A 57,671-nucleotide genomic window follows, 5' to 3' on the forward strand; every position below is an offset into this window, starting at 1 on the left:
CGAATGCCATCAGCGACTGGGTCAACTGGTAGCCGCTGCCGAACGGGTCGGCCCACGGGTTCCAGAACGAGGTCACGCGGCGCATACGGTACGGTTCCGCGATAATCAGCAGCACCACGGCGAACACGCCGGAGCCGATGATCGCCAGGAACTGCCACATTTTCGCGCCGGCCAGGAACAGCATCGCCAGCGTGGTGATGAACAGCACCACCACGGTACCGAGGTCCGGCTGCGCCAGCAGCAGCACCGCCAGCACCACCATCACGCCCATCGGCTTACAGAAGCCCCAGAAGTTGCTGCGCACCTCTTCCACCTTGCGCACCAGATAGCTCGCCAGGTAGCAGAACAGCGACAGCTTGGACAGCTCTGCGGGCTGAATACGCAGCGGGCCGAGCGCGATCCAACGCGAGGCCCCGTTTACCGAGCTCCCCACCACCAGGACGATCAGCAGCATCACGATCGACATCAGCAGCATTACGTTGCTGTAGCGCTGCCAAACTTCCATCGGGATGCGCAGCGTCACCAGCGACAGACCGAACGCCAGGCCGAGGTACAACGCATCACGTTTGGCGAACAGGAACGGATCGTCCGCCAGGCGTTGGCCGATCGGCATCGACGCCGAAGTCACCATCACGAAGCCGATGATCGCCAACCCGAAGGTCAACCACAGCAGGGTGCGATCGTACAGCACCATGTTGACCGCGTCGTTGTCGCGCGCGCCGGTCACCCAGTCTTTCAGCCGTTCTGTCAGCCCGAAGTTCGGCAAGCGTAGTTTCATCCGCCAAGCTCCTGCGCCAGGCGGGCGAACTCATCGCCGCGCACTTCAAAATTACGGAACTGATCGAGACTGGCGCAGGCCGGCGACAACAACACCATATCGCCGGGCTGTACGCGGCCGGCGATGGTGCGCATCGCCTGCTCCATGGTCTCGGTCAGCGTCGCCACTTCCGGCCGCAGCTGCGCCAGCTGGGCGCCGTCGCGGCCAAAGCAATACAGACGCACGTTGTCGCCCTGCAGATAGCGCGCCAGCGGCGAGAAATCGGCGGACTTGCCGTCGCCGCCCAGCAGCAGATGCAGCGTGCCGTCCACCTGCAGGCCGTTCAGCGCCGCTTCGGTGCTGCCGACGTTGGTGGCTTTGGAATCGTTGATCCAACGCACGCCGTTGTTCTCCCAGGCCAGCTGGAAACGGTGCGCCAGGCCGGTGAAGGTGGTCAGCGCCTTCAAGCTGGACGCGCGCGGGATATTGACCGCATCCGCCAACGCCAGCGCCGCCAGGGCGTTGGTGTAGTTGTGGCGGCCGGTCAGTTTCATCTCGCGCGTATTCAGCACCTTGTCACCGCGCACCCGCAGCCAGGTTTCCCCCTGCTGACGGTTCAGGTGATAGTCGCCAACGTCGGCGCCGAAGCTGACGCAGCGCTCGTCGGCGCCGCGCACCGGCATGGTCAGCGCATCATCCGCGTTCACCACGCACACGGCGGCGTTTTCATACACGCGCAGCTTGGCGCCGCGATACTGCTGCAGGCCGAACGGATAGCGATCCATATGATCTTCGGTCACGTTCAGGATGGTCGCCGCCGCCGCCCGCAGGCTATGGGTCGTTTCCAGCTGGAAGCTGGACAGCTCCAGCACGTACAGCTGGCATTCCTGGCGCAGCAGGCTCAGCGCCGGCAGGCCGATATTGCCGCCCACGCCCACCGCCCAACCGGCAGCTTTCGCCATCTCGCCCACCAGGGTGGTGACGGTGCTCTTGCCGTTGGAGCCGGTGATCGCCACGATCGGCGCCTGCGCCTCGCGGCAGAACAGTTCGACGTCGCCGACGATTTCCACGCCGGCTTCCGCCGCGGCGCTCAATGCCGGGGTCGCCAGCGCGACGCCCGGGCTGGCGACGATCAGATCCGCCGCCAGCAGCCAGTCCTGATTCAAATCACCCAGATGGCGCTCCACGCTTTCAGGCAGTTTGTCCAACCCTGGCGGCGCGATACGGGTATCCATCACGCGCGGCGTCACGCCGCGCGCCATGAAGAAATCGACACAGGACAGGCCGGTGAGGCCCAACCCGATGATGACGATTTTTCTACCCTGATAGTCTGCCATGATTAACGCACCTTCAGCGTTGCCAGGCCAATCAGCACCAGCATCAGCGAAATGATCCAGAAGCGCACGATCACGCGCGGCTCCGGCCAGCCTTTCAATTCATAGTGGTGGTGAATCGGCGCCATGCGGAAAATGCGTTGTCCGCGCAGCTTGAACGACCCCACCTGCAGGATCACCGACAGCGTCTCTACCACGAACACGCCGCCCATGATCACCAACAAGAACTCTTGGCGCAGCAGCACCGCGATGGTGCCCAGCGCGCCGCCCAGCGCCAGCGAACCGACGTCGCCCATAAACACCTGAGCCGGGTAGGTATTGAACCACAGGAACCCGAGGCCGGCGCCGACGATGGCGGTGCAGACGATCACCAACTCACCGGCATGACGCAGATACGGAATATGCAGGTAGTTGGCGAAGTTCATGTTACCGGTCGCCCAGGCCACCAGCGCGAAACCGGCCGCCACGAATACCGTCGGCATAATCGCCAGGCCGTCCAGACCGTCGGTCAGGTTGACCGCGTTGCTGGTGCCGACGATGACGAAATAGGCCAGCAAGATGTACAGCAAGCCCAACTGCGGCATCACGTCCTTAAAGAACGGCACAACCAGCTCGGTGGCTGGCGTGTCTTTTCCTACAGCGTACATGGCGAATGCGACAATCAGCGCAATCACCGACTGCCAGAAATACTTCCAGCGGGCGATCAGCCCTTTGGTGTCCTTACGCACCACCTTGCGGTAGTCGTCGACGAAACCGACGATGCCGTAACCCACCAGAACAAACAGCACGCACCAGACATACGGGTTGGACGGGTAGGCCCACATCAGCACCGAAATGGTGATGGAGGTCAGGATCATGATACCGCCCATGGTCGGCGTGCCGCGCTTGCTGAAGTGCGACTCGGGGCCGTCGTTACGCACTACCTGCCCGAAGGACATTTCTTGCAGACGCTTGATCACCCGCGGGCCCATCCACAGCGACAGGAACAGCGCGGTCAGCAGGCTGACAATGGCTCGGAACGTCAGATAAGAAAAGACGTTGAAGCCTGAGTAATACTTGACCAAATGCTCGGCCAGCCAAACTAACATGGTGCTTTCTCCTGTAACGCGCGTACTACCTGCTCCATTGCGGCACTACGTGAACCTTTGATTAACACGGTGATGACCGCATGTTCCGACAGTAATTCCGCCACGCGCGCGATCACTGCTGTCTTGTCCTGATAATGTTCGCCATTGCCGGAGGCTTCGCTCAGCACGCGGCTCAACCCGCCGACGCTGATCACTTTGTCGACCCCAGCCAGACGGGCGGCTTCACCCACCTGACGGTGGCACTCTTCCGCTTCTGCGCCCAGCTCGGCCATATCGCCGACCACCATCACGCGATAGCCCGGCATTTCCGCCAGCACCTGCGCCGCCGCGGTCATCGACCCGACGTTGGCGTTATAGCTGTCATCCAGCAGCAGCTTGTCTTCGGCCAGCGCCACCGGGAACAAACGCCCCGGCACCGCCTGCAATTGCTTCAACCCCTGACGCACCGCTTCAAGGGTGGCGCCCACCGACATCGCCAGCGCCGTGGCCGCCAGCGCGTTGGCCACGTTGTGGCGCCCCGGCAGCGGCAGCGCGATCTCGGCGGTGCCGAACGGGCTGTGCAACGTAAACTGCGTGCCTGCGCCGTTCACCCGCACGTCGTCCGCGAAGAAGTCCACGCCTTCGGCGGCCTGCGGCGAGAAGCGCCAGACGGTTTTGCCGCCCAGCATGCTCTGCCAGTGCGGCCAGTCGTTGTTATCGGCGTTGATGATCGCCACGCCGTCGGCCGGCAGGCCGGTAAAGATTTCACCTTTCGCCTGGGCGACGCCGGCCAGCGAGCCGAAGCCTTCCAGGTGCGCTGCCGCCAGGTTGTTCACCAAAGCGGTCTGCGGACGCGTCAATGCGGTGGTGTAAGCAATTTCGCCAATGTGGTTAGCGCCCAGCTCTATCACGGCAAAATCATGCTGCGGCTCCAGACGCAACAGCGTCAGCGGCACGCCGATGTCGTTATTGAAGTTGCCGGCGGTATACAGCACTTCGCCGCATTCACGCAGAATGGCGGCGGTCATTTCTTTCACCGATGTCTTGCCCGAGGAGCCGGTCAGGGCCACCACGCGCGCAGGCACCTGTTGACGCACCCAGGCGCCAAGCTGCCCCAGCGCCAGACGGGTGTCTTTCACCACCAGCTGCGGCGCGTCCACCAATAAGCGCTTACTGACCAGCAACGCCCCGGCGCCTGCGGCTACGGCATCCGCCGCGAAGTCGTGAGCGTCGAAACGCTCGCCTTTCAGCGCTACAAACAGGCAACCGGCGGTCACCTTGCGGGTGTCTGTCGTCACCTCGACAATTTGGCAATCGGCGCCGATCAGTTCAGCGCTCAATACCTCAGCCAGTGTCTGAAGAGAGACAGGGATCATGCCAGCACCCCCAGCAGCCGTGCGACCGTCGTGCGGTCGGAATAATCCAGGCGGCGGTTGCCCACCAGCTGATAATCTTCGTGGCCTTTGCCCGCCACCAACACCACATCCTGCTCCTGCGCCTGCATGATGGCGCTGGTCACCGCTTCGGCGCGGCCGTGGATCACCAGCGCCTGCCCGGCGTCCAGCAATCCGGTCAGGATGTCGTTGATAATCGCGCGCGGCTCTTCGGTCCGCGGGTTGTCATCGGTGATCACCACGCGATCGGCGAACTGCTCGGCGATGCCGCCCATCAGCGGACGTTTGCCCTTGTCGCGATCGCCGCCACAGCCGAACACGCACCACAGCTGCCCCTGGCAGTGCAGGCGCGCGGCTTCCAGCGCTTTCTCCAGCGCATCCGGTGTGTGGGCGTAATCCACCACGACCGTCGGTTTTCCCGGCGCGTTAAACACTTCCATGCGGCCGCAGACCGGCTGCAGACGGCTGCCGGTTTCCACCAGCGCCTCCAGCGGGTAGCCCAACGACAGCAGCGTCGCCAAGGCCAACAGCAGGTTGCTGACGTTGAAAGCGCCCATCAGGCGGCTTTCGATCTCGCCGTCGCCCCAGCTGGAGCTGAAACGAACCGTGGCGCCGTTGTCGTGATAGTCGACCGCCGTGGTTTTCAGCCAGCGGCCGTGGCAGCCCGGCTGCAGGTTGTCCTGCATCGTCACCGCTACCGCATCCGGCAGCTTGCTCAGCCAGCGCTGGCCGACTTCATCGTCAGCGTTGATGATCGCCTGCCCCACGTTGTGGGCGGCGAACAGCGACCACTTGGCCGCTTCGTAATTGGCCATGTCACCGTGATAATCCAGGTGATCGCGGCTCAGGTTGGTGAAAACCGCCGCAGCGAACGGCAGCGCCGCCACTCGGTGTTGCACCAGACCGTGGGATGAGACTTCCATCGCGGCGAAGGTCGCGCCCTGTTCCGCCAACTCGTTTAATACGTGTTGAACATCCACCGCAGAACCGGTGGTATTCTCCGTCGGACACACCTGGCCCAGCAGGCCGTTGCCGACGGTGCCCATTACCGCGCTGGTTTCGCCCAGCAGTTGGCTCCACTGCGCCAGCAGTTGCGTGGTGGTGGTTTTGCCGTTGGTGCCGGTCACCCCGACCAGGCGCAGACGCTCGCCCGGCTGATGGTAAAAACGCCCGGCCAGCGCGGAAAGGCGCTGGTTCAGTTGGCTCAGGTAGATCACCGGCACGCCGTGCATCTCAACGATGGCGCCGTCTTCGGCCTGACCGTCAGCCTCGGCGATCACAGCGGCGACGCCCTGCGCGATGGCCTGCGGAATATAGCGGCGTCCATCCGTTTGATGGCCGACCACGGCGACAAACAGATCCCCGGCAGCCGCCACGCGGCTGTCTAATGTCATTTCCCGCAGCGCGCGCCCGGGTGCCGTCGGCACCCACGGGGCGAGTAAGTCGCGCAAATTACGATCTGCCACCTGAACCCTCTTTCTTGTTAATCACTAATTCGCTTTTGTCACCGGAGGGCAACGCGTCAGGCTCGACGTTCATGGTGCGCAATACGCCGCCCATGATGGCGCCGAACACCGGCGCGGAGATTGCGCCACCATAGTATTTCCCACCCTGCGGGTCGTTGATGACGACCACCAGGGCAAAACGGGGGTTACTTGCCGGCGCGACGCCGGCGGTATAAGCGATGTATCGGTTGACGTATTTGCCGTCCGGGCCCACTTTTTTCGCGGTACCGGTTTTGATGGCGATACGGTATCCCTTGATGGCGGCTTTCACGCCGCCGCCGCCCGGCAAGGCCACGCTTTCCATCATGTGCACCACGGTGCGCACCAGAGGTTCAGGGAAAACGCGTTCGCCGGCGACCGGAGGGTCAACCTTGGTGATCGACAATGGGCGATACACGCCCAGGCTGCCGATCGTTGCATAGACTCGCGCCAACTGTAACGGAGTTACCATCAGCCCGTAGCCGAAAGAGAAGGTGGCCCTCTCTATGTCAGACCACCGTTGTTTTTTTGGGTATATGCCACTGCTTTCTCCGACCAGCCCCAAATTGGTCGCTTTTCCCAGCCCAAAACGAGAGTAAGTATCTACTAACGCTGAGGACGGCATCGCTAACGCCAGCTTTGAAACACCGACGTTACTCGACTTCTGCAAGATCCCGGTCAATGACAGCTCCGAGTACCGCGCCACGTCTTTGATCTCGTGGCCCTGAATGCGGTACGGGATGGTGTTCAGCACGCTGTTTTCTCTCACCACGCCGTTTTGCAGCGCGGTCATCACCACCATCGGCTTCACGGTTGAACCGGGTTCAAAAATATCGGTGATGGCGCGGTTACGCATGGTTTCTTTCGGCGTACCGGCCATGTTGTTCGGGTTGTAAGACGGGCTGTTGGCCATCGCCAGCACTTCGCCGGTGTTCACGTCGATCAGCACCGCAGTGCCCGATTCGGCCTTGTTGAACGCCACCGCGTTGTTCAGCTCGCGATACACCAGCGCCTGCAGGCGCTCATCGACGCTCAGCACCAGGTTGTGCGCCGCCTGACTGTCGACGGAGGAGATATCTTCGATCACCCGGCCGAAGCGGTCCTTACGCACCGTTCTCTCGCCCGGTTGCCCGGTCAGCCAGCGGTCGAAGCTCTTCTCGACGCCTTCGATACCTTGCCCGTCGATGTTGGTCACGCCGATGATGTGCGACGTCACCTGCCCCGCCGGGTAGTAACGGCGCGACTCCTGCCGCAGGTAGATCCCCGGCAGCTTGAGTTTGTGAATGTAATCGCCGATCGCCGGGTTAACCTGGCGCGCCAGATAAACGAAGCGCCCTTTCGGGTTGGCGTTGATGCGGTTGGAAAGCTGGTCCAGCGGGATGTTCAGCGCATCGGAAAGCGCTTTCCAGCGGCTGTCCAGCGTGATGCCGCCGCGCTCGTTCAGCTCTTTCGGATCGGCCCACACCGCATTCACCGGCACACTGACCGCCAATGGACGGCCGGCGCGATCGCTGATCATGCCGCGCGCGGTCGGCACTTCCTGCACGCGCAGCGAACGCATGTCGCCTTCTTTCACCAGACGATCGGGGTTGATGACCTGCAGGTACGCGACGCGCAACATCAGGCCAACCATCGCCAGCAAAATGCAGCCGCACAGCAACGCAAAACGCCAGCTGACAAAGCTGGCCTGATCTTCCTGGCGTCTCAACTTACCGGGGCGCGCTGCTTTCATGCGTTTCCTTTCTACTCCGTGTCATTATTCCGGTTAAACCATTCATTGTTTAACGATGATATTTTCCTGCGATGGATCAACGTGTTGCATCTGCAGTTTTTCTGTCGCGATACGTTCAACCCGGCTGTGATCGCCGAGGGCGTTCTCTTCTAAAATCAGGTTGCGCCACTCGATATCCAGCGCATCGCGCTCCAGAACCAACTGTTCGCGCTCGGCGGTCAGCAGGCGGGTGCGGTGCGCGGTAGTCACCACGAAAATCGCGGAAACCAGTGACGCAATCAGTAAAATCAGGGGGATCTTGGCATTGCGCAGCAGATCGCCGCCAATCACCCCGACCAAACCGTGACGTTCGTTGCCGATCACGCGGGCATCCTCTCAGCAATACGCAGCACCGAGCTGCGCGCACGCGGGTTGTCCGCCACTTCCGCTTCCGACGGCATCATTTTGCCCAGCGCTTTCAGCGTCCGGCCGCCCATGCCGCGCAGCTGCTCTTCGGTCAACGGAATGCCCGCCGGCACCTGAGCGCCGCGGCTGTGGTGACGCATAAAGCGTTTGACGATGCGGTCTTCCAGCGAGTGGAAGCTGATGATCGACAAACGGCCCTGCGGGGCCAGCACTTCCAGCGCGCCGTCGAGCGCACGCTCGATCTCTTCCAGCTCGCTGTTGATATAGATGCGGATCGCCTGGAAGCTGCGCGTCGCCGGATGCTTGTGCTTTTCACGGAACGGGCTGGCATCGGCGATCAGATCCGCCAGCTCTTTGGTGCGCGTCATCGGCTCCACGCGGTTTCTTTCCACGATGGCGCGCGCGATGCGCTTGGCGAAACGCTCTTCGCCAAAGGTTTTCAGCACCCAGGCGATATCGTCCGCTTCGGCCTTCATCAGCCATTCGGCTGCGGACAGGCCGGTGGACGGATCCATGCGCATGTCCAGCGGACCGTCGCGCATAAAGGAGAATCCGCGCTCCGCGTCGTCAAGCTGCGGCGAGGAAACGCCCAGATCGAGCAGAACGCCGTCGATCTTGCCCACCAGCTCGCGCTCCCGCACATAGTGCGACAACTCGGAAAATGGGCCGTGTACGATGGTAAAACGAGGATCTTCAATAGATTTGGCGGCTGCAATCGCCTGAGGGTCACGGTCAATCGCCAGCAAGCGCCCTTCCGGCCCCAGTTGGGACAGAATCAGACGAGAATGGCCACCGCGACCAAAAGTACCGTCGATATATATGCCGTTGCTGCGGATGTTGAGGCCGTTGACGGCTTCGTCCAGCAGGACGGTGGTGTGTTTATAGTTTTCCAACATGCTTATAGCGACAAGTCCTGTAGCCGCTCAGACAACGGTTCCTGAGTCGACTGTTCAGCGTCAATATCATCCTTGACTTGTTGATACCAGGTCTGTTCATCCCACAGTTCAAACTTGTTGAACTGACCGACCAGCATCACTTCTTTCGTGAGCCCGGCGTGTTGCCGCAGCGTACTGGCTAACAGCAAACGACCGGCACTATCCATCTGACACTCACTGGCATGCCCCAGCAGCAGGCGCTGAACGCGGCGCTCGGCGGGATTCATGCTCGACAGACGTGATAATTTTTGTTCAATAATTTCCCATTCGGGCAAAGGATAAAGCAGCAGGCAGGGCTGATGGAGGTCAATGGTACAGACCATTTGGCCTTGCGATTCCTCGTTGAGCAATTCCCGATATCGGGTAGGTACGGCGAGCCGCCCTTTGCTGTCGAGGTTGACCATCGTCGCTCCACGGAACATTCCTGAGCTACCCCTTAGTGACCGTTTTCACCACTTTACCCCACAAATTCCCACACAATGGAGTTTACGGAGGGTATGAAAACCTTGTCAAGCCAGAGCGCCAGCGCTTTGGCAATATTTCTCTGGTCATTTTGGGAGCTGACTCGCGAAAGAAACTCTGATTATTCGACGATTAAAAATTAACACCATGATAAACGGAGAGAATTTTCTAAGCGGAAAGAATCTGATTAAAAACCTGACGAACTGGCGATTAATTAACTCATTACTTCCTTCTGCAAGCCATGTCTCATTTTTCAGCTCGGCAATCTCAGGGCTGTAACCGCTGGCGAGCCGCGCCCGCCAAGGCTCGGCGCCAGGCGAACCGATCGCGGAATAAGGCCATAACCCCTTGAGTTAATAACGCTCAATCGTTATTCACCATAAAGCCGGGCGCTATTTTACTTCAATTTGCACCGCCGTGATGAAGGCGCGATAAAAATAAATGGCTCGGATATTACGAGCAGAAGTAATTTCGATTCAAATCAATTTGGTAAGATTATTCCCAAAATACCTGTTTACAATTATGGTTTCATTTTCTTACACCTTTATTTCCACAATTTTTGCCGGAAAAAATCCCCTCCAAAAACGAAAAACCGCAACCTTATGTTTTTAATCGATTTATTTAAAAACACCGATTTTAATCTCTCCGCCCCATCCTATGCCCCAGTTCTGCGGGACAAAAAGCGAACAAATGTTAAAAATAAAAATATAAACCTAGTTAAAAAAGACAATTCAGATTAGTACACTATAAAAAAGGCAAAAAACCAGCCTTAACATCCAACAATTAATAAATTAACAGAATTTTAACCGAAGGGGATGACACATGCTTTCGCCCGCGACTCACTGGCGTAGCGCCGCTGCCGATACGTTCGCACTGGTGGTGTACTGCTTTATCGCCGGCATGGCGATAGAAGTGTTGATCTCAGGCATGAGCTTCCAGCAATCCCTCTCTTCGCGCCTGCTGTCGATCCCGGTCAACATCCTGATCGCCTGGCCTTACGGCCGCTATCGCGATCTGTTTATCCGCACGGCGCGCCGCTGCCCGCGCGGCCAGTTCCTGCTGCGCAACCTCGCCGATCTGCTGGCCTACGTCAGCTTCCAGTCGCCGGTTTATGCCGCCATTCTATGGAGCGTAGGCGCCGACGGCCAACAAATGCTGGCGGCGGTAACCAGCAATGCGCTGGTCTCCATGGCGATGGGCGTGGTGTATGGCTATTTCCTGGAATACTGCCGGCGGCTGTTCCGGGTGGCGGACTACGTCTAAACCAGGAGCCCGCCAACGCGGGGGCTCCTGCCAGGCAAACTACTTGCGGCTCAGGCTGCCGCGGCGGAACAGATTGCGGCGAATACGCGTCAATCCCGGCTTGGGTTTACGCGGTTCGTCCAGGCTGGCCAACACCAGCTCCAGCACGCGTTCGGCCACGTCACGATGGCGCTGCGCCACCGCGAGCACCGGGCACTCCAGGAAATCCAACAGTTCATGGTCGCCAAAGGTGGCAATCGCCAGATCGGTCGGCAAACGGCCGCGTTGCTTCAGCGTCACGTCCATCACGCCCTGCAACAGCGAGAACGAGGTGGTGAACAGCGCCTGCGGCATCGGGTGCGTCTTCAGCCATTCGGCAAACAGCGCGCCGGCGGCTTCACGCTCATAGCTGTTGGCATACAGGTAATCGACGTGGCGGGGATCCTCTTGCCAGGCCCGGCGGAAGCCCTGCTCACGCAGGAAGCTGACCGAAAGCTCCGGCAAGGCGCCCAGATACAGCACCGATTCAGCCGGGAAGGTGCGCAGCTCCTGCGCCAGCGCAAAGGCATCTTCCTCGTCGGCCCCGACGACGCTGATGAAATGTTCGCGATCCAACGCGCGGTCCAGCGCGATGATCGGCAGCGGATCGTTGGCCCAGCGTTGATAGAAGGGGTGCTCCGGCGGCAAGGCGGTGGAAACGATGATGGCGTCCACCTGACGCTGCAGCAAATGCTCGATACAGCGCATTTCGTTGTCCGGCTGATCTTCGGAACAGGCGATCAGCAATTGATAACCACGCTGGCGCGCCTGACGCTCCAGGTAGTTGGCGATACGGGTATAGCTGGTATTTTCCAGATCCGGGATCACCAGACCGATAGAACGGGTGCGCCCAGCGCGCAGCCCTGCCGCGACGGCATTCGGGTGATAGTTGTGCTCCCTAACCACGGCCATCACTTTCTCGACGGTTTTATCGCTGACACGATACTGCTTCGCCTTGCCGTTGATGACATAACTGGCCGTCGTGCGCGAAACGCCCGCGAGACGCGCGATTTCATCCAGTTTCACATTAACCCCTTAATGACGCTGAAAATAGAAGTGAAGGCTGTGCTCGGATTAACCATGGCATCCCGTACGGTTATTCAATCCAGCCTCTGCGATCTAACAGCAGAAAACACTACCTAGCAACCGCTTTTGCCGAAAGGTGCCAGCAATCGGGCAAAAAATACCGAAAAACAAAGGGCGCAGCCACGCCGCGCCCCGAATTATTCGCCGCCAGACCACGCTCAGCGCATGATTTTGTCGCCGCGCGACACGCCGACCACGCCGGAACGCGCCACTTCCACGATCTCCGCCACTTCACGCACCGCGCTCAGGAAGGCGTCCAGTTTATCGCTGGTGCCGGCCAGCTGCACCGTATACAGCGTCGCCGTCACATCAACGATCTGGCCGCGGAAAATGTCGGCACAGCGTTTCACCTCTTCACGGCCATAACCGCTGGCCTGCAGCTTCACCAGCATGATCTCGCGCTCGACGTGAGCGCCTTGCACCAGCTCGCTGACGCGCAGCACGTCCACCAGCTTGTGCAACTGTTTCTCAATCTGCTCCAGCACTTTCTCGTCGCCGACGGTCTGGATAGTCATGCGCGACAGCGTCGGATCGTCGGTCGGCGCCACCGTCAGGCTCTCGATGTTGTAACCGCGCTGGGAGAACAACCCCACCACGCGCGAGAGGGCGCCGGATTCGTTTTCCAGCAAGACAGATAAAATACGGCGCATGATCAGGTCCTCTCCGTTTTGCTAAGCCACATTTCGTCCATGCTTCCGCCGCGGATCTGCATCGGGTAAACATGTTCGGTTTCATCGACGGTCACGTCGACGAACACCAGCCGCTCTTTTTCCGCCAGCGCCTGCGCCAGCTTGCTTTCCAGCTCATCCGGCGTGCGGATGGCGATGCCGACATGGCCGTAAGCCTCGGCCAGCTTGACAAAGTCCGGCAGCGAATCCATGTAAGACTGCGAGTGGCGGCCGGAATAAATCATGTCCTGCCACTGCTTGACCATGCCCAGATAGCGGTTGTTGAGGTTCACCACCACCACCGGCAGGTTATATTGCAGCGCGGTGGACAGCTCCTGAATGTTCATCTGGATGCTGCCGTCGCCGGTGACGCACACCACGGTTTCCTCCGGCAGCGCCAGCTTGACGCCCAATGCCGCCGGCAGGCCGAAGCCCATGGTGCCGAGGCCGCCGGAGTTGATCCAACGGCGCGGTTTGTCGAACGGGTAATAGAGCGCGGCAAACATCTGGTGCTGCCCCACGTCGGAGGTCACATAGGCATCGCCTTTGGTCAGGCGATGCAGGGTTTCGATCACCGCCTGCGGCTTGATGGTGTCGCTGTTTTTGTCGTACCCCAAACAGTCGCGGGCGCGCCACTGTTCAATAGACTGCCACCAATCGCGCAACGCATCGTGATCCTGCGCCTTGTCATCCTGCGCCAACAGCTCCAGCATCTGCACCAACACCTGTTTGGCATCGCCGACGATCGGAATATCGGCATCCACCGTTTTGGAGATCGAGGTCGGATCGATATCGATATGCAGCACAGTGGCATCCGGGCAGTATTTGGCCAGATTGTTGGTCGTGCGATCGTCGAAGCGCACGCCGACGGCGAAGATCACGTCGGCATGGTGCATGGTTTTGTTGGCTTCATAAGTGCCGTGCATACCGAGCATGCCGACACTCTGGCGATGGGTGCCGGGGAAAGCGCCCAGTCCCATCAGGCTGCTGGTCACCGGCAGGTTCAGCTGCTCCGCCAACGCCAGCAGTTCGGCTTCGCAACCGGCGTTGATCGCGCCGCCGCCGACATACATCACCGGCTTCTTGGCCGCCAGGATGGTTTGCAACGCGCGTTTGATTTGCCCGCGGTGGCCCTGCACCGTCGGGTTGTAAGAACGCATGCTCACGTCCTGCGGATAGGCATAAGGCATCCGCACCGCCGGGCCGACGATGTCTTTCGGCAGATCGATCACCACCGGGCCGGGGCGGCCGCTGGAGGCCAGGTAAAAGGCCTTCTTCAACACCGCCGGGATGTCTTCGGTGCGTTTTACCAGGAAGCTGTGTTTCACCACCGGCCGAGAAATCCCCACCATATCGCACTCCTGAAAGGCGTCGTAGCCGATCAGCGAGCTGGGCACCTGCCCCGACAGGACGACCATCGGGATCGAGTCCATATAAGCGGTAGCGATACCGGTAATGGCGTTGGTGGCGCCGGGGCCGGACGTCACCAGCACCACGCCCACTTCGCCGGTGGCGCGCGCGTAACCGTCGGCCATGTGCACCGCACCTTGCTCGTGGCGCACCAGAATATGATCGATCCCTCCGACCGTATGCAGGGCGTCGTAGATATCGAGCACCGCCCCACCGGGGTAGCCGAATACATGTTTAACGCCCTGATCGATCAACGATCGGACGACCATCTCGGCTCCTGACAACATCTCCATGGGTTTGCCTCCAGGCTTGCTTATTCTTCTCTGGCGCCGGAACGTAGCGCCTGCTGCGGGGCAATGCCCCTAAATTTTTATGGGTTGTCGCTATCGAATTAACATAACGTCAGAATATGGGGCAGGCAAACGGCAAAATGGCTTAACGGCGGCGGGGTTATTGCCAAGCGGCTGGAGATCGCAGCTTTATAAAAACAATGCGCTAGCCTCAGGGGTGTTGGGCTAGGCATTGTTTCGAACAGGAGGAAAATTACAGAACTAAATCAGGTGAAGGATATGCCGCTTTTTTCGCCGGGCATATGGCCCGGCGGCGGCGTCAGGCCTGTTCCCGGTACATAGAGTCGATTTCGCGCTGATAGCGCTGCAGGATCACTTTGCGGCGCAGCTTCAGGGTTGGCGTCAGCTCCCCCAACTCCATGGAAAAAGCCGCCGGCAGCAGAGTGAACTTCTTCACCTGTTCGAAGCGCGCCAGCTCCTTTTGCATCTCGCGCAGGCGCTTTTCGAACATCGCGAGGATCTCGCCGTTGCGCAGCAGCTCCAGGCGATCCTGATACTTCAGGTTGACTGACTTCGCGTATTCTTCCAGCGACTCAAAGCACGGCACGATCAGCGCGGAAACGAACTTGCGCGCATCGGCGATGATCGCCACCTGCTCGATAAAGCGGTCCTGCGCCAACGTGCCTTCCAGCATCTGCGGCGCGATGTATTTGCCGCCGGAGGTTTTCATCAAATCCTTAAGGCGCTCGGTGATGAACAGATTGCCCTCTTCATCGATCGCCCCAGCGTCGCCGGTTTTCAGCCAGCCGTCTGCGGTAAAGGTCGCGGCGGTTTCCAACGGTTTGTTGAAATAGCCGCGCATCACGATCGGCCCGCGCACCTGAATTTCATTTTCTTCACCGATGCGCACCTCGACCTGCGGCAGCGGTTTACCGATAGAGCCGAAGCGGAAATGCCCTTCTTCCCAGCAGGACACGGTCGCACAGGTTTCGGTCATGCCGTAACCGTACTTGATGTTGACGCCCATCGCCTGGAAAAACAGGATCACATTGTCATCCAGCTTGGCGCCCGCCGCCGGCAGGAAGCGCACCCGACCGCCGAGGATACCGCGCAGCTTGCTCAATACCAGCTTGTCGGCCCAGCGGTGAGAGAGTTCGAACAGTTTGCCCAACGGTTTGCCGGCCCGCTCTTGCAGGAACTTGCGCTCCCCGCAGACGATCGCCCAGTGGAACAGCGCGCGGCGCAGCCAAGGGGCACGCGCCACTTTTTCATGCACCGCGCTGAAAATCTTCTCGTAGAAACGCGGCACCGCGCACATTAACGTCGGCCGCACCTGCCCCATCGCTTCCCGAACCCAGTCGGTGTTCGGCAGGAAAACGTTCTGCGCGCCGGAATGCATGACAAAGAAGCTCCAGGCACGCTCAAACACGTGCGACAGCGGCAGGAAACTGAGCGACACATCCTCTTCGCCGACCGTCAGCCTTTCATCATGCAGGTAGAGCTGCGCCGCCAGGTTGCGATAATCCAGCATCACCCCTTTCGGCTCGCCGGTGGTGCCCGAGGTATAGATCAGGGTGAAGAGATCCTGCAGGTCGCACTCTTCAATACGCTGCCGACGTTGAGCGATAAAAGCCGCCGGATCGACGGCATGCTCGAAGGCGCTCAGGTGTTGGGCTATCTCGCAATCGCGCAGATCGGCATCCTCGTCGAACACGATAATATGACGCAGTTGCGGACAGACGCCGCGCAGCGCGATGGCGGCGTCCAACTGCGCCTGTTCGCCGACGAACAGGATGCGAATGTCAGCGTCATTGATGACGAAGGCCGCCTGCGCCGGCGTATTGGTGGAATAGAGCGGTACGCTGACGCCACGCAGGTGCAGGATCGCGAGATCGGTCAACGACCAGGCCATCGTGTTATTGGCGAAGATACCGATACGTTCTTGCACTTCGGCGCCCAGCGCCAGCAGCCCGGCGGCAATGCGATCAATGCGGGCAGCCGCCGCTCCCCAGGTCAGTTGAAACTCGCCGTTGGGCGACCATTGGCGAAATGCTGTGCGATCGGCTCGGTGGGTAATTTGATGCTGTATACGATGGATCAAATGGTATTGCAGCAGATTAGTGATCATAGTGCTCTAAGCCTGAAATGAATCATACCGTTAAGCCTGAACGACGCCTTGCGGCCCTCATCTCAGCTTACACGTGTTTACTTTTTTCCGCGCAGTCTACCTACTCTCAGGCAGGGGGAAAAGCGATTTCAGCGTAGAAGTGTGAGCCAAAACTCAAGCCGGCTTTCGCGCTTTCATGGGTTGGACAGAATGGGAAGGAAAAGGTTTGATGGCGTCCATAAAACGCGGCCCGTTCGGGCCGCCACATCGAGTTAGTTTAAAATTCCAACTGGAAAGTAAAAATCAGAATATTAATTTATATTAATTGTTTTCTCTAAATGAACAAATTTACCCTAATATAAGTTATTCTATCGCCGCAAAACCAAGAAACATCTTAATAAAAACACAGATAGTTCTTAGTTTTTATCATGAGAAAAAAACGCTCAGTTGAATATTATCTTTATATGGCTCCCATCTTTATCGCTTTACTTTGGGTTACCCGCCTCAATCAGGACAGATTTCATCCACTGGTGGCCTTTATCCCGCTCTGAAGATTCATGCCAGGACAGGTAGCAGGTGGCTTTATTATCGTTGCCACATAAAGGAACCGTCTTTATTTTCAACGCCTCCGTCTGCTGTCGCACCAACCAGGCGGGCGCAATCGCCACCATTTCCGTTTGCGACACCATATTCAACACGCTGTAAAGATCCGTGCACTGCTGCGTCACGGCACGCAGCATCGGCTCGTCTAAATAAAAAGGTTTACTGAACGATCCAAAACTTTCCAGGGAAACCGCAGCATGCTGCTCGGCCAGCATGTGCTCCGGCGTCACCTCCTCGCCTATTCTCGGGTGCGCCTGCGCAACCGCCAGCACTAATTCGTCGTCGAACATCGCCAGGCTGCGAAACTCCGCCGACTCGAAACGGCTGTAGCCGATGACAAACTCGACGTCCTGATAACGCAATTGATGTTCAATATTATTGTTAATGTATGACTTTATTTGCAGGTTAAGCTGCGGCGCTATCTGTTTGACGTGATTGATTATCCCGGCGCCCAGACGCAAATCGAGCGGGCTGCACAGCGACAGGGAGAACGCTCGCGTGCTGGTCAGCGGCTCAAACTCAGATCCCGGCAACTCATTCTGCACCAGCTGCAGCGCTTGCCGCACCGGCCCGAACAGCTGCCTGGCCCGCATGGTGGGCTGGATCCCGCGGCCGCAGCGCACGAACAGTTCGTCGTTGAACATCACCTTCAGGCGCGCTACCGCATTGCTCACCGCCGGCTGCGACATCCCTAACGAATTAGCGGCTCGCGTAATATTTTGCATTTGCATCACGGCGTCAAACACCGTCAGTAAATTAAGATCGACGCTGCGCAAATGAATGTCCGCCGGCTCTTTGACCATGGCGATTTCTGAATCATATTCAGCCATATTTCACTCCACTAAATCCTGTGTAGATAATCTAATCCTTATGCTCGACAAACAATGAAACGCCGCATTGTCTTATCTTTGCACGACAAATTCTGCCATTACCGTCATCAACCGATAAAAAACCTCGTGTTATCGACACGATATAAGTCGTATATGGAATACATGTCAGCAGCATCCCCCGTCAGCGAGAAGAATGCCACCTGGGTAGTACTAATAATTAGGTATCAACAATGATTAATACAATTGAACAACGTCGCCGCACTGTATGAGACAAACTATAAAAACACATCATAAGCAATCAAACCATCTAAAAACACCGCTCACTTTGTGTAAAAACGCATTATTTTGTTATATTATGACTAAAACAATCAATTATTCATATGAGTTCAATTTAAACCATTTGTATTGAAAATGTTATTTCATTGCTCCCCGTGATTAATCCCTCTTGTTTTTTTCATCACAAATCTTAACGCAACGAAATCCAGAAGCAATTAGCGCAGTATATATTCGATTCGTTTATGCTAAGCAGCACGCAAACTGGTCCCATTTTTTTCTCTAAGGCGTCGTTTTTTTGCCGAATGATCCTCTGTTTAGCTAATGGGCTGATGCATTGTCCCCGCATTCAATCAGGTGTTGACATCGCCAGGCCAATCACGTATCAAATTAGGCAGACACCCAATTTAAGAGAAGCTGAACCCTTATGATCCGTACTCACCGTCTACTAGGCCTACTACTTAACGCATCTTGTTTGCGCGGTATGCCTATGGACGAAGTTCGGAGCTGACTCAGCCGATCACCCATAAGAAACCCGCGCTACTGCGCGGGTTTTTTTTTGCCCGCTTAGCGTGAAATCAACACGATAAGGAATGCACCGATGAGCCAACAAGTCATTATTTTCGATACCACGCTGCGTGATGGCGAGCAGGCGCTGCAGGCCAGCCTGAGCGTAAAAGAGAAGATTCAGATTGCGCTGGCGCTGGAAAGAATGGGCGTTGACGTGATGGAAGTCGGCTTCCCGGTCTCTTCGCCGGGCGACTTCGAGTCGGTGCAAACCATCGCGCGCCAGATCAAGAACAGCCGCGTCTGCGGCCTGGCCCGCTGCGTGGACAAAGACATTGACGTGGCCGCCGAAGCGCTGCGCGTCGCCGAAGCGTTCCGCATCCACGTATTCCTGGCCACCTCGACCCTGCACATCGAATCGAAGCTGAAGCGCTCGTTCGACGAAGTGCTGGAGATGGCGGTGCGCTCGGTAAAACGCGCCCGCAACTACACCGACGACGTGGAGTTCTCCTGTGAAGACGCCGGCCGCACGCCGATCGACAATCTGTGTCGCGTGGTTGAAGCCGCCATCAACGCCGGCGCCACCACCATCAATATCCCGGACACCGTCGGCTACACCACGCCGAACCAGTTCGGCGGCATCATCACGACCCTGTATGACCGCGTGCCGAACATCGACAAAGCCATCATCTCCGTGCACTGCCACGACGATTTGGGCATGGCGGTCGGCAACTCCATCGCCGCGGTGCAGGCCGGCGCCCGCCAGGTGGAAGGCACCCTGAACGGCATTGGTGAACGCGCCGGCAACTGTTCGCTGGAAGAAGTAATCATGGCGATTAAAGTGCGCCAGGACATCATGAACGTGCACACCAACATCAATCACCAGGAAATCTTCCGCACCAGCCAGATCGTCAGCCAGCTGTGCAACATGCCGATCCCGGCCAACAAGGCGATCGTCGGCTCCAACGCCTTCGCCCACTCCTCCGGCATTCACCAGGACGGCGTGCTGAAGAACCGCGAAAACTACGAAATCATGACCCCGCAGTCGATCGGTCTGAAAGACGTGCAGTTGAACCTGACCTCCCGCTCCGGCCGCGCGGCGGTGAAACACCGCATGGAAGAGATGGGCTACCAGGAACAGGATTACAACCTGGATAGCCTGTACGCCGCCTTCCTGAAGCTGGCCGACAAAAAGGGCCAGGTATTCGACTACGATCTGGAGGCGCTGGCCTTCATCAACAAACAGCAGGAAGAGCCGGAGCACTTCAGCCTGGGTTACTTCAGCGTGCAGTCCGGCAGCAGCATCATGGCCACCGCCTCGGTGAAACTGATCTGCGGCGGCGAAGAGAAAGCTGAAGCCGCCACCGGCAACGGCCCGGTCGATGCGGTCTATCAGGCGATAAATCGCATCACCGACTACCCGATCGAGCTGGTGAAGTACCAGTTGACCGCCAAGGGCCATGGCCGCGACGCGCTGGGCCAGGTGGATATCGTGGTTTCTTACAACGGCCGCCGCTTCCACGGCGTGGGTCTGGCGACCGACATCGTCGAATCCTCCGCCAAGGCGATGGTGCACGTGTTGAACAATATTTGGCGCTCACAGCAGGTAGAAAAAGAAAAGCAGCGCCTGCAGCAAAACAAACATCAAAATAATCAGGAAACGGTGTGAACATGACGAAGACTTATCACATTGCCGTCTTGCCCGGAGACGGCATCGGCCCGGAAGTAATGGCTCAGGCGCGCAAAGTGTTGGACGCGGTGCGTCAACGCTTTGACATTCGCATCACCACCGCCGAGTACGACGTCGGCGGCATCGCCATCGATCGCCACGGCAGCCCGCTGCCGGCGGCGACCGTCGCCGGCTGCGAGCAGGCCGACGCCATCCTGTTCGGCTCGGTGGGCGGCCCGAAATGGGAACACCTGCCGCCGGCCGAGCAGCCGGAACGCGGCGCGCTGTTGCCGCTGCGCAAACACTTCAAACTGTTCAGCAACCTGCGCCCGGCGCGCCTGTATCAAGGGTTGGAGGCATTCTGCCCGCTGCGCGCCGACATCGCCGCCCGCGGCTTCGACATTCTGTGCGTGCGCGAATTGACCGGCGGCATCTATTTCGGCCAGCCGAAGGGCCGCGAAGGCCAGGGCATGCAGGAACGCGCCTTCGATACCGAGGTGTATCACCGTTTCGAGATTGAACGCATCGCGCGCATCGCCTTCGAATCCGCCCGCAAGCGCCGCCGCAAGGTGACGTCGATCGACAAGGCCAACGTGCTGCAAAGCTCCATCCTGTGGCGTGAAGTGGTCAATCAGGTCGCCAAGGATTACCCGGACGTATCGCTGTCGCACATGTATATCGACAACGCCACCATGCAGTTGATCAAGGATCCGTCCCAGTTCGACGTGCTGCTGTGCTCCAATCTGTTCGGCGACATTCTGTCCGACGAGTGCGCGATGATCACCGGCTCGATGGGCATGCTGCCGTCCGCCAGCCTGAATGAGCAAGGCTTCGGCCTGTACGAACCGGCGGGCGGTTCCGCGCCGGATATTGCAGGCAAAGGCATCGCCAACCCGATTGCGCAGATCCTGTCCGCCACCCTGCTGCTGCGTTACAGCCTGGGCGCCGATGAAGCGGCCGACGCCGTGGAGCGCGCCATCAACCAGGCGCTGGAACAGGGCTACCGCACCGCCGATCTGGCCGGTGACGGCAAAGCCGTCAGCACCGATGAAATGGGCGACATCATCGCCCGCTTTGTAGCTCAGGGGGCATAACATGGCCAAGACCTTATACCAGAAGCTGTACGACGCCCACGTGGTGCACGAAGCGCCGAACGAAACGCCGTTGCTGTATATCGACCGTCACCTGGTGCACGAAGTCACCTCGCCGCAGGCGTTCGACGGCCTGCGCGCCATGGGCCGCAAGGTGCGTCAGCCCGGCAAAACCTTCGCCACCATGGATCACAACGTGTCGACCCAAACCAAAGACATCAACGCCAGCGGCGAAATGGCGCGCATCCAGATGCAGGAGTTGATCAAGAACTGCGCGGAATTCGGCGTTTCGCTGTATGACCTGAATCACCCGTTCCAGGGCATCGTGCACGTGATCGGGCCTGAGCAAGGCATGACGCTGCCGGGCATGACCATCGTCTGCGGCGACTCGCACACCGCCACCCACGGCGCTTTCGGCTCGTTGGCGTTCGGCATCGGCACTTCCGAAGTGGAACACGTGCTGGCGACCCAGACCCTGAAACAGGGCCGCGCCAAGACCATGAAGATTGAAGTCACCGGCGACGCCGCCGAGGGCATCACCGCCAAAGACATCGTGCTGGCGGTGATCGGCAAAACCGGCAGCGCCGGCGGCACCGGCCACGTGGTGGAGTTCTGCGGCAAGGCGATCGAGGCATTGAGCATGGAAGGCCGCATGACCCTGTGCAACATGGCGATCGAAATGGGCGCCAAGGCCGGGCTGGTCGCGCCGGATGACACCACCTTCGCCTATCTGAAGGGGCGTCAGTTCGCACCGACCGGTGAAAACTGGGAGCAGGCGGTCGCCTATTGGCGCACGCTGAAGTCCGACGCCGACGCCCAGTTCGATACCGTGGTGACGCTGCGCGCCGAAGAGATCGCGCCGCAGGTCACCTGGGGCACCAATCCCGGCCAAGTGATCGCCGTCAATCAGGCGATCCCGGCGCCGGAATCGTTCAGCGATCCGGTCGAGCGCGCCTCCGCTGAGAAAGCGCTGGCCTACATGGATTTGAAGCCGGGCATCAAATTGACCGACGTGCCGATCGACAAAGTGTTCATCGGCTCCTGCACCAACTCACGCATCGAAGATCTGCGCGCGGCGGCGGCTATCGCCAAGGGGCGCAAGGTCGCCAGCGGCGTGCAGGCCATCGTGGTGCCGGGATCTGGCCCGGTGAAGGCCCAGGCGGAAGCCGAAGGGTTGGACAAAATCTTTATCGAAGCCGGTTTCGAATGGCGTTTGCCGGGTTGCTCAATGTGTCTGGCGATGAACAACGACCGTCTGAATCCGGGCGAGCGCTGCGCGTCCACCAGCAACCGTAACTTCGAAGGGCGTCAGGGCCGCGGTGGGCGCACCCACCTGGTCAGCCCGGCGATGGCCGCCGCGGCCGCCGTCGCCGGTCACTTCGCCGACATCCGTGATATTCACTAAGGGGCTAACGTGGCTAAATTTACTCAACATACCGGCTTAGTGGTGCCTTTGGATGCGGCCAACGTCGACACCGACGCCATTATTCCCAAGCAGTTTTTACAGAAGGTCACCCGCACCGGTTTCGGCCAGCACCTGTTCAACGACTGGCGCTTCCTCGACGACGCCGGCCAGCAACCGAACCCGGCGTTCGTGCTGAACAAACCGCGCTATAAAGGCGCCAGCATCCTGTTGGCGCGCGAAAACTTCGGCTGCGGCTCTTCGCGCGAACACGCCCCCTGGGCGCTGACCGACTACGGGTTCAAAGTGGTGATCGCGCCGAGCTTCGCCGACATCTTCTACGGCAACTCGTTCAACAACCAGCTGTTGCCGGTGACGCTGAGCGAGCAGCAGGTGGACGAGCTGTTCAAACTGGTGGACGCCAACGAGGGGACGGAGTTCGTGGTGGATCTGGAGAACCAGACGGTCAACGCCGGCGGCAAAAGCTATCCGTTCGAAATCGACAGCTTCCGCCGCCACTGCATGATCAACGGGCTGGACAGCATCGGCCTGACGCTGCAGCACGAAGCGGACATCTCCCGCTACGAAGCGCAGCAGCCGGCGTTTCTGAATTAATCCCCTTCAATTCACCCGCCGCCCGGCGGGTGAATTCTTTCCTCACCAGTAGCCCAGCAGCTTCCACCATGCCCCGCCGATCAGCATCCAGATCAGCAGGTTAACCACGCTCATCACCCATCCCGCTTTCCACCACTCCCCCAGCGTCACATAGCCGGAGCCAAAGACGATCGGCGCGGTGCCGGTGCCGTAATGGGTCAGCGACATCATCAGCGAAGAAGAGAACGCCAGGATCAGGCCCAGCAACGCCGGCGGCGCCCCGAGCGCGATGCCGGCGGCGAAAAAGGCGGCGAACATCGCCGTCACGTGCGCGGTGGTGCTGGCGAAGAAATAGTGTGAATACAAATAGATGAGGGTCAGCAAGATCGTACCGCCCACCCAGCTCATGCCCATACGGTCGATGCCGTTGCCGACGGTTTGCGACAGCCAGCCGATCAGCCCCAGCTTGCCGAGGAAGCTGGCCATCATCACCAGCGCCGAGAACCACACCACGGTGTCCCAGGCGCCTTTATGCTTCAGCACATCCTCCCAGCTCAGCACGCCGGTGGCCAGCAATACCGCCAGGCCGATCAGCGCCGCAGTGGTGGGATTGACCGCCAGCGCCGGGCCAAAGACCATCGCCGGAATGCCGGCCCACAACACCAGCAACAGCGCGAACACCCCGAGGGTAATTTTCTCCGGCAGCGTCACCGGCCCCAGCGCCTGCAGCTTTTCGCGCGCGAAGCGCGGCGCGTCCGGCGTGCTTTTCACCTCCGGCGGATACAGCAGGTAGATGACCAGCGGCATCACTAGCAGCGAACACAGCCCCGGCACCAGGGCGGCGACCGCCCACATCGACCAGGACAGCTCGAAGCTGCCATGGGTGCCTTTGGCGATCAGGCTGACGATCAACGGGTTAGGCGCGGTGGCGGTGATAAACATCGCCGAGGTGATCGGGTTGATGTTGTAGTTTACCAACGACAGGTAGCGGCCGATTTTGCCGGAGGTATTGAGCTCGGGTTTGGAGCCGAAGCTGTCGGCGATCGACTTCATGATCGGATGAATGATGCCGCCGCCGCGCGCGGTGTTGCTCGGCGTCACCGGCGCCAGCGTGGTTTCCGCCAGCGTCAGCGCGTAAGCGATGCCCAGCGTCTTCTTGCCGAACAGCGAAATAAAGTAATAGCCGATGCGCGCGCCCAGCCCGGTTTTGTTCAGGCTGAGGGAAATCATGATCGAAAAGCCGATCAGCCAGATCAGCTGGTTGGAGAAGCCGCTGAGCGCATCGTCCAGCGCGGCGCCCGGCTTGCCCGGATTGGTGACGCCGGTCACTGCCACCAGAGCGATGGCGATCACCGAAACCGCGCCGATCGGCATCGCCTTGCCGATGATGGCGATGATGGTGCCGATAAACAGCGCCAGCAGTTGCCAGGCGTTGGGCGCAACGCCCTCCGGCACGGGAATGAGGAACCAGATAATCAGCGTGGCGCCAAGGGCGCACAGGGAAGGAAGCGGTTTGAGCGGTGTGAGTTTATCCATAACGTTCCCACTGTTCTAAACGACAGGGCGGCATCTCAATAGCGAGATGGGCGTGGGCGCAGCGATCGCGCGCCATATGCCTTCAGCTTGAGCGTCCGGCTTAGCCTTCTCAATGACTTGCATCAAGAATGCCGTCGTTTAACCTCACACTTCACGCACTTTGGCGCTCATCCCGAGCGCCGCCAGCGCCAGCAGCGCCGCCATCCAATACACCGAACCATGACCGAAATTCTCCACCAGCGCGCCCTGCAGCACCCCGGCCAGGATCACCCCGGTAGAGATGCTGTTGGTGAACAGCGTGGTGGCGGCGCCCGGCCGGCCCGGCATCAAATCCTGAAAATAGAGCATGCCGATACCGGCGACGATGCCGATAAACACCGCGTTAAGCAGCTGCAGCGCGATCAGGGCCGGCTTGGTCGCCAACACCGTCAGCCCGAGATAAAACAGCACGCCCGCCGCCACCGCCAGCAGCATCATGTTGCGCTTGCCGAAGCGTTTGACGTAATAACCGGCCAGTAGCATTGCCGGGATTTCCAACCCGGCGGCAGTGCCCATCAGCACCCCGGCCAGCCCTTCCGGCAACCCGAGATCGGCGGTGATATACAGCGGCATATCGATGATATACAAGGTATTGCAGGTCCACATCAGCATCGAAGCGATGAACAGCAGCCGCACATCGCGATTGCGCCAGGCGCTGGCGGGCGCGATCGGCGCAGACATCCCGCCCTGCGGCCCCCCATTCTCCGCCGCACGCGGCACCGAAGGCAGCATAAATCCCACCAGCAGCACGCAAACCGCGAAGGTGGCGGCGGCGATCAGGAACATCACGGTGAACCCGTAGTTCAGCGCCAGCGCAAACGACAGCGGCGGGCCGATCACCCACGCCAGCGAAAGCTGGGCGCGCATCACCGAGCTGAACATCACCACTTCACGCGCCTCGCTGTCGGCGTATTCCCGCGCCAACGCGAAAATTTGCGGCATGGCGGTGTTGGCAACGGCGGACATCAGCACCCCGGCGGTGATCAGCGTCAGGTAATCGCGGTTAAAGGCGAACAGCAGGCAGTTGCCGACCGCCATCAGGCAGCACAGCAGGATCAGCCTGCGCCGATCGCCGCGGGTGTCGGAACGTTTGGCCAGCAGGAAGCTGACCACGATGCCGGCCACCGCGTTGGCGGTGTAAAACAGCCCGACCCACAGCGGCCGCACTTTGACTTCGGTGGTCAGAAACAGACTGAGCGTCGGCGTCAGCAACGCGCCGGCGATGCCGGAGAGAAAAGCGATCAGCAGGAAGGCGGCGAAGATGGGGTTAATGCGCAGTGACAACCGGCTCAGGCGTTGCATATCGTCTTCCCTGACCTCAAAGCAGAAGAAAGAACCTTAGGCCACGGCGAGGAAAAAGCAAGCGCATCGCCATGACCGCGCATAAAAAAACCAGTGGGTCGCCCCACTGGCTGGTGAAACAGCACCATTACTCAGAAACTTGTTGCCGCAGCCCCTACAGGTGCTCGCGATACTGCTTATCGGTCATCTCTTTAATGTCCCATTGCGTCAGATGCGCCAGCATCGCCAGCCGCGCCTGTTCGGGCACCACGCTCAGCCAGTCGGCGCGCTGGCGGCGGACCGCGCTGAAATAGCGCTGATAGAACGATTTGGATAAGAAAGCTTTCATGATTACGCCCTCCCCTTTCATTGATGAAAATTATCGGCGTAATATAGGGAAAGAAAAATTGACGAGTTGAAGCGGGAGTGTTCCTCTTTTATGTCCACGTCCAGATTGCAGCAGCAGTTCATCCGCCTGTGGCAGCGCTGCCACGGTGAAACCACCGACACCACGCTGCAGGATCTGGCGGAGGTGCTCAGCTGCTCGCGGCGCCACGTGCGCTCCCTGCTGAGCGCCATGCAGCGTGAAGGCTGGCTCACCTGGCAGGCGGAGTCGGGGCGCGGCAAGCGTTCGCGGCTAACCTTCCACTACACCGGCCTGGCGCTGCAGCAACAGCGGGCCGAGGAGTTGCTGGAACAGGATCGCATCGATCAGCTGGTGCAACTGGTGGGCGACAAAAACGTGGTGCGCCAGATGCTGCTGTCGCAGCTGGGGCGCAGCTTCCGCCAGGGGAAACACATCCTGCGGGTGCTCTACTACCGGCAGTTGTACAACCTGCTGCCCGGCTCGGCGCTGCGGCGTTCGGAAACCCATTTGGCGCGCCAGATCTTCAACGGCCTGACGCGCATAAATGAGGAAAACGGGGAACTGGAGTCCGATCTGTCCCACCATTGGCAGGCGCTGACGCCGCTGCACTGGCGGTTTTACCTGCGCCCGGCGATCCATTTTCATCACGGCCGCGAGCTGGAGATGGCGGACGTCATCACATCCCTCTCGCGTCTGACCGCGCAACCGCTGTTCTCGCATATCGAGAGCGTCACCTCGCCGACGCCGTTCGTTATCGACGTGCATCTGCGCAGCCCCGACCACTGGCTGCCCTGGCTGCTGGGCAGCGTGCAGGCCATGATCCTGCCGCGTGAATGGCGCGAACTGCCGGATTTCGCCCGCCATCCGGTCGGCACCGGCCCCTACCGCGTGGTGCGCAATCTTCCCAGCCAGATGAAGATCCACGCTTTCGACGACTATTTCGGCTACCGGGCGCTGATCGACGAGGTGAACATCTGGGTGCTGCCGGAGTTCTCCGAAGAGTTGGTGCACTCCGGCGTGCAGCTGCAGGGCGATGAAACCGGCAAAAACGAACTGGAAAGCCGACTGGAAGAGGGCTGTTATTTCTTGCTGTTCGATCAGCGCTCCCCGCTGGCCGCCGACCCCGCCATTCGCAGCTGGCTGTGCGAATTGATCAACCCCATTTCGCTGCTGAGCCGCGCCGGGCCGCTCTACCAGCGCTACTGGTCGCCGGCGTACGGCCTGCTGCCCCGCTGGCACCACAACCGCGCGCTGGCGCAGCAACCCAAACCGGCGGGGTTGACCGAACTGACGATGACCCACTTCAATGAGCATTCGGAGTTTCACGCCATTCGCCAGGCGATTGAACCGCTGCTGGCGCAGCACGGCATCCGCCTGATCGTGCAAAGCGTGGATTACGCCACCTGGCACCAGGGCGACGCGCGCAGCGATCTGTGGCTCGGCAGCGCCAACTTCTATCTGCCGCTGGAGTTTTCGCTGTTCGCCACGCTGTACGAACTGCCGCTGATGCAGCACTGCATGAACGAAGATCTGGCGCAGGACGCAGCGCTGTGGCGCGCCAACCGCTTGCCGCTGGCGGAGTTCTGCCAGCGTCTGGTCAGCAACCACCAGTTGCATCCGCTGTTCCACCACTGGCTGCAGCTGCACGGCCAGCGCAGCATGCGCGGCGTGCGGATGAACACCCTCGGCTGGTTCGACTTCAAGTCCGCCTGGTTTGCCCCGCCGGAGACATAAGCGCCTTTCGCCCAAGTCGGTTAATCTTTACAATAGCGCCGTCTCAACGGGGTGCGGAGAGCCGGGCCGCCTAATAAGCCCGATTTTCCGCTGAGAGCACACCCGTCGAACCTGATCCGGTCAATACCGGCGGAGGGATTTGAGCCCAGCGAACCGGCGACGCCGCCTCGCCCCCTCAGATGCCCTTGCCCCCTTATTTTTCAGGAGTGCAACGTGGTCAAAAAATATCTGCCCTGCTTATTGCTGCTGTGCGCCGCGCCGGCGTTCGCCAAGCCGACGCTGACGGTTTACACCTATGATTCCTTCGCCGCCGACTGGGGCCCTGGCCCGGCGGTGAAAAAAGCCTTCGAAGCCGAATGCGGCTGTGAACTGAAGTTCGTCGCGCTGGAAGACGGCGTCTCGCTGCTGAACCGCCTGCGCATGGAAGGCAAAAACAGCGCCGCCGACGTGGTGCTGGGGCTGGACAACAACCTGCTGCAGGCGGCGCAGCAAACCGGCCTGTTCGCGCCGAGCGGCGTCGACACCGCCAAGCTGACGGTGCCGGGCGGCTGGCAGGACGCGACCTTCGTGCCTTACGACTACGGGTACTTCGCCTTCGTCTACAACAAAGAAAAACTGAAGAACCCGCCGAAAAGCCTGCAGGAGCTGGTCAGCGGCGACCGCAACTGGAAAGTGATCTACGAAGATCCGCGCACCAGCACGCCGGGGCTCGGCCTGCTGCTGTGGATGCAAAAAGTGTATGGCGACAAGGCGCCAGCCGCCTGGCAGCAGCTGGCGAAGAAGACCGTCACCGTCACCAAAGGCTGGAGCGAGGCCTACGGCCTGTTCCTGAAAGGCGAAGGCGACCTGGTGCTCAGCTACACCACTTCTCCGGCCTATCACCTGATCGAAGAGAAAAAAGACCTTTACGCCGCCGCCACGTTCAGCGAAGGCCACTACCTGCAGGTGGAAGTGGCGGGCAAGCTGAAAGCCGCCAAACAGCCTGAGCTGGCCGAGCGCTTCATGCAGTTCATGGTGACGCCGGCATTCCAGAACACCATCCCGACCGGCAACTGGATGTACCCGGTGATCAACACCCCGCTGCCCGTCGGTTTTGAGCAGATGAACGTGCCGCAGACCGCGCTGCAATACAGCGCTGAAGAGGTGGCCAAACAACGCGGCGGTTGGATCCGGGCATGGCAAACCGCCGTCAGCCGCTGATCCCCCGCTGGCTCTGGCCGGGGCTGCTGGCCGCCGGCGTGATCCTGCTGGTCGCCGCACTGGCGATGGGCTCACTGTGGCGTCACGCGCCGGACAGCGACTGGCGCGGCCTGTGGCAGGACAGTTACCTGTGGCACGTGGTGCGCTTCACCTTCTGGCAGGCGCTGTTGTCGGCGCTGATTTCGGTGCTGCCCGCCGTTCTGCTGGCGCGTGCGCTCTATCGCCGCCGTTTCCCCGGCCGGCAGCTGCTGCTGCGGCTGTGCGCCATGACGCTGGTGCTGCCGGTGCTGGTGGCGGTGTTCGGCCTGCTCAGCGTCTATGGGCGCCAGGGCTGGCTGGCGACGCTGTGCGGCTGGCTGGGCGTCGAGTATGGCTTCTCGCCCTACGGGCTGCAGGGCATTCTGCTGGCGCACCTGTTCTTTAACCTGCCGCTGGCCACCCGCCTGTTGCTGCAGGCGCTGGAGAACATTCCGGTGGAGCAGCGCCAGCTGGCCGCCCAACTGGGTATGAACGGCTGGCAGCAGTTCCGCTTCGTCGAATGGCCGGCGCTGCGTCGCCAGATCCTGCCGAGCGGCGCGCTGATCTTCATGCTGTGTTTCGCCAGCTTCGCCACCGTGCTGTCGCTGGGCGGCGGGCCGCAGGCCACCACCATCGAACTGGCGATCTACCAGGCGCTGAGTTACGACTACGATCTGGGGCGTGCCGCCATGCTGGCGCTGATCCAGCTGGGCTGTTGTCTCGGGCTGGTGTTGATCAGTCAGCGCCTGAGCCAGGCATTGCCGGTGGGGCATACCCACGCCCAGCGCTGGCGCAATCCGGAAGACAGCCTGTGGCGGCGCATCAGCGATTTTCTGCTGATCGCCGCCGCCCTGCTGCTGCTGCTGCCGCCTCTGCTGGCGGTGATCGCCGACGGCGCCAATCAGGCCATTGTCAGCGTGCTGCGCCAGCCGGTGCTGTGGCAGGCGCTGTTCACGTCGCTGCGCATCGCCCTCGGCGCCGGGCTGCTGTGCGTGGCGCTCACGATGATGCTGCTGTGGAGCAGCCGCGAGCTGAAACTGCGGCAGCAGCTGCGCGGCGGCCAGGCGCTGGAGCTGAGCGGCATGGTGATCCTGGCGATGCCGGGCATCGTGCTGGCCACCGGCTTCTTCCTGCTGCTGAGCGATACAATTGGGTTGCCGCAGTCGCCCTATGCGCTGGTGATCCTCACCAATGCGCTGATGGCGGTGCCCTACGCGCTAAAGGTGTTGGAGAACCCGATGCGCGACCTCGCCGAACGTTACAACCCGCTGTGCCTGTCGCTGGATATCCGCGGCTGGCAACGGCTGCGGCTGATTGAGCTGCGCGCCCTGCGCCGCCCGCTGGCGCAGGCGCTGGCCTTCGCCTGCGTGCTGTCGATCGGCGACTTCGGCGTGGTCGCCTTGTTTGGCAACGAGCATTTCCGTACCCTGCCTTTTTACCTGTATCAGCAGATTGGCGCCTACCGCAGCAACGACGGGGCGGTGACCGCGCTGCTGTTGCTGCTGCTGTGCTTCCTGTTGTTTACCCTGATTGAACGCTTACCGGGCCGCCATGCTGACGCTTGAAAAACTGACCTACCTCTATGAACACCTGCCGATGCGCTTTGATCTGCGCATCCAGCCGGGCGAGCGCGTCGCGGTGCTCGGCCCCAGCGGCGCCGGTAAAAGCACCTTGCTGAGCCTGATCGCCGGTTTTCTGCCGGCGGCCAGCGGCCGGCTGCTGCTGAACGGCGAAGACCACACCGCCACCCCGCCGGCCAAGCGGCCGGTGTCGATGCTGTTTCAGGAGAACAACCTGTTCGCGCACCTGACGGTGGCGCAGAACATCGGGCTGGGGTTGGATCCCGGTCTGCGCTTGACTGAACAACAGCGCCAACAGCGGGCGCATATCGCCCGTCAGGTCGGCCTGGAAGAGCACCTGGAGCGCCTGCCGTCGCAACTTTCCGGCGGCCAGCGTCAGCGCGCCGCGCTGGCGCGCTGTTTGATTCGCCAACGGCCGATCCTGTTGCTCGACGAACCCTTCTCAGCGCTCGATCCGGCGCTGCGCAACGAGATGCTGCAGCTGCTGCAGACGGTATGCGAACAGCGCAACCTGACGCTGCTGATGGTGTCGCACAACCTCGACGACGCCGCACGCATCGCGCCGCGCACGCTGCTGGTGGTCGACGGCCGCATCTATTACGACGGCACGACGCAGGCCCTGATGGACGGCAGCGCGCCCGAAGCGCGCGTGCTGGGCATTTCGGGCAAAGCGTGATCTGACGCGCGTTTTTTATGCTGCGCCAATAAACCTGTTGTGCGAATTTTACGCCTGTGTTTTTATAAAAACCTGACTTTTTTTACTGATGATAAGGTTCCCTGTGATCGCATCCTCGCTGACTTCGACCCTACTAGTTACCGCGCTACCAGCCGCGGTGGTCGTCGTGCGTGTGGTGGTGGTCGTCGGCAATGCGCCGTAGGGTCCGAATCAACGCATCGATTCCCAAACCCCGCCGGCGCAAACCGGGCGGGGTTTCTTGTTTTAGCACCCTGCCCAGCAAAGCTCACCGGCCTTGAGAAAGGACAGGAACATGGCAACTTCGGGCACGCCTCAACCGAGCACCCGCTTCACCGGCGCACAATTGATCGTTCATCTGCTGGAGCGTCAGGGCATCACCACCGTCGCCGGCATTCCCGGCGGCGCCGCGCTGCCGCTGTATGACGCGCTGAGCCAAAGCACCCGCATTCACCACGTGCTGGCGCGCCACGAACAGGGCGCGGGCTTTATGGCGCAAGGCATGGCGCGCGCCAACGGCAAGGCGGCGGTGTGCATCGCCTCCAGCGGGCCGGGCGCCACCAACCTGGTCACCGCCATCGCCGACGCCAAGCTCGACTCCATTCCGCTGGTGTGCATCACCGGTCAGGTGCCCTCCTCGATGATCGGCACCGACGCCTTCCAGGAAGTGGATACCTACGGCATTTCCATCCCGATCACCAAGCACAACCATCTGGTGCGCGATATCCGTGAACTGCCGCAGGTGATTGGCGACGCCTTCCGTATCGCCGAGTCCGGCCGCCCCGGCCCGGTCTGGATCGATGTGCCGAAAGACGTGCAAACCGCCACCATCACGCTGGAAGAGCTGCCGCCGATCGCCGTGCCGGACGCCGCTCCAAGCTTCGATCCGGCGCTGGTTTCGCAAGCGGCCGCGATGATCAATCAGGCGAAACGCCCGATCCTCTACCTGGGCGGCGGCATCATCTGCGCCGACGCCCACCGGCAAGCGGTGGAACTGGCCGAACGCGCCGGTCTGCCCACCACCATGACGCTGATGGCGCTGGGCGCGATGCCGGTGGAACACCCGCTGTCGCTGGGCATGCTGGGCATGCACGCGGCGCGCAGCACCAACTTCATTCTGCAGGAAGCCGATCTGCTGATCGTGCTGGGCGCGCGCTTCGACGATCGGGCGATCGGCAAAACCGAGCAGTTCTGCCCTAACGCCGCCATCATTCATGTGGATATCGACCGCGCCGAGCTGGGCAAGGTCAAACAGGCCAACGTGGCGATCCATGCCGACGTCGGCCAGGTGCTGCGCCAGCTGCTGCCGCAGATCGACACGCAGCCGCGCAGCGCATGGCTGAACACCGTCAATGACCTGAAACGCGAATTCCCGTTCAACATGCCGAACGCCGACGATCCGCTGAGCCATTACGGCCTGGTGCTGGCCGCCGCGCGCTGTGTGGACGACAGCGCCATCATCACTACCGACGTAGGCCAGCATCAGATGTGGGTGGCGCAAGCCTATCCGCTGAGCCGGCCGCGCCAGTGGCTGACGTCGGGCGGTCTGGGCACCATGGGCTTCGGTCTGCCGGCGGCGATCGGCGCGGCGCTGGCGGAGCCCGAGCGCAAAGTGCTGTGCTTCTCCGGCGACGGCAGCCTGATGATGAACATTCAGGAAATGGCCACCGCGGTCGAGCACGATCTGGACGTGAAAATCATTTTGATGAACAACCAGGCGCTGGGGCTGGTGCACCAGCAGCAAACCCTGTTCTACCAGCAGCGCATCTTCGCCGCCGCCTACCCGAAGCGCACCGACTTCCTGAAGATCGCCGCCGGATTCGGGCTGGATACCTGCGATCTGAACGCCGCGGAAGATCCGCAGGCGGCGCTGGCCGAGGCGATCCAACGCCCGGGCCCCTGCCTGATCCACGCGCTGATCGATATCAACGAAAAAGTATTCCCGATGGTGCCGCCGGGCGCCGCCAACATCGACATGATTGGAGAATAAGCCATGCTGCAACCACAAGATAAACCCCAAGTGATCCTGGAGCTGGCCGTGCGTAACCATCCCGGCGTGATGTCGCACGTTTGCGGGCTATTCGCCCGCCGCGCGTTCAACGTCGAAGGCATTCTGTGTCTGCCGCTAAAGGACGGCCAGCAGAGCCGCATTTGGCTATTGGTCGCCGACGATCAGCGGCTGGAGCAAATGATCAGCCAGGTGGAAAAGCTGGAAGACGTGCTGCAGGTGAAGCGCCACAGCGAAGACGTGCGGGTATTTGAACAGTTGGAAGCGTTCTTCCAATAAGGCGAACGGGGGCTTTCGCCCCCTTTGGTCATTGACCCGACAACACCTGCCACAGCAGGTGGCGATACACCGGCATCAGCGGCTGCTGACTCAGCGCATAACCGACCGCCAGCGCCGCCAGCCAACTCAATCCGCAAACCACGCGCAGCCGCAGCGGCGTCAGCCAACGGCTCAGTCGATCGGCGTTGCGCTTGCCCTCACGCCACCAACGCCAGCTCAACCATACCGCCAGCCAGACCAGCAGCGCCGCCGCGAGCAGCAGCCACTTGAACATCGCGCTGTCGGCGCCGGCGGGAATATCGATCGCCACGCCCGCCAGAATGCCGGGGAAGAAATAAACCGGCGGCCAGGTCAGGCAACCGATGATGTTCGGCAGCGCGAACTTGTACGGCGGCAAATCGAGCATGCCGGCCACCATTGGCACCAGCGGGCGCGTCGGGCCGACGAAGCGGCCGATCAGAATGGTCGCCATGCTGTGCTGGTGCAAGGCATGTTCGGTTTTGTCGAGCAGCGCTTTGTTCTTCTTCAGAAACGACCAGCGATGCAAAGGCCCCTTAAAGGCGCGGCCGACGAAATAAGAGATCCAGTCGCCGAGCAGACAGCCGACGATGCCCGCCGCCCAGGCGTAGTAAAAGTCCACCTTGCCGCTGCCGATCAGCGCGCCTATGCTGGCCATCATCACCGTGCCGGGCAGCAACAGCCCCACCAGCGCCAGCGACTCCAGAAAAGCGACCAGCAGGACGACCATCAGGGTGAAAGCCAGTGACTGGGTGATCAAATCTTGTAAATAGGCTTCCATTACACCTCTGCGGATTATTCGGGCCAAACGGGGCGGAGGATTTTCCAGCGCCGCCGCTGGCGAGTCAATCGATGAATTGTATGCGTATTTGGCAAAGCCGCGCGGCGATGGACAATCACTGTATAAAAACCCATACTATAATTTATCTATATTAGCGCCAAAACCGACATCACGCTGAACGTCGCGCACGCCGCCCGGTGGAAAACGAAGGGGTTATGACTGCACTGCAACAGGGTTTCCTGCTCACTCGCCACTGGCGCGACACGCCTGCCGGCACCGAGGTCGAATTTTGGCTGGCGACCGACGCAGGCCCGCGTCAGCTGCGTCTGCCGCCGCAGACCTCGGTGGCGTTTATCCCCGCCGAACAAAGGCAGCGCGCGGAACTGCTGCTGCGGGAAGAGCGGCAAGTCGAACTAAAACCGCTGGCGCTGACGGATTTTCATCACCGCCCGATGCTGGGGCTGTACTGCCGCCAGCACCGTCAGCTCATCAAGCTGGAAAAACTGCTGCGGGAGGGCGGCGTTGCGGTCTACGAGGCCGACATTCGCCCGCCGGAGCGCTACCTGATGGAACGCTTCATCACCGCGCCGGTGTGGTTCAACGGCAGCCCCGACGGCGGCGGCCCGTTGCTCAACGGCCAGATGAAGCCGGCGCCGGAGTACCGTCCAACGCTAAAACTGGTGTCGCTGGATATCGAAACCACCGCCCACGGCGAACTTTACTCTATCGCGCTGGAGGGCTGCGGCCAGCGTCAGGTCTATATGCTGGGGCCGGCCAACGGCGGCGATGCGCCGCTGGATTTCGATCTGGAGTACTGCGCCAGCCGCCCTCAGCTGCTGGAGCGGTTGAACGCCTGGCTGGAGCGGCACGATCCCGACGCCATCATCGGCTGGAACCTGGTGCAGTTCGATCTGCGAGTGCTGCAGAAGCACGCCGAGCGCTACCAAATCCCGCTGCGGCTGGGACGTGGCGGCAACCTGCTGGAGTGGCGCGAGCATGGCTTCAAGCAGAATCACTTTTTCGCCGCCGCCGCCGGCCGCCTGATCATCGACGGCATCGAGGCGCTGAAATCCGCCACCTGGAATTTTCCCTCCTTCAGCCTGGAGTACGTTTCGCAGGAACTGCTGGGCGAAGGCAAGGCGATCGACAATCCTTATCAACGCATGGCGGAGATCGACCGGCGCTTCGCCGAAGACAAGCCGGCGCTGGCACGCTACAACCTGAAGGACTGTGAACTGGTGACGCGCATCTTCGCCAAGGCCGATCTGCTCAACTTCCTGCTGGAGCGCGCCACCGTCACCGGGCTGGCGGCCGATCGCAGCGGCGGATCGGTGGCGGCCTTCAGCCACCTCTATATGCCGCGCATGCATCGCCTGGGCTTTGTCGCCCCCAACCTCGGCGAACAGCCGGAGGAACACAGCCCCGGCGGCTTTGTGATGGATTCCCGGCCCGGCCTGTACGACTCGGTGCTGGTGCTGGACTATAAAAGCCTGTACCCGTCGATCATCCGCACCTTCCTGATCGATCCGGTCGGACTGGTGGAGGGCATGCGCCACCCAAGCGACGCCAACTCGGTGCCCGGCTTTCGCAACGCCCGCTTCTCGCGCAGCAAACACTGCCTGCCGGCGATCGTCGAGCAGATCTGGCAAGGGCGCGAGGCCGCCAAACGCCAGCACAACAAGCCGCTGTCGCAGGCGCTGAAGATCATCATGAACGCGCTGTACGGCGTGCTGGGATCGAGCGGCTGCCGCTTCTTCGATCCGCGGCTGGCGTCGTCGATCACCCTGCGCGGCCACGAGATCATGCGCCAAACCCGCGAGCTGATCGAAGCCGAAGGCTATCAGGTGATTTACGGCGACACCGACTCCACCTTCGTCTGGCTGAAACAGCCGCATGACGAGCAACAGGCGGCGCAGATCGGCCGGGCGCTGGTGCAACGGGTCAACGCCTGGTGGCAGCAGCATCTGCAACAGCAGTTCGGGCTGGAGAACGCGCTGGAGCTGGAGTTCGAAACCCACTATTCCCGCTTCCTGATGCCGACCATTCGCGGCGCCGAACAGGGCAGCAAAAAACGCTACGCCGGCCTGGTCGCGCGCGCCGACGGCGAGGAAGAGATGGTGTATAAAGGCCTGGAAACGGTGCGCACCGACTGGACGCCGCTGGCGCAGCAGTTCCAGCAGCAGCTCTATCAGCGCATCTTCAAACGGCAACCTTATCAGGACTATGTGCGCGACTACGTCGGCAAAACCCTGAACGGCGACTTCGACGATCAACTGGTGTACCGCAAACGGCTGCGCAGAAAGCTCGATGACTATCAGCGCAACGTGCCGCCGCACGCCCGCGCCGCGCGCATCGCCGACGACTACAACCGCAGTCAGGGGCGGCCGCTGCAGTATCAGAACGGCGGCTGGATCAGCTACGTGATGACCGTGGCCGGGCCGGAACCGCTGGAAACCCGCCATTCGCCCATCGATTATCAGCACTACCTTGAACGCCAGCTGCAACCGGTGGCAGACGCTATACTCCCTTTCTTGCACGACGACTTCACCACGCTGGTCACCGGGCAGATGGGGCTGTTTTGAGATTGCGCCAGGTTAAGAAAAATCATCCGGTTTTGCAGGTGACGAACGCGCCGCCTTCCATTACCATAGCGCCCTTCCCAAAACTGAACCACGCTTAGCCCTGCCGTCTCGCGACGTCTGCATGGCGTGAACGGCTATTGCCCGCCAAATTTAAAACAAACCGGGATTAGCAGACGTTCAGTACAGGTGCCGCGGCCCTTCCCGCCCGGTAACAAGACTTACTTACAAAGAATCGAGCCGACAATATATGCCTTTTACTCTTGGTCAACGCTGGATCAGCGACACGGAAAGCGAATTAGGACTGGGCACCGTCGTAGCGCTGGACGCGCGCATGATTACCCTGCTTTTCCCCGCCACCGGTGAAAACCGCCTCTATGCCAGAAACGATTCGCCGATCACCCGCGTGATGTTCAACCCGGGCGATACCGTCAGCAGCCACGAGGGGTGGCAGCTGCAGGTGGAAGAGGTGAAAGAGGAAAACGGTCTGTTGACCTATATCGGCACCCGCCTGGATACCCAGGAAAGCGGCGTGGCGATGCGCGAAGTGCTGCTGGACAGCAAGCTGACCTTCAGCAAACCGCAGGATCGCCTGTTCGCCGGCCAAATCGACCGCATGGACCGTTTCGCGCTGCGTTTTCGCGCCCGCAAATACCAGAGCGAGCAGTATCGCCTGCCGTTCGCCGGCCTGCGCGGCATGCGCGCCAGCCTGATCCCGCACCAGCTACACATCGCTCATGAAGTCGGCCAGCGCCATGCGCCGCGCGTTCTGCTGGCGGACGAAGTCGGCCTCGGCAAAACCATCGAAGCCGGCATGATCATCCACCAGCAACTGCTGGCGGGCCGCGCCGAGCGCGTGCTGATCGTGGTGCCGGAAACGCTGCAGCACCAGTGGCTGGTAGAGATGATGCGCCGCTTCAACCTCTATTTCTCGCTGTTCGACGACAGCCGCTATGCCGAAGCCAAGCTCGACAGCAGCAACCCGTTCGAGACCGAACAGCTGGTGATCTGCTCGCTGGACTTCGTGCGCCGCAACAAGCAGCGCCTGGAAGAGCTGGCGGACGCCCAGTGGGATCTGCTGGTGGTCGATGAAGCGCACCACCTGGCCTGGAGCGAAGAAGCGCCGAGCCGCGAATATCAGGTGATCGAACAGTTGGCCGAGCATATCCCCGGCGTACTGCTGCTGACCGCCACCCCGGAACAGCTGGGCCAACAGAGCCACTTTGCGCGCCTGCGCCTGCTCGATCCGAACCGTTTCCACGACTACGGCGAGTTCGTCGCCGAGCAGCAGAAATACCGTCCGGTGGCCGACGCCGTCACCCTGCTGCTGAGCGGTGAACGCCTGGCTGACGACAAGCTTAACCTGCTGGGCGAGCTGATCGACGAACAGGACATCGAACCGCTGCTCAAGGCCGCCAACAGCGAAGGCGACAACGCCGAGCAGGCGCGTCAGGAGCTGGTGGCCATGCTGATGGATCGCCACGGCACCAGCCGCGTGCTGTTCCGCAACACCCGTAACGGCGTGAAGGGCTTCCCGCACCGCAACCTGCACCAGATCAAGCTGCCGTTGCCAACCCAATATCAGACCGCGATCAAAGTGTCCGGCATCATGGGCGCCAAGAAATCCGTCGAAGCGCGCGCACGCGACATGCTGTACCCGGAGCAGATCTATCAGGAATTCGAGGGCGAAAACGCCACCTGGTGGAACTTCGACCCGCGCGTCGAGTGGCTGCTGGATTACCTGCTGGCCAACCGCAACGAAAAGGTGCTGGTGATCTGCGCCAAGGCCGATACTGCGCTGCAGCTGGAGCAGGTGCTGCGCGAGCGTGAAGCGATCCGCGCCGCGGTGTTCCACGAAGGGCTGTCGATCATCGAGCGCGACCGCGCCGCCGCCTACTTCGCCTCCGAAGAGGAAGGCGCGCAGGTGCTGCTGTGTTCCGAAATCGGTTCCGAAGGCCGCAACTTCCAGTTCGCCAGCCAGCTGGTGATGTTCGATTTGCCGTTCAACCCGGATCTGCTGGAGCAGCGTATCGGCCGTCTGGACCGTATCGGCCAGATGCACGATATCCAGATCATGGTGCCTTACCTGGAGCACACCGCACAGGCGGTGCTGGGCCGCTGGTTCCACGAGGGGCTGGATGCCTTCGAACACACCTGCCCAACCGGCCGCACCATCTACGACAGCTGCTACGAGCAGTTGATCGGCTATCTGGCCGCGCCGACTGAACAAGAAGGCTTCGACGAATTCATCCACGCCTGCCGCCAGCAGCATGACCAGTTGAAAGCGCAGCTGGAACAGGGCCGCGACCGCCTGCTGGAGATGCACTCCAACGGCGGCGACAAAGCCCAAGCGCTGGCCGCCGCCATCGCCGAACAGGATAACGACGTCAACCTGGTGGGCTTCGCGCTCAACCTGTTCGACATCGTCGGCATCAATCAGGAAGACCGCAGCGACAACCTGATCGTGCTGACGCCGTCCGACCATATGCTGGTGCCGGACTTCCCGGGCCTGCCGCAGGACGGCTGCACCGTCACCTTCGATCGCGATCGGGCGCTGTCACGTGAAGACGCGCAGTTCGTCAGTTGGGAACACCCGATCATCCGCAACGGCCTGGATCTGATCCTGTCCGGCGATACCGGCAGCTGCGCGGTGTCCCTGTTGAAAAACAAAGCGTTGCCGGTCGGCACCCTGCTGGTTGAGCTGGTGTACGTGGTGGAAGCCCAGGCGCCGAAACACCTGCAGCTGACCCGCTTCCTGCCGCCGACGCCGATCCGCATGCTGATGGATCGCAAGGGCACCAACCTGGCGGCGCAGGTCGAGTTCGAAAGCTTCAACCGCCAGTTGAACGCGGTCAACCGCCACACCTCCAGCAAGCTGGTCAACGCCGTGCAGCAAGACGTGCACGCCATGCTGCAGCAGGCGGAAAGCCTGGTGGAAGCGCAGGCGCGCACGCTGATCGAACAGGCGAAGCAAGAAGCGGACGACAAGCTGAGCGCCGAGCTGGCGCGTCTGGAAGCGCTGAAGGCGGTCAACCCGAACATCCGCGACGACGAAGTCGAAGCGCTGGAGTTCAACCGCCGTCAGGTGCTGGCCAACCTCAATGAAGCCGGCTGGCGCCTGGACGCCATTCGTCTGGTGGTGGTCACCCACCAGTAACCGGCGCGACATGGGGAGGCCACCGTCTCCCCGTTCGGCCCTTTTCGCGGAGCCAAGATGGAACCCTACAATCCCCCGCAGGACCCGCTGCACATCCTGTATCAGGATGAACACATCATGGTGGTCAACAAGCCCAGCGGCTTGCTGTCGGTGCCCGGCCGCGCGCCGGAGAACAAAGACAGCCTGATGACCCGCATTCAGGCCGATCATCCGGCCGCCGAATCGGTGCACCGGCTGGATATGGCCACCAGCGGGGTGATCGTGGTGGCGCTCAATAAGGCCGCCGAGCGTGAGCTGAAGCGTCAGTTCCGCGAACGCGAACCGAAGAAATCCTATATCGCCCGCGTTTGGGGGCATATGGCGCATGACGAAGGGTTGGTGGATTTGCCGCTGATCTGCGACTGGCCGAACCGGCCGCTGCAAAAGGTGTGTTTTAACACCGGCAAAGCGGCGCAGACGGAATATCTGGTGCTGTCGCGCGACGCCGACGGCAGCACGCGCGTGAAGCTGACGCCGATCACCGGCCGCTCGCATCAGCTGCGGGTGCACATGCTGGCGCTGGGGCATCCGATCCTCGGCGACGGTTTCTACGCCCCGCCGGAGGCTAAGGCGATGGCGCCACGGCTACAGCTGCATGCGCAAGAGCTGCGCATCACCCACCCCGCCTTCCAGACGCCGATGCACTTTCGCGCCGAGCCGGATTTCTGAACCACATATTAAACGGGCCCGGCATGCCGGGCCCGCTTTCATCACTTATTTAAAACCTTTCTCGCGTTTGATCAGGTCGTACGCCGCCTGGATCTCCTGCGCTTTCTGCTTGGCCATTTCCATCATCTCCGGCGGCAAGCCTTTCGCCACCAGCTTATCCGGATGATGTTCGCTCATCAGCTTGCGGTAGGCGCGTTTGATGGTGGCGGCATCGTCGCTGCTGCTCACGCCGAGCACCTTGCAGGCATCGTCGAGCGTCGGGCCGCGCTGAGCCTGCTGATAGCCGCCCTGCGAATACCCGCCCTGCTGACCGCCGCCGAACTGACGCCCGCCCTCCATCATGCTGAGGAACTGATCGAACTGCGCGCGCGAAATGCCCAGCTCTTCGGCGATGACATACAGCACCTGACGTTCGTTCGGGTGCAGCGAGCCGTCGGCGAACGCCGCCTGGATCTGAATTTCCAGAAACATCCGAATCAAATCGAAGCGACCGAAACAGATGCTGCGGAACTGCTGCAGCGTCTCACGCAGCGGGAACTGGCTCTGTTTGCCCTCGCGGAACGCCTGCTGCGCCGCGGTGCGCGCTTCGCCGTGCAGCTGCAGGCGATCCATGAACAGGCTGGCGATCTGGATATCCGCCTCGGTAACGCGTCCCTTGGATTTGGTCAGGTGGCCCATCACCTGAAAAGTGGTGCGGAAAAACAGCGTTTGCCGCGTTTGCTGGTCGGTGAAAAACCCCCGGCTGCGCTTGTTGCTGCGCGCCGTATCGATCATATGACCGATAATCAGCCCCAGAACTACACCCCAGAATCCCGCGCCAGACCAGATGGCGACGATGACGCCGAGCAGTTTTCCCCAATACTGCATATACTCCTCAATTATCATGCCGAAAGCCGCCCGCTCTCCTTCGCTTCAGGAAAGGGCGCAGGCGATTTTTCCTAGAATTTGGATTATCATACCTGTCATTTATCTTTGCGCCTAACGACGACGCAAGTAAACGGCTGGATTTAGCACTAGCGCAACGCAGATGAGTAATATAGTCTCTGACCGTTTGCCGGACACGACGCCTCTGATGACGGAACACCAAAACCGCGTATGAAAAAAAGTTTCCCAACACTGCTGGCCACGATGATTTGGACGGCACTCTACAGTCAGCATGCGCTGGCTGATCTGGCCGAGCAATGCATGCTTGGCGTTCCCGTTTACGACAAGCCTTTGGTCAGCGGCGATCCGAACAGCCAGCCGGTGACCATCAATGCCGATGACTCGCGCGCCGACTACCCGAAAAGCGCCCTGTTCAGCGGCAACGTGCATATCGAGCAGGGCAACAGCACCCTGACCGCCAAAGAAGTCGAGCTGAACCAGACGGAAAACCCTGGCCAGACGGAACCGGTGCGCACCGTCACCGCCACCGGCGACGTGCACTACAGCGACAATCAGATCAAACTGAAAGGCCCGAAAGCCTGGTCGAACCTGAATACCAAAGATACCGACGTCTATGAAGGCGACTACCAGATGGTCGGCCGTCAGGGGCGCGGCGACGCCGACAAGATGAAAATGCGCGGCGCCAACCGTTACACCATCCTGGAAAACGGCACCTTTACCTCCTGTCTGCCGGGCGACGACAGCTGGAGCGTGGTCGGCTCCGAAGTGATCCACGATCGCGAAGAGCAGGTGGCGGAAGTGTGGAACGCCCGCTTCCGCATCGGCGGCGTGCCGGTGTTCTACAGCCCGTACCTGCAGCTGCCGGTCGGCGACAAGCGCCGCTCCGGCTTCCTGATCCCGAACGCCAAGTACGGCAGCAACAACGGCTTCGAGTTCATGTTGCCGTACTACTGGAACATCGCGCCGAACTACGACGCCACCATCACGCCGCACTATATGTCCAAGCGCGGCCTGCAGTGGCAGACCGAGTTCCGTTATCTGGTGCAGCCGGGCCTCGGCCTGATGGAGTTCGACTGGCTGCCGGACGACAAGGAATACGGCAAAGACAATGACGACAGCAAACGCTGGCTGTTCTACTGGAACCACAACGGCGTCATGGATCAGGTGTGGCGCTTCAACGTCGATTACACCAAGGTCAGCGATTACAAATACTTCACCGATCTGGACTCTAAGTACGGTTCCACCACCGACGGCTACGCCACGCAGAAATTCAGCCTCGGCTACGCCAACGAGAACTGGAACGCCACGCTGAGCTCCAAGCAGTTCCAGATCTTCGACAATACCGATCGTACCTGGTCGCAGACCTACAAGGTACAGCCGCAGCTGGATCTGAACTACTACAAGAACGACCTCGGCCCGTTCGACTTCCATATCTACGGTCAGGCGGCCAAGTTCACCAGCGTCAACCCGTACAGCCCGGACGCCACCCGTCTGCACATGGAACCGACGCTGAGCCTGCCGCTGACCAACGGTTGGGCCAGCCTGAACACCGAAGCCAAGGTGATGGCGACCCACTACCAGCAGGATATTCCTGACGGTTTCGCCGCCAACTATGCTATGCGTAATCAAGTAAGCGCAGCTGACGCACCGAACCTCGACAACTCGGTCAACCGCGTACTGCCGCAGTTCAAGGTTGACGGCAAGCTGGTGTTCGAACGGCCGATGATCTGGGCCGAAGGCGCCACCCAGACGCTGGAGCCGCGCGTGCAGTACCTGTACGTGCCGTACCGCGACCAGAGCAACATCTACACCTACGACACCACGCTGCTGCAGACCGACTACTCCGGCCTGTTCCGCGACCGCACCTACAGCGGCCTGGATCGCATCGCTTCGCAGAACCGCGTGTCTACCGGTGTGACCACCCGTATTTATGATGACGCGCTGGTTGAACGTTTTAACGCTTCCGTGGGTCAAATCTACTACTTCAGCCGTTCCCGTACCGGTGACCGGATGACCGGTTACGACAACAACGACGACACCGGCAGCGTGGCCTGGGCCGGCGATACCTATTGGAAAATCGACGATCGTTGGGGCCTGCGCGGCGGCCTGCAGTACGACACCCGCCTGAACAGCGTCTCGCTGGGCAACGGCGTGGTGGAATACCGCCAGGACAGCGAGCGCGTGGTGCAGTTGAACTACCGTTACGCCACGCCGGAATATATCCAGACGGCGCTGAACACCCGGCAGGTTCCGGCCTTCCAGGACGGCATCTCGCAGGTGGGCATCACCGGTAGCTGGCCGATCGCCGATCGTTGGGCGGTGGTCGGGGCGTATTATTACGACACCCGCGCCAAACAATCCGCCGATCAGCTGGTGGGGCTGAAGTACAACACCTGCTGCTGGGCGGTGACGCTGGGCTATGAGCGCAAGATCACCGACTGGAACACCAGCAACAATACCAGCGTTTACGACAACAGAGTTTCGTTCAACGTCGAACTGCGCGGCCTGAGCAGCGATCATAGTCTCGGCTCCGCAGAAATGCTGCGCTCCGGCATTCTGCCGTATCAGCGCGCATTCTGACGCTTTGCAACACTTTGAAAACGAGAACTTTCACCCGCATTTGCGGATTACATAATGGGAAATGTATGAAGAACTGGAGAACGCTTATTCTCGGATTGGTGGTTTGCGCCAATGCCGCGTTCGCAGCACCCCAAGAAGTGGATAAAGTCGCCGCCGTCGTGGATAACGGCGTGGTACTCGAAAGCGACGTCAACGGTCTGTTGCAGTCAGTCAAGCTCAACGCCCAGCAGGCCGGCCAGCAACTGCCGGACGACAAGACGCTGCGTCATCAGATCATCGAACGCCTGATCATGGATAACATCCAGCTGCAGATGGCCAAGAAAATGGGCATCACCGTGTCCGATGCCGATCTGGACAAGGCGATCGCCAACATCGCCGCGCAGAACCGCATGAGCGTCGATCAGCTGCGCAGCCGCCTGTCGTACGAAGGGCTGAACTACAACACCTACCGCTCGCAGATCCGCAAAGAGATGCTGATCTCCGAAGTGCGTAACAACGAAGTGCGCCGCCGCGTCACCATCCTGCCGCAGGAAGTGGACGCGCTGGCCAAACAGGTGGGCGCGCAGAACGGCAGCGACACCGAAATGAACATCAGCCACATCCTGATCCCGCTGCCGGAAAACCCGTCGCAGCAGCAGGTCGATAAAGCCGAAGAGCTGGCCAAACGCCTGGTGGGTGAGATCAACAGCGGCGCCGACTTCGGCAAACTGGCGATCACCTACTCCGCCGATTCTCAGGCGCTGAAAGGCGGCAACATGGGCTGGGGCAAGCTGCAAGAGATCCCGACCCTGTTCGCTGAACGTCTGGTGAGCGCCAAGAAAGGCGACGTCGTCGGCCCAATCCGTTCCGGCGTCGGCTTCCACATCCTGAAAGTGAACGACATCCGCGGCGCGAGCCAGTCGGTGTCGGTCACCGAAGTGCACGCCCGTCACATCCTGCTGAAGCCTTCGGTGGTGCTGACTGACGATCAGGCGCGCGCCAAGCTGCAATCCGTGGCGGAAGCGATCAAGAGCGGCCGCGCCAAATTCGCCGACGAAGCCAAACAGCTGTCGCAAGATCCGGGTTCCGCCATGCAGGGCGGCGATCTGGGCTGGGCTTCCCCGGACATCTACGATCCGGCCTTCCGCGATGCGTTGCTGAAGCTGAGCAAGGGTGAAATCAGCGCGCCGGTCCACTCCTCCTTCGGTTGGCACCTGATCCAGCTGCTGGATACCCGCCAGGTGGATAAGACCGACGCTGCGCAAAAAGATCGCGCTTACCGCATGCTGTTCAACCGTAAGTTCGCCGAAGAAGCGCAGACCTGGATGCAGGAACAGCGCGCCCAGGCTTACGTGAAGATCCTCGATGGCAGCGATGCACAGCAATAAACGCGTCGTCATTACCCCCGGCGAACCCGCCGGGGTGGGGCCGGATTTGGTGGCAGCGCTGGCGCAACAGGATTGGCCTGTTGAGCTGGTGGTGTGCGCCGATCCGGCCCTGCTGCTTGAACGCGCCAAGCGTTTGGGCCTGCCGCTGACGCTGCGCGACTACCAACCGCAGCAACCGGCCGAGGCGCAACGCGCCGGCACGCTGACCGTGCTGCCGGTGTCGCTCGCTCAGCCGGTCACCGCCGGTGAACTGAACGTAGGCAACAGCGCCTACGTGGTGGAAACCCTGGCGCGCGCCTGCGACGGTTGCCTGAACGGCGAGTTTGCCGCCCTGATCACCGGCCCGGTGAACAAAGGCGTGATCAACGACGCCGGCGTGCCGTTTATCGGCCATACCGAATTCTTTGCCGATCGCAGCCGCTGCGATCGCGTGGTGATGATGCTCGCGACCGAAGAGCTGCGCGTGGCGCTGGCGACCACCCACCTGCCGCTGCTGGCGGTGCCGGGCGCCATCACGCAGCAGAGCCTGTTCGAAGTCATTCGCATTCTCGACCACGATCTGAAAACCAAATTTGGCATCGCCCAGCCGCACATTTACGTTTGCGGTCTGAACCCCCACGCCGGGGAAGACGGCCATATGGGGCGCGAAGAGATAGACACCATCATCCCGGCGCTCGACGCGCTGCGCGCTGACGGTATCCATCTTGTCGGCCCGCTGCCGGCGGACACCCTGTTCCAGCCCAAATATCTGCAAGATGCCGATGCGGTGCTGGCGATGTATCACGATCAGGGACTGCCGGTGCTAAAATACCAAGGGTTCGGCCGCGCGGTGAATATCACCCTCGGTTTGCCTTTCATACGCACCTCGGTCGACCACGGTACCGCTCTGGAACTGGCCGGCACCGGCACCGCCGATGTCGGCAGTTTCCAAACGGCCCTGAATCTCGCCATTAAAATGATAATTAATTGTAATGAATAACAGAGTCCACCAAGGGCACTTTGCCCGCAAACGCTTTGGACAAAACTTTTTAACCGATCAGTTTGTCATCGATAGCATTGTCTCCGCCATTCACCCACAGCCGGGCGAAGCGGTGGTTGAAATCGGCCCCGGCCTCGGCGCCTTGACCGAGCCGGTCGGCGCACGCATGGACCGCATGACGGTGATCGAACTGGACCGCGATCTGGCCACCCGGCTGGAGAACCACCCGCGCCTGAAAGACAAGCTGACCATCCACCAGCAGGACGCCATGACGGTGAATTTCGCCGAACTGGCCGAGGAAGCTGGCCAACCGCTGCGCGTATTTGGTAACCTGCCGTACAATATTTCGACGCCGCTGATGTTCCACCTTTTCAGCTATACTCAGGCAATCCGCGACATGCACTTTATGTTGCAAAAAGAGGTGGTCAACCGTCTGGTGGCCGGCCCAAACAGCAAGGCCTACGGGCGTTTGACCGTGATGGCGCAGTACTACTGCAACGTCATTCCGGTGCTGGAAGTGCCGCCGACCGCGTTCGCGCCGCCGCCGAAGGTCGATTCCGCCGTGGTGCGTCTGGTGCCGCACAGCGTGCTGCCGAACCCGGTGGGCGACGTGCACATGCTGAGCCGCATCACCACGCAGGCGTTCAACCAACGGCGGAAAACCATCCGCAACAGCCTGGGCGACCTGTTCACGCCGGAACAGCTGATGGAACTGGGCGTCGATCCTTCGCTCAGAGCAGAAAATATTTCTGTGGCGCAGTACTGCAAGCTGGCCAACTGGCTGTCAGCCAATCCGGCGCCGCAGCAATAAGGAGTTGTTGTCATGATTGATTCGCCCCGCGTGTGTATTCAGGTTCAGAGCATCTATGTGGAATCACAGTCGATCCCTGAAGAAGAGCGTTACGTCTTCGCCTATACCATCACCATCCGCAATCTGGGGCGGACCGACGTGCAACTGCTGGGCCGTTACTGGCTGATCACCAACAGCAACGGCCGCCAAACCGAAGTCCAGGGCGAAGGCGTGATCGGCGAACAGCCCGTCATTCCGCCCGGCGGAGAGTTTCAGTACACCAGCGGCGCCATTCTGGAAACGCCGCTGGGCACCATGGAAGGCCATTACGAAATGGTTGACCATCAGGGTCAGCCGTTCCGCACCGCTATTCCCGTGTTTCGCTTAGCCATTCCAACGCTGATCCATTAATTATGTCGACATACCTTATCGGCGACGTTCACGGCTGTTTCGATGAACTGAAGTCGCTGCTGGCTCAGGCTGCGTTCGATCCCGAGCGCGATCAACTGTGGCTGACCGGCGATCTGGTGGCGCGCGGCCCCGCCTCGCTGGACGTGCTGCGCTACGTGCGCTCGCTCGGTCCGGCGGTGCGCATGGTGCTGGGCAACCACGATCTGCACCTGCTGGCGGTTTACGCCGGCATCAGCCGCAACAAACCCAAAGATCGCATCACCCCGCTGCTGGAGGCGCCTGACGCCGACGAGCTGATCAACTGGCTGCGCCGCCAACCGGTGCTGCAGGTAGACGATGAGCAAAAGCTGGTGATGGCGCACGCCGGCATCACTCCGCAGTGGGATATCGACACCGCGAAAATGTGCGCGCGCGAAGTGGAAGCGGTATTGAGCAGCGACAGCTACCCGCTGTTCCTCGACGCCATGTACGGCGACATGCCGAACAACTGGGCGCCGGAGCTGAGCGGCCTGGCGCGCCTGCGTTTCAGCACCAATGCGCTCACGCGCATGCGCTACTGCTTCCCCAACGGCCAGCTCGACATGATCTGCAAAGATGCGCCGGGCAGCGCGCCGGCGCCGCTGAAGCCGTGGTTCGAACTGCCGCGCCTGGTCGACCCCGAATACACCATCATCTTCGGCCACTGGGCCTCGCTCGAAGGCAAGGGCACGCCGGAAGGCGTGATCGGGCTGGATACCGGCTGCTGCTGGGGCGGCGACTTGACGATGCTGCGCTGGGAAGACCGCCGTTACTTCACGCAGCCCGCCAATCGGGGCGAGGCGCCTGGTCACACCGGCAGATTAGCCGCATCCTGAAACGATAAAGGCGGCCCGGCGGCCGCCTTTGTTCGGTATTGCCGTCTTACGCCCCAATCACTCCGCCATCTTCACGCGTGATCATCAACACCGATGAACGCGGGCGCGGGCTGTTGTTCGGGAAGTGCGAATCGCCCTCTTCTCCCGGATGTTGTACGTTGACGAACATCGTCTTGTAGTCCGGGGTGAAAGTGATGCCGGTCAATTCGCAGGACTTCGGCCCCACCATGAAACGGCGGATCTCGCCGCTGACTGGATCGCCCACCAGCATCTGGTTGTTGCCCTGCCCGACGTAATCGCCCTTGTTGCTGTACTTGCCGTCGGTGAGGATCCACAGGCGGCCGGCGCGATCAAAGCCCAACCCGTCCGGGCTGTTGAAGGTGTTCTCCGCCGTGATATTCGGCGTGCCGCGGTTGACGCCTTCGGGGTGGGCGATCGGGTTGCCGCACAGCGCATAGATGTCCCAGGCGAAGACATCGGCGGTGGCGTCGCCGCCTTCGTCCCAGCGAATGATCTGGCCATAGATATTGTTCGGTCGCGGGTTGGCGGCGTTCAGCGGCATCCCTTCCTCACCGCGCTTGCTGTTGTTGGTCAGCGTACAGTATGCGCGGCCGTCATGCGGGTTCACCGCGATCCACTCCGGGCGATCCATTTTGGTGGCGCCGACCTGCTGCGCCGCCTTGCGGGCGAAGATCAGCACTTCGGCCTCGTCGCGGAAACCGTTCTCCGGCGTCAGGCCATTCTTGCCAAACTCAAGCGCAATCCAGCGCCCTTTGCCCTTCAACGGCGTGCCGGCCTCATCGCCGTCGAACTGCGCCACGTACAGCGTTCCCTCGTCCAGCAGCGTGCGATTGTTGGCCGGATTGGCGGCGTCGACCACGCCTTTGGAAACGTACTTATAGATATGTTCGCCGCGCTCGTCGTCGCCCATGTACACCACCAGACGGCCGTCTTTGGCCACGGTCACCGCCGCGTTTTCATGCTTGAAGCGGCCGAGCGCGGTGTGCTTGATGGGCGTCGAGCTCGGATTCAGCGGATCGATCTCGACGATCCAGCCGTGACGGTTGAATTCGTTGGGGTTCTTCGCCACATCGAAGCGCTCGTCATAGTCCGGCCAGTTGCGCTCCGGTTCGCTGACCTTCAGCGTGTAGCGCTTTTGTTCCGGCGTGGTTCGATAATCGGCCTGACGGGTGCCGAAATAGGTGTCGAAGTTTTCCTCGCAGGTCAGATAGGTCCCCCACGGCGTCTTGCCGTTGGCGCAGTTGCCGAAGGTGCCCAGCACCTTGCGGCCGCTCGGATCGGCGGCGGTCTGCAGCAGCGGGTGCCCGGCGGCCGGGCCGCTGAACTGCATTTCGCTGTTGGCGGTGATGCGGCGGTTATAGCGCGATGGGCGTTCCACCTCCCAGCGCTGGCCGTCGCCGACACGCTTGACCGCCACAATGGAGACACCGTGCGCCGCCTGTGACTTGCGCACCTCTTCCAGGCTGGTGGCTTTGGCGCCGCCGTGGGCGAACAGATACTGCTCGTTGACGTATTCGTTATTGATGGCCATCACGCCGTGATTGTCATCGATAGGGAAAAAGCTCATGCCGTCATTGTTATCGCCAAACTGTTTTTCCTGATCGGCGGCGCTGTTGTTGCCCTGCGGATCGAAGGCCGGCGCGCCGTCCACCAGCGGCTCACCCCAGGAGATCAGCACCTCCGCGCGGTAGCCCGGCGCGATGGTCACCTCGTCGGCGGTAGATGCGGCGATGCCCTGAAAGCCCAACAGCGTGTTCGGCGGCAGATCCTCGGCCAACGCCTCGGCGGAAACCGGCCAGATGCCGCCGCCGAGAAAGCCGGCCAGGCCGACGGCGCCGGCGCTGCCGAGCAGCAGCTTGCGGCGAGTGGGATCGATCAGGCGGTCGGCGTCTAATTGCTCAATTTGCTTGGTCATAACGTGGTTACCTTTTTAGTTATGGCGCCGCGGTCAAGATTCACCAGAGTTGCCGTGGCGCTCGGAGTTGGGCTTCATACTAATCAGGTAATGTGACGGAAAGGTTACAAATGACCGGCGCAAAAAGGCCGGGGGCGCAATTGCTTGCGCCCCCGGGAGAGTTGGCTAACGCGCTGAAATCAGCGGCGCTGCAGGATTTCGAAACAGTAGCTGTGCGAGTTCAGATTGTCGGCGTCGTGGAATTCGCTGAACGTGGTTTCCCACTCGTCCGGCTCGTAATCCGGGAAGTGGGTATCGCCGCCGACTTCGGCGTCGATGTGCGTCAGGTACAGACGGTCGGCGCGCGGCAGCAGCTGGGTATAGATACGCCCACCGCCGATCACCATCACTTCCTCCACGTCGCCCGCGGCGGCCAGCGCCTCATCCAGCGAGGTTACCCAGGTCACCCCGGCTTCGCTGCCCGGGCGGCTGCTCAAAACGATATTGTGGCGGCCCGGCAGCGGGCGGCCGATGGACTCGAAGGTCTTGCGGCCCATAATAACCGGCTTATTCAACGTGTTGCGTTTAAACCACGCAAGGTCCGCCGGCAGGTGCCACGGCATGGCGTTTTCCATGCCAATAACGCGATCCGCCGCCAAGGCAGCGATCAGGCTGATAATCATTGTTTAACCCTGTGTAGGCAGCAAAATTGGTGACACTATACGTAAAGGCCTGAGTGCCGTCGATAGGCTAATCAAGCAAGATGAATATATAAGATAGCTCTTATCAGCATATCTAATAACCAACGTTCTTCCGCCGGGAAATTTCACACGCCGGGGCGTTTGCGGTACAGCCACAGGCCCGGTAACGACAGGCCGATCGACAACGCGCCGACGATGAAACTGGCCTTGAGGAAGTTGGTGATCATGGTCTCCATCAGGGCTTCGCTGTAGCCCAGATGCGAGATCTCCACCACAGTTATCATCGCGGTATAGGCGGAAATGCCGGGGAACATCGGGATCACCGCCGCCACGGTGAACACCTTCGGATGCGCCAACAGCCAGCGCGACCAGTAGATGCCGATGATGCCAATCAGGATCGCCGCCAACAGCGAGGCCCACTCAATGTTCATGCCGGCATGCATCATCAGCATGCGCGAACCGCGCCCGATAGCCCCGAGCAATGCGCAATAGCGCAGCGCGCGCAACGGCACGTTAAACACCATGGCGAAGCCCAGCGCCGGCACCGCCGCCAACAGCATCTCCTGCAACAATGCCCACAGCAGATTCATGACCACCCCCGCAGATCCCACAACGACATCGCCATCACCACGCCGATACAGGTCGCCAGCGTCAGCAGGCTGGCCATCGCCCAGCGCGCCAGTCCGGTATTGACGTGCCCCTTGAACATGTCGGCCACCGCGTTGATCAGCGGGAAGCCCGGCACCAGCAGCAACACGCTGGCGGCCATCGCCACGCTCGAGGTGTCTTTAAACGCCGGCAGACGCAGCAGCAGTCCGGAGATCGACGTCGCGACAAATGCCGTCAGGCAAAAATTGATCAGCGGATTCATCTGGCGGGCGGTGAGGATCTGGCGCACCAGCATCGCCGCGCCGCTGGCGATAAAGGTCACCAGGAAGGCGTCGCCGCCGCCGCCGTTGAGCATGCTGAAGCACCCGCAGGACAGCCCTACCATCAATACCACCAGCCAGCGCGGGTAGCGCAGCGGCCGGATCCTTTCAAAGCGGCGCGCCACGTCGTGCGCATCCGCCAGGCGATGCTCGGCGAGGATCACGATATGCTGCACTTCGGTCACCACCTGCATATTGATGCCGCGATCGACGTTCTTGCGGGTGGTGGTCAGGCAGGCGCCATGGCTAAGAGTGGTCAACACCACCGCATTGGCGGAGATCGAGCTTTCCACGCTGTCCATCCCCAGCGCCAGCCCCAGGCGGGTCGACAGCTGTTCCACCACCGTGCTCTCGGCGCCGTGCTGCAACAGCAGCAGCGCGCATTGAATGCACAGTCGGGTGATTTCGCGTTGTTGCCGGTGCGGTTCCGGCCTGTCTGTGGCGGTAGTGGTAGTCTGCTGCATGGTGCTCCGTCGCTGGCGGGAGATGAATTATTATCATAGAGCCTAACAATACCTCATTGGGTTGATGCGCATCAGAGGAAGCGGCGTTATTATCGCCAGATTGCTGCCTTTTGCGCGAGACGTCTCCCATGCTTGAAACTTCGTTGTTCGTCGCCGGCATTGCCGCCCTCGGCATGCTCTCCCCCGGCCCGGATTTTTTCCTGGTGATCAAAAACGCCGCCCGCTACCCGCGGCTGGCCGCCATGATGACCGCCTTCGGCGTGATCTGCGGCGTCGCCACCCACATGTCCTACTGCGTCGCCGGGCTGGCGGTGGTGATCACCACCACGCCGTGGCTGTTCAACCTGCTGAAATACGCCGGGGCGGTCTATCTGGTGTGGATCGGCATCCAGGCGCTGCTGTCGCGCGGCGGCGGAAAAATGAACGTCAGCAATCTGCCGCAACAGCGGGTCAGCTTGAAGAGCGCCTTTTTGCAAGGCTACCTGTGCAACCTGCTGAACCCGAAAGCCACCCTGTTCTTCCTGGCGGTCTTCACCCAGGTGCTGCAGATCGATTCCGGTCTGGGGGACAAGCTGTGGTACGCGGGGATTATTCTCGGCCTGTCGGTCATCTGGTGGCCGCTGCTGGTGTTCCTGATCCAGAGCGGGCCGGTGCGCCGCGGGCTGGAAAAGACGCAGAAGATCGTCGACAAATTGCTGGGCGGCATGTTGATCGCCTTAGGCATCAAGGTCGCGCTGAGCTAAGCAAAAGGGGCGCCATCACGGCGCCCCTGCGGTTATCCTTTGGCTTCCACCACTTCATCCTCCGGCGCCTTGCCGTCGATGCTGCCGCGCCAGCCGGTCTGCTGCACCCGCGCCAAGCGATTCTGATCCTGCTCGATGGCCGCGCTGAGCATCTCCTTGGCCCGCTGCAGGCTGGCGATACGGAATTCAGTATCCTGGTAATTATCCAGCGTATCTTCCAGCATCTTCAGGTTATAGCGACGGAACGTGTCCGCTTTCTCGCGCGCCTCATAGGCGTCCAGCCCCAGCAACTCCAGCGTTTCACGGCCGACGCGCAGCGAGCTTTCGAAGGTTTCGCGCTCCGGTTTTTCCACCCCCAGTTGCCGCAGCTGATACCAGTGATCGACGTCGCGCGCCCGCGCCACCACTTTCAGATGCGGGAAGTGCTGTCTGGCCAGCTCGGTTAACGCCAGGCTGTCCTCCACATCGTCGATGGCGTTGATCAGCACCTTGGCGTGAGCGGCGCCGGCGGCCTCAAGCAGATCGGCGCGCGTGGCGTCGCCGTAGAACACCTTGGTGTCGAATTTACGCAGCGTTTCGATATGGTCCGGATCGTGATCCAATACCACGGTGTGCACGCCGTTGGCCAACAGTAAACGACCGGCGATCTGGCCGAAACGGCCGAAGCCGGCGATGATCACGCTGGCGTTCTCGTCATCAATGACGTCAGCCGGGCGATCCTCTTTCGGCGCATTTTTTTCCAGCTGCGCGGCGATCACCAACAGCAGCGGCGTGGCCGCCATCGACAGCGCCACCGCCAGCGTCAGCGACTTGGCCCATTCAACCGGCAAGACGCCGGCCAGCTGCGCGGCGCTGAAGATCACGAAGGCGAACTCACTGCCCTGCCCCAGCAGAATGGCGAACAGGCCGCGCTGGCGCTTCGGCACGCCGAGCAGCGGCCCAATCAGCCACAGCAATGCCGCCTTGATCAGCATAAAGCCCAGCAGCAGCGAGGCGATCAGCAACGGATGATGGAACAGCGTGCCGAAGTCGATCGACATGCCGACGCCGATGAAGAACAGCCCCAGCAGCAGTCCCTTGAACGGCTGAATATCGCTCTCCAGCGCGTGGCGGTATTCAGAGCTCGCCAACAGCACCCCGGCGAGGAACGCCCCCATCGCCATCGACAGCCCGGCCATCTCCAGCAGGATGCCGAAGCCGAACACCAGGAACAACGCCACGGCACTGAACACTTCGCGCATGCCCGAACGGGCGACGAAGTGCAGCAGCGGACGGGTGACGTAGCGGCCAAGCAACACCACCATCGTCAACGCGCCCACCACCTTGGCCGCCGACAGCATGAAAGCGCCCAGCGTGGTGGTGGCACCGCTGCTGGCCAACAGCGGGATCATCGCCACCAGCGGGATCGCCGCGATATCCTGGAACAGCAGCACCGCAAACGCGCTGCGGCCGATCGGCGACGGCGTCAGATTGCGTTCGCTCATCGCCTGCATGGCGATGGCGGTGGATGAGAGCGCCAGCGTCAGGCCAATCAGCAACGCCACCTTCCAGTTAAGGCCAAGGAAGTAACAGAAGGCGCTCAGCGCCAGGCCGCAGCCCACCATCTGAATGCTGCCGCCGCCGAACACCGAGGCGCGCAGCGTCCACAGCCGTTTGGGATCCAGCTCCAGGCCGATGATAAACAACATCAGCACCACGCCGATCTCGGCGAAGGTCAGGATAGACTCGGCGTCCGACACCAGCTTCAGCCCCCAGGGGCCAATGATGCAGCCGGCGATCAGGTAACCGAGCACCGAGCCCAGTCCCAAGCGCACCGCGATCGGCACAAACAGCGCCGCGGAGCCGAGATAGATCAGCCCCTCGATCATCATGTGGTGATTATCCATGGCTGGCCTCCCGGGTTTCCGCTTCGGCATGTTCCATCAGATAGTCGACCAGCCGCTGGCGGTAGGCTTCGCCGGCGGCGAGCAGCGCCGGCTCGTTGCAGGTAAAGGTATTGTGCACGGCGAAATAAGGCAGCCAGGTCATGCCGCAATAGATCGCCGTGGCCTGCAGCGGCTGCGCCAGCGCGGCGAAGTTGGGGAAATCGCCCAGCTCGAAGTGGTGCTCGTCGCCGCCGCTGGTCACCGCCCACAGGCAGTCTTTACCCACCAGCGCATTGCCGTCGTGGCCGTAGGCCCAGCCGTGCTCCAGCACTTTGTCGATCCACAGCTTCAACAACGGCGGGAAGCTGTACCACTGCATCGGATGTTGCAGCACCACCAGGTCGGCGCGCTCCACCGCCCGCTGCTCGGCGTTGATGTCGATATTGAAATCGGGGTACAGCTCATACAGCGAGCGCACCTCCACCTCGGGGAGATCCCTCACCGCCTGCAGCAGGCGGTGATTGGCATGCGAATGCCGGGGATACGGGTGAGCATAAATTATCAGAATCATTGTTATCGTCGTTCCTTCGTTCCTTGCCAATACACCAAGCATATACCAATCACACAGAGTGACAGTTTGCCCACTGATTGATAGCGGAAATTTTTAACGCCAGCCGACAAATTCGCTGAATAAAAAAGGGCGCTGCATCTGCAGCGCCCCTTACGTTGCGTTATCGCGCGGTTACTTGCCGATGCGCGCGTGCATTTCCTGCACCGACGTCACCTGCTCGGTCGGATCCGCTTTCAGCGCCATCGCGGTGGCGAAGCCGCCGTTCAGCGTGGTGTCGTAGTGCACCTTGTACTGCAGGGCGCTGCGGCGAATCAGCTTGGAGTCCTCAATCGCCTGGCGGCCTGCCGTGGTGTTGACGATGTAGGTGTACTCGCCGTTCTTGATACGGTCCTGAATGTGCGGACGCCCTTCGTGCACCTTGTTGACCAGGCGCGGGTTGATGCCCGCTTCGCCCAGCACCACCGCGGTGCCGTGGGTGGCGTCCAGCTCGAAGCCCTGCTTCAGCAGGCTGGCGGCCAAATCGACCACGCGGGCTTTATCGCCTTCGCGCACCGACAGCAGCGCGCGGCCCTGTTTCTTCATGCCCGAGTTGCTGCCCAACATCGCTTTGGAGAAGGCTTCCGCGAAGGTGCGGCCCACGCCCATCACTTCCCCGGTAGAGCGCATTTCCGGCCCCAGAATCGGGTCGACGCCCGGGAATTTGTTGAACGGCAGCACCACTTCTTTCACCGAATAGTACGGCGGGATGATCTCTTCGGTCACGCCCTGCTCGACCAGCGTTTTGCCCGCCATCACGCGCGCGGCCACTTTGGCCAGCGGCACGCCGGTCGCTTTGGACACGAACGGCACGGTGCGCGCGGCGCGCGGGTTGACTTCAATCAGGTAGACTTCGTTGTCTTTCACCGCGAACTGCACGTTCATCAGGCCGCGCACCTGCAGCTCGAACGCCAGTTTTTCCACCTGGCGACGCATCACGTCCTGAATTTCCTGGCTCAGGGTGTACGCCGGCAGCGAACACGCGGAGTCGCCGGAGTGCACGCCCGCCTGCTCGATGTGCTCCATGATGCCGCCAATCAGCACGCGTTCGCCGTCGCAGATGGCATCAACGTCCACTTCCACCGCATCGTCCAGGAAGCGATCGAGCAGCACCGGCGCATCGTTGGACACGCTGACCGCGGTCTGGAAGTAGCGGCGCAGGTCGGTTTCGTCGTAGACGATTTCCATCGCCCGGCCGCCCAACACGTAGGAAGGACGCAC

General features: G+C 61.0%; 48 protein-coding genes and 1 riboswitch (2 of these 49 running past the window's edge). Of the genes, 22 read left to right on the forward strand and 26 right to left on the reverse strand.

Translation table 11 applies throughout. From position 1 onward, the window contains the following. The 9 genes in view from ftsW to mraZ are tightly spaced (at most 42 nt apart) and all read right to left on the reverse strand, a layout consistent with a single transcriptional unit that may run on beyond the window. Positions 1-778: the 5' portion of a cell division protein FtsW gene (gene ftsW, locus ACP39K_RS14040; protein WP_015376649.1), read on the reverse strand. It extends 425 nt beyond the left edge of the window; 778 of the gene's 1,203 nt are visible here — the first part of the coding sequence; the start codon lies at positions 776-778; the stop codon falls past the left edge of the window. Then, positions 775-2,094, reverse strand: coding sequence for a UDP-N-acetylmuramoyl-L-alanine--D-glutamate ligase (gene murD / locus ACP39K_RS14045; protein WP_060444864.1), 1,320 nt, complete (start codon positions 2,092-2,094; stop codon positions 775-777). Before murD ends, ftsW begins: the two co-directional genes overlap by 4 nt. A 2-nt stretch (positions 2,095-2,096) precedes the next feature. Beyond that, the gene (gene mraY / locus ACP39K_RS14050) at positions 2,097-3,179 is read right to left on the reverse strand and encodes a phospho-N-acetylmuramoyl-pentapeptide-transferase (protein WP_004932782.1); all 1,083 of its coding nucleotides are present in this window, start codon (positions 3,177-3,179) and stop codon (positions 2,097-2,099) included. Further along, positions 3,173-4,534, reverse strand: a complete 1,362-nt coding sequence (murF, locus tag ACP39K_RS14055; RefSeq protein ID WP_028127855.1) for a UDP-N-acetylmuramoyl-tripeptide--D-alanyl-D-alanine ligase — start codon at positions 4,532-4,534, stop codon at positions 3,173-3,175. The genes mraY and murF overlap by 7 nt, the downstream gene beginning before the upstream one ends. After that, positions 4,531-6,018: a UDP-N-acetylmuramoyl-L-alanyl-D-glutamate--2,6-diaminopimelate ligase gene (murE, locus tag ACP39K_RS14060; RefSeq protein WP_060444862.1), complete on the reverse strand. Its 1,488-nt coding sequence runs from the start codon at positions 6,016-6,018 to the stop codon at positions 4,531-4,533. Before murE ends, murF begins: the two co-directional genes overlap by 4 nt. Beyond that, positions 6,005-7,768: a peptidoglycan glycosyltransferase FtsI gene (locus ACP39K_RS14065; RefSeq protein ID WP_197836138.1), complete on the reverse strand. Its 1,764-nt coding sequence runs from the start codon at positions 7,766-7,768 to the stop codon at positions 6,005-6,007. Before ACP39K_RS14065 ends, murE begins: the two co-directional genes overlap by 14 nt. A 42-nt stretch (positions 7,769-7,810) precedes the next feature. After that, positions 7,811-8,131 (reverse strand): cell division protein FtsL, encoded by a 321-nt coding sequence (ftsL, locus tag ACP39K_RS14070; protein ID WP_015376645.1) that lies wholly within the window; start codon positions 8,129-8,131, stop codon positions 7,811-7,813. Then, complete coding sequence (gene rsmH, locus ACP39K_RS14075) at positions 8,128-9,069, reverse strand: 16S rRNA (cytosine(1402)-N(4))-methyltransferase RsmH (protein WP_004932794.1); 942 nt, start codon at positions 9,067-9,069, stop codon at positions 8,128-8,130. The genes ftsL and rsmH overlap by 4 nt, the downstream gene beginning before the upstream one ends. Positions 9,070-9,071: 2 nt before the next feature. Continuing rightward, the gene (gene mraZ, locus ACP39K_RS14080; protein ID WP_004932796.1) at positions 9,072-9,530 is read right to left on the reverse strand and encodes a division/cell wall cluster transcriptional repressor MraZ; all 459 of its coding nucleotides are present in this window, start codon (positions 9,528-9,530) and stop codon (positions 9,072-9,074) included. Between the two features lie 862 nt (positions 9,531-10,392). On the opposite strand from mraZ, the gene ACP39K_RS14085 reads away from it, so the two are divergent. After that, positions 10,393-10,833, forward strand: coding sequence for an L-alanine exporter AlaE (locus tag ACP39K_RS14085; RefSeq protein WP_004932798.1), 441 nt, complete (start codon positions 10,393-10,395; stop codon positions 10,831-10,833). Between the two features lie 39 nt (positions 10,834-10,872). Here the strand turns inward: ACP39K_RS14085 and cra are convergent, their stop codons facing one another. The 5 genes from cra to leuO all read right to left on the reverse strand — a co-directional run bounded on the left by cra (position 10,873) and on the right by leuO (position 17,845). Further along, a complete protein-coding gene (cra, locus tag ACP39K_RS14090; protein ID WP_016929094.1) occupies positions 10,873-11,877 on the reverse strand; it encodes a catabolite repressor/activator in 1,005 nt (334 codons plus the stop codon). Between the two features lie 218 nt (positions 11,878-12,095). Next, complete coding sequence (gene ilvN, locus ACP39K_RS14095) at positions 12,096-12,587, reverse strand: acetolactate synthase small subunit (RefSeq protein ID WP_004932806.1); 492 nt, start codon at positions 12,585-12,587, stop codon at positions 12,096-12,098. A 2-nt stretch (positions 12,588-12,589) separates the two neighbouring features. Further along, positions 12,590-14,308: an acetolactate synthase 3 large subunit gene (ilvI, locus tag ACP39K_RS14100; protein ID WP_060444861.1), complete on the reverse strand. Its 1,719-nt coding sequence runs from the start codon at positions 14,306-14,308 to the stop codon at positions 12,590-12,592. A 316-nt stretch (positions 14,309-14,624) separates the two neighbouring features. After that, a complete protein-coding gene (locus ACP39K_RS14105) occupies positions 14,625-16,433 on the reverse strand; it encodes an AMP-dependent synthetase/ligase (RefSeq protein WP_033641253.1) in 1,809 nt (602 codons plus the stop codon). 464 nt (positions 16,434-16,897) lie between these two features. Beyond that, positions 16,898-17,845 (reverse strand): transcriptional regulator LeuO, encoded by a 948-nt coding sequence (leuO, locus tag ACP39K_RS14110; protein ID WP_048794653.1) that lies wholly within the window; start codon positions 17,843-17,845, stop codon positions 16,898-16,900. An 874-nt stretch (positions 17,846-18,719) separates the two neighbouring features. Here leuO and leuA point away from each other — a divergent pair. The 4 genes from leuA to leuD are packed head-to-tail and all read left to right on the forward strand — an operon-like array spanning position 18,720 to position 23,402. Beyond that, positions 18,720-20,294 (forward strand): 2-isopropylmalate synthase, encoded by a 1,575-nt coding sequence (gene leuA / locus ACP39K_RS14115; protein ID WP_016929098.1) that lies wholly within the window; start codon positions 18,720-18,722, stop codon positions 20,292-20,294. Positions 20,295-20,296: 2 nt separating this feature from the next. Next, positions 20,297-21,388, forward strand: a complete 1,092-nt coding sequence (gene leuB, locus ACP39K_RS14120) for a 3-isopropylmalate dehydrogenase (protein ID WP_033641251.1) — start codon at positions 20,297-20,299, stop codon at positions 21,386-21,388. Position 21,389: 1 nt separating this feature from the next. Beyond that, positions 21,390-22,790 (forward strand): 3-isopropylmalate dehydratase large subunit, encoded by a 1,401-nt coding sequence (gene leuC, locus ACP39K_RS14125; protein WP_033637093.1) that lies wholly within the window; start codon positions 21,390-21,392, stop codon positions 22,788-22,790. Between the two features lie 9 nt (positions 22,791-22,799). Continuing rightward, complete coding sequence (gene leuD, locus ACP39K_RS14130; RefSeq protein WP_004932829.1) at positions 22,800-23,402, forward strand: 3-isopropylmalate dehydratase small subunit; 603 nt, start codon at positions 22,800-22,802, stop codon at positions 23,400-23,402. Between the two features lie 42 nt (positions 23,403-23,444). Here leuD and ACP39K_RS14135 read toward each other — a convergent pair whose 3' ends face one another. The 3 genes from ACP39K_RS14135 to sgrT all read right to left on the reverse strand — a co-directional run bounded on the left by ACP39K_RS14135 (position 23,445) and on the right by sgrT (position 26,586). Then, positions 23,445-24,917: a DASS family sodium-coupled anion symporter gene (locus ACP39K_RS14135; protein ID WP_147881727.1), complete on the reverse strand. Its 1,473-nt coding sequence runs from the start codon at positions 24,915-24,917 to the stop codon at positions 23,445-23,447. Positions 24,918-25,061: 144 nt separating this feature from the next. After that, a complete protein-coding gene (locus ACP39K_RS14140; RefSeq protein ID WP_497008596.1) occupies positions 25,062-26,258 on the reverse strand; it encodes a sugar efflux transporter in 1,197 nt (398 codons plus the stop codon). A gap of 154 nt (positions 26,259-26,412) precedes the next feature. Continuing rightward, positions 26,413-26,586 carry a glucose uptake inhibitor SgrT gene (sgrT, locus tag ACP39K_RS14145; RefSeq protein WP_072009629.1) on the reverse strand — a complete coding sequence of 58 codons (174 nt, stop codon included), beginning with the start codon at positions 26,584-26,586 and terminating at the stop codon, positions 26,413-26,415. A 90-nt stretch (positions 26,587-26,676) separates the two neighbouring features. Between sgrT and sgrR the strand changes: the two genes are divergently transcribed. The 7 genes from sgrR to ilvN (ACP39K_RS14180) all read left to right on the forward strand — a co-directional run bounded on the left by sgrR (position 26,677) and on the right by ilvN (ACP39K_RS14180) (position 34,117). Further along, entirely contained in the window at positions 26,677-28,338 is a 1,662-nt protein-coding gene (gene sgrR, locus ACP39K_RS14150) for an HTH-type transcriptional regulator SgrR (RefSeq protein ID WP_033641248.1), read from the forward strand. Positions 28,339-28,375: 37 nt separating this feature from the next. Further along, positions 28,376-28,494: riboswitch (TPP riboswitch) on the forward strand. A 57-nt stretch (positions 28,495-28,551) separates the two neighbouring features. Further along, positions 28,552-29,538, forward strand: coding sequence for a thiamine ABC transporter substrate binding subunit (gene thiB, locus ACP39K_RS14155; protein WP_049300146.1), 987 nt, complete (start codon positions 28,552-28,554; stop codon positions 29,536-29,538). Continuing rightward, positions 29,514-31,121 carry a thiamine/thiamine pyrophosphate ABC transporter permease ThiP gene (gene thiP, locus ACP39K_RS14160; RefSeq protein WP_048795251.1) on the forward strand — a complete coding sequence of 536 codons (1,608 nt, stop codon included), beginning with the start codon at positions 29,514-29,516 and terminating at the stop codon, positions 31,119-31,121. Before thiB ends, thiP begins: the two co-directional genes overlap by 25 nt. Then, a complete protein-coding gene (thiQ, locus tag ACP39K_RS14165; RefSeq protein ID WP_048795252.1) occupies positions 31,108-31,812 on the forward strand; it encodes a thiamine ABC transporter ATP-binding protein ThiQ in 705 nt (234 codons plus the stop codon). Before thiP ends, thiQ begins: the two co-directional genes overlap by 14 nt. 88 nt (positions 31,813-31,900) lie before the next feature. After that, positions 31,901-32,014 (forward strand): ilvB operon leader peptide IvbL, encoded by a 114-nt coding sequence (gene ivbL, locus ACP39K_RS14170; RefSeq protein WP_154747116.1) that lies wholly within the window; start codon positions 31,901-31,903, stop codon positions 32,012-32,014. A gap of 111 nt (positions 32,015-32,125) precedes the next feature. Next, positions 32,126-33,820 carry an acetolactate synthase large subunit gene (ilvB, locus tag ACP39K_RS14175; protein ID WP_048795253.1) on the forward strand — a complete coding sequence of 565 codons (1,695 nt, stop codon included), beginning with the start codon at positions 32,126-32,128 and terminating at the stop codon, positions 33,818-33,820. A gap of 3 nt (positions 33,821-33,823) precedes the next feature. After that, on the forward strand, positions 33,824-34,117 hold the full coding sequence (gene ilvN / locus ACP39K_RS14180; RefSeq protein ID WP_016929110.1) for an acetolactate synthase small subunit: 294 nt from the start codon (positions 33,824-33,826) through the stop codon (positions 34,115-34,117). Between the two features lie 28 nt (positions 34,118-34,145). On the opposite strand, the gene ACP39K_RS14185 is transcribed toward ilvN (ACP39K_RS14180), so the two are convergent. Continuing rightward, positions 34,146-34,916: a DedA family protein gene (locus tag ACP39K_RS14185; RefSeq protein WP_016929111.1), complete on the reverse strand. Its 771-nt coding sequence runs from the start codon at positions 34,914-34,916 to the stop codon at positions 34,146-34,148. 215 nt (positions 34,917-35,131) lie between these two features. Here ACP39K_RS14185 and ACP39K_RS14190 point away from each other — a divergent pair, with 215 nt between their 5' ends. The 3 genes from ACP39K_RS14190 to rluA all read left to right on the forward strand — a co-directional run bounded on the left by ACP39K_RS14190 (position 35,132) and on the right by rluA (position 41,360). Further along, entirely contained in the window at positions 35,132-37,498 is a 2,367-nt protein-coding gene (locus ACP39K_RS14190; protein ID WP_123867859.1) for a DNA polymerase II, read from the forward strand. A 247-nt stretch (positions 37,499-37,745) separates the two neighbouring features. Further along, positions 37,746-40,652 carry an RNA polymerase-associated protein RapA gene (gene rapA / locus ACP39K_RS14195; RefSeq protein ID WP_033641241.1) on the forward strand — a complete coding sequence of 969 codons (2,907 nt, stop codon included), beginning with the start codon at positions 37,746-37,748 and terminating at the stop codon, positions 40,650-40,652. Positions 40,653-40,709: 57 nt separating this feature from the next. Then, positions 40,710-41,360 (forward strand): bifunctional tRNA pseudouridine(32) synthase/23S rRNA pseudouridine(746) synthase RluA, encoded by a 651-nt coding sequence (gene rluA / locus ACP39K_RS14200; protein ID WP_497008597.1) that lies wholly within the window; start codon positions 40,710-40,712, stop codon positions 41,358-41,360. Positions 41,361-41,405: 45 nt separating this feature from the next. On the opposite strand, the gene djlA is transcribed toward rluA, so the two are convergent. Beyond that, the gene (gene djlA, locus ACP39K_RS14205) at positions 41,406-42,227 is read right to left on the reverse strand and encodes a co-chaperone DjlA (protein WP_060444854.1); all 822 of its coding nucleotides are present in this window, start codon (positions 42,225-42,227) and stop codon (positions 41,406-41,408) included. A gap of 228 nt (positions 42,228-42,455) precedes the next feature. Between djlA and lptD the strand changes: the two genes are divergently transcribed. From lptD to apaH, 6 genes are all read left to right on the forward strand, one after another. Further along, on the forward strand, positions 42,456-44,825 hold the full coding sequence (gene lptD / locus ACP39K_RS14210; RefSeq protein WP_115116217.1) for an LPS assembly protein LptD: 2,370 nt from the start codon (positions 42,456-42,458) through the stop codon (positions 44,823-44,825). A 65-nt stretch (positions 44,826-44,890) separates the two neighbouring features. Continuing rightward, positions 44,891-46,192, forward strand: coding sequence for a peptidylprolyl isomerase SurA (gene surA / locus ACP39K_RS14215; RefSeq protein WP_033641238.1), 1,302 nt, complete (start codon positions 44,891-44,893; stop codon positions 46,190-46,192). After that, positions 46,179-47,171 (forward strand): 4-hydroxythreonine-4-phosphate dehydrogenase PdxA, encoded by a 993-nt coding sequence (gene pdxA, locus ACP39K_RS14220; RefSeq protein WP_497008674.1) that lies wholly within the window; start codon positions 46,179-46,181, stop codon positions 47,169-47,171. The genes surA and pdxA overlap by 14 nt, the downstream gene beginning before the upstream one ends. After that, positions 47,164-47,982: a 16S rRNA (adenine(1518)-N(6)/adenine(1519)-N(6))-dimethyltransferase RsmA gene (gene rsmA, locus ACP39K_RS14225; protein WP_497008598.1), complete on the forward strand. Its 819-nt coding sequence runs from the start codon at positions 47,164-47,166 to the stop codon at positions 47,980-47,982. Before pdxA ends, rsmA begins: the two co-directional genes overlap by 8 nt. Positions 47,983-47,994: 12 nt before the next feature. Beyond that, positions 47,995-48,372, forward strand: a complete 378-nt coding sequence (gene apaG / locus ACP39K_RS14230) for a Co2+/Mg2+ efflux facilitator ApaG/CorD (protein ID WP_016929119.1) — start codon at positions 47,995-47,997, stop codon at positions 48,370-48,372. A 2-nt stretch (positions 48,373-48,374) separates the two neighbouring features. After that, the gene (apaH, locus tag ACP39K_RS14235; RefSeq protein WP_497008599.1) at positions 48,375-49,226 is read left to right on the forward strand and encodes a bis(5'-nucleosyl)-tetraphosphatase (symmetrical) ApaH; all 852 of its coding nucleotides are present in this window, start codon (positions 48,375-48,377) and stop codon (positions 49,224-49,226) included. 46 nt (positions 49,227-49,272) lie between these two features. Here apaH and ACP39K_RS14240 read toward each other — a convergent pair whose 3' ends face one another. The 4 genes from ACP39K_RS14240 to ACP39K_RS14255 form a co-directional block, all read right to left on the reverse strand. Beyond that, positions 49,273-51,162: a PhoX family protein gene (locus tag ACP39K_RS14240; protein WP_497008600.1), complete on the reverse strand. Its 1,890-nt coding sequence runs from the start codon at positions 51,160-51,162 to the stop codon at positions 49,273-49,275. Positions 51,163-51,341: 179 nt separating this feature from the next. Beyond that, positions 51,342-51,824: a type 3 dihydrofolate reductase gene (gene folA / locus ACP39K_RS14245; RefSeq protein ID WP_016929122.1), complete on the reverse strand. Its 483-nt coding sequence runs from the start codon at positions 51,822-51,824 to the stop codon at positions 51,342-51,344. 143 nt (positions 51,825-51,967) lie between these two features. Beyond that, the gene (locus ACP39K_RS14250) at positions 51,968-52,432 is read right to left on the reverse strand and encodes a threonine/serine exporter (protein WP_015376621.1); all 465 of its coding nucleotides are present in this window, start codon (positions 52,430-52,432) and stop codon (positions 51,968-51,970) included. Further along, positions 52,429-53,235, reverse strand: a complete 807-nt coding sequence (locus ACP39K_RS14255) for a threonine/serine exporter family protein (RefSeq protein WP_016929123.1) — start codon at positions 53,233-53,235, stop codon at positions 52,429-52,431. Before ACP39K_RS14255 ends, ACP39K_RS14250 begins: the two co-directional genes overlap by 4 nt. 128 nt (positions 53,236-53,363) lie before the next feature. Between ACP39K_RS14255 and ACP39K_RS14260 the strand changes: the two genes are divergently transcribed. Next, positions 53,364-53,978: a LysE family translocator gene (locus ACP39K_RS14260; protein WP_033641235.1), complete on the forward strand. Its 615-nt coding sequence runs from the start codon at positions 53,364-53,366 to the stop codon at positions 53,976-53,978. A 32-nt stretch (positions 53,979-54,010) separates the two neighbouring features. On the opposite strand, the gene kefC is transcribed toward ACP39K_RS14260, so the two are convergent. The 3 genes from kefC to carB form a co-directional block, all read right to left on the reverse strand. Continuing rightward, entirely contained in the window at positions 54,011-55,864 is a 1,854-nt protein-coding gene (kefC, locus tag ACP39K_RS14265; RefSeq protein WP_021505358.1) for a glutathione-regulated potassium-efflux system protein KefC, read from the reverse strand. Continuing rightward, on the reverse strand, positions 55,857-56,414 hold the full coding sequence (gene kefF, locus ACP39K_RS14270; RefSeq protein WP_016929126.1) for a glutathione-regulated potassium-efflux system oxidoreductase KefF: 558 nt from the start codon (positions 56,412-56,414) through the stop codon (positions 55,857-55,859). Before kefF ends, kefC begins: the two co-directional genes overlap by 8 nt. Before the next feature lie 171 nt (positions 56,415-56,585). Next, on the reverse strand, positions 56,586-57,671 hold the 3' end of the coding sequence (carB, locus tag ACP39K_RS14275) for a carbamoyl-phosphate synthase large subunit (RefSeq protein ID WP_033641234.1). The gene runs 2,139 nt beyond the window's last position; only the last 1,086 of its 3,225 coding nucleotides appear in the window; its start codon lies off the right edge, out of view; its stop codon occupies positions 56,586-56,588.

The organism is Serratia sp. EC4, from assembly GCF_059652115.1.

Bases quoted from the DNA above. Each gene is read 5' to 3' on its own strand.
- murD (WP_060444864.1), bottom strand. From the start codon at position 2,094: ATGGCAGACTATCAGGGTAGAAAAATCGTCATCATCGGGTTGGGCCTC.
- mraY (WP_004932782.1), bottom strand. From the start codon at position 3,179: ATGTTAGTTTGGCTGGCCGAGCATTTGGTCAAGTATTACTCAGGCTTC.
- murF (WP_028127855.1), bottom strand. From the start codon at position 4,534: ATGATCCCTGTCTCTCTTCAGACACTGGCTGAGGTATTGAGCGCTGAA.
- ACP39K_RS14065 (WP_197836138.1), bottom strand. From the start codon at position 7,768: ATGAAAGCAGCGCGCCCCGGTAAGTTGAGACGCCAGGAAGATCAGGCC.
- rsmH (WP_004932794.1), bottom strand. From the start codon at position 9,069: ATGTTGGAAAACTATAAACACACCACCGTCCTGCTGGACGAAGCCGTC.
- mraZ (WP_004932796.1), bottom strand. From the start codon at position 9,530: ATGTTCCGTGGAGCGACGATGGTCAACCTCGACAGCAAAGGGCGGCTC.
- ACP39K_RS14085 (WP_004932798.1), top strand. From the start codon at position 10,393: ATGCTTTCGCCCGCGACTCACTGGCGTAGCGCCGCTGCCGATACGTTC.
- ilvN (WP_004932806.1), bottom strand. From the start codon at position 12,587: ATGCGCCGTATTTTATCTGTCTTGCTGGAAAACGAATCCGGCGCCCTC.
- ilvI (WP_060444861.1), bottom strand. From the start codon at position 14,308: ATGGAGATGTTGTCAGGAGCCGAGATGGTCGTCCGATCGTTGATCGAT.
- ACP39K_RS14105 (WP_033641253.1), bottom strand. From the start codon at position 16,433: ATGATCACTAATCTGCTGCAATACCATTTGATCCATCGTATACAGCAT.
- leuO (WP_048794653.1), bottom strand. From the start codon at position 17,845: ATGGCTGAATATGATTCAGAAATCGCCATGGTCAAAGAGCCGGCGGAC.
- leuA (WP_016929098.1), top strand. From the start codon at position 18,720: ATGAGCCAACAAGTCATTATTTTCGATACCACGCTGCGTGATGGCGAG.
- leuB (WP_033641251.1), top strand. From the start codon at position 20,297: ATGACGAAGACTTATCACATTGCCGTCTTGCCCGGAGACGGCATCGGC.
- leuC (WP_033637093.1), top strand. From the start codon at position 21,390: ATGGCCAAGACCTTATACCAGAAGCTGTACGACGCCCACGTGGTGCAC.
- ACP39K_RS14135 (WP_147881727.1), bottom strand. From the start codon at position 24,917: ATGGATAAACTCACACCGCTCAAACCGCTTCCTTCCCTGTGCGCCCTT.
- ACP39K_RS14140 (WP_497008596.1), bottom strand. From the start codon at position 26,258: ATGCAACGCCTGAGCCGGTTGTCACTGCGCATTAACCCCATCTTCGCC.
- sgrT (WP_072009629.1), bottom strand. From the start codon at position 26,586: ATGAAAGCTTTCTTATCCAAATCGTTCTATCAGCGCTATTTCAGCGCG.
- sgrR (WP_033641248.1), top strand. From the start codon at position 26,677: ATGTCCACGTCCAGATTGCAGCAGCAGTTCATCCGCCTGTGGCAGCGC.
- thiP (WP_048795251.1), top strand. From the start codon at position 29,514: ATGGCAAACCGCCGTCAGCCGCTGATCCCCCGCTGGCTCTGGCCGGGG.
- thiQ (WP_048795252.1), top strand. From the start codon at position 31,108: ATGCTGACGCTTGAAAAACTGACCTACCTCTATGAACACCTGCCGATG.
- ivbL (WP_154747116.1), top strand. From the start codon at position 31,901: ATGATAAGGTTCCCTGTGATCGCATCCTCGCTGACTTCGACCCTACTA.
- ilvB (WP_048795253.1), top strand. From the start codon at position 32,126: ATGGCAACTTCGGGCACGCCTCAACCGAGCACCCGCTTCACCGGCGCA.
- ilvN (WP_016929110.1), top strand. From the start codon at position 33,824: ATGCTGCAACCACAAGATAAACCCCAAGTGATCCTGGAGCTGGCCGTG.
- ACP39K_RS14185 (WP_016929111.1), bottom strand. From the start codon at position 34,916: ATGGAAGCCTATTTACAAGATTTGATCACCCAGTCACTGGCTTTCACC.
- ACP39K_RS14190 (WP_123867859.1), top strand. From the start codon at position 35,132: ATGACTGCACTGCAACAGGGTTTCCTGCTCACTCGCCACTGGCGCGAC.
- rapA (WP_033641241.1), top strand. From the start codon at position 37,746: ATGCCTTTTACTCTTGGTCAACGCTGGATCAGCGACACGGAAAGCGAA.
- rluA (WP_497008597.1), top strand. From the start codon at position 40,710: ATGGAACCCTACAATCCCCCGCAGGACCCGCTGCACATCCTGTATCAG.
- djlA (WP_060444854.1), bottom strand. From the start codon at position 42,227: ATGCAGTATTGGGGAAAACTGCTCGGCGTCATCGTCGCCATCTGGTCT.
- lptD (WP_115116217.1), top strand. From the start codon at position 42,456: ATGAAAAAAAGTTTCCCAACACTGCTGGCCACGATGATTTGGACGGCA.
- surA (WP_033641238.1), top strand. From the start codon at position 44,891: ATGAAGAACTGGAGAACGCTTATTCTCGGATTGGTGGTTTGCGCCAAT.
- pdxA (WP_497008674.1), top strand. From the start codon at position 46,179: ATGCACAGCAATAAACGCGTCGTCATTACCCCCGGCGAACCCGCCGGG.
- rsmA (WP_497008598.1), top strand. From the start codon at position 47,164: ATGAATAACAGAGTCCACCAAGGGCACTTTGCCCGCAAACGCTTTGGA.
- apaG (WP_016929119.1), top strand. From the start codon at position 47,995: ATGATTGATTCGCCCCGCGTGTGTATTCAGGTTCAGAGCATCTATGTG.
- apaH (WP_497008599.1), top strand. From the start codon at position 48,375: ATGTCGACATACCTTATCGGCGACGTTCACGGCTGTTTCGATGAACTG.
- ACP39K_RS14240 (WP_497008600.1), bottom strand. From the start codon at position 51,162: ATGACCAAGCAAATTGAGCAATTAGACGCCGACCGCCTGATCGATCCC.
- folA (WP_016929122.1), bottom strand. From the start codon at position 51,824: ATGATTATCAGCCTGATCGCTGCCTTGGCGGCGGATCGCGTTATTGGC.
- ACP39K_RS14250 (WP_015376621.1), bottom strand. From the start codon at position 52,432: ATGAATCTGCTGTGGGCATTGTTGCAGGAGATGCTGTTGGCGGCGGTG.
- ACP39K_RS14255 (WP_016929123.1), bottom strand. From the start codon at position 53,235: ATGCAGCAGACTACCACTACCGCCACAGACAGGCCGGAACCGCACCGG.
- ACP39K_RS14260 (WP_033641235.1), top strand. From the start codon at position 53,364: ATGCTTGAAACTTCGTTGTTCGTCGCCGGCATTGCCGCCCTCGGCATG.
- kefC (WP_021505358.1), bottom strand. From the start codon at position 55,864: ATGGATAATCACCACATGATGATCGAGGGGCTGATCTATCTCGGCTCC.
- kefF (WP_016929126.1), bottom strand. From the start codon at position 56,414: ATGATTCTGATAATTTATGCTCACCCGTATCCCCGGCATTCGCATGCC.